Below are 53,113 nucleotides of genomic sequence, written 5' to 3'. Positions count from 1 at the left end.
ATCGGGATCTCGCCGCGGTTCAGCGCCGCGATCTTCCCGGCGTCCAGGTCGACGCAGATCACCTCATGGCCGAAATCAGCGAAGCACGCCCCCGAAACCAGGCCGACATAGCCCGAGCCAATCATCGTAACGCGCATAAGGCACTCTTATCCTGTTGCCCGGCGGGCCTGCCGGATGGCGCAGCCCCTATAGCAAATCGGTCGCCAGGCAAATTCGCGACGCGCTTGGCTCAGGCCGGAAGCGCGTCCGGGGTTGCCGGATAGATCGAGGCGATCAGCCCGCGCCCGGCCTCGCCGCGCAGCTTCAGAGGGCGCGCGGCCTCGATCCGCAGGCCCTGGTCATTGCCGAGCGGTGTCGCCGCGCCCTCGACCTCGAGGGCCAGCGGGCCGGCCGCTGCGTAGACGATATGCGTTCCCGGCTGGAGGAAGAGGGCCGAGCCTTCCTGCAGCACGCCAAGCGCGATTCTCGCCATGCTGCGGTCGGCGATCAGGTTGACGACCTCGACCGGGCCGTCCTCGAGCCGGCTGACGATGCTCAAGCCCCCGTCATAGCCGATCGGGCGAAAGGGCTCGCGCAGGGAGAGCTCACCGTCAGGCGTCTCCAGCACCAGGCCGCGACCGGTCACGACCACCTGCTGGCGATCATGGCCCGCATAATCCGAAAAGGGGGCCGCGGCCGAGATGGACGTGCGGCCGAGACGCCAGACCAGTCCTTCCTCGGAGCCCATGGCGGCGAAGTCACGGTAGCGCGCGGCGATGTCGATTGAGACACCGCCGCCATTCTTCCAGGGCGCCCGGCCGTACTCGGCCGGATCCAGCAGCGTCAGCGCGAGACCGTCGGGCCTCAAGCTATCAGATGTAGTCGTCTTCGGGGGCGGGGGCATCCGTCTCCAGGAGCGGCTCGTTCGAGGGATTGCGGTTCAGCACGACGACCGGAGTGCCGGTCGGTACGCGGCTGTGCAGGTCGATGATGTCCTGATTGAACAGGCGGATGCAACCTGAGGACACGGCCTTGCCGATCGACCAGGGCTCGCTGGTGCCATGGATGCGGTAGAGCGTGTCCTGGCTGCCCTGGTAGAGATAGAGCGCGCGGGCGCCGAGCGGGTTCTCGAGCCCCGGCTTCATGCCGCCGGCCCAGGGAGCATTCCGTTCGGGCTCGCGCTTGATCATCGCGGCGGTCGGCGTCCAGCGCGGCCAGGCCGCCTTGCGCGCCACGGTGGCGCGGCCACGCCAGGACATGCCCTGCTTGCCGACGCCGATGCCGTAGCGGATGGCGCGGCCGTTCTCGCGCACAAGGTAGAGATAGCGCGCGGAGGTGTCGACGACGATCGTGCCGGGCGCCTCATTGGTGCGGTAGTTCACTTCCTGCCGCAGGAAACGCGTCTCGACCTCGGAAATATCGGTGGCCGGCAGCGGGAACGTCTCCTCCGGCCGCTCGTCATACATCGACAGGAAAGCGGCGTTGTGATGGATCGGCGCCCGCACCTCATAGGGCTGCTGCGTCGTGCTGACACAGCCGGTCAGCGCGACCGGGGCGAACGCGGAGGCGAGGGTGACGAACCGGCGGCGGGAGAGCTGGTCGGGGGCGGCAGGCTGGCGGGAGGGCATGAACTCGGCTCGTAAATAGGGCAACTGGCGGCGAAAACGATTGGAGCGCCGGTCGGTTCCAAAGAGCCGTGCCCGGCGGACGGCTTTTCACTTCGCGGCTTGGCATGGCGCTCGGGTGAAGACGATATGGCGAAAGTAAGGCGGTTGCAGAGCGTTGCCTGGATGCAACAGTTTTTCATGCGTCGTACGCATGACCAAACTGGTTGCCGCGCGCTTGCGAAGGCGAGGGCGGAGCTCCGGTCCGGAGCCGCCGATCCGATCAGGACGTCGTGATATGCTCAATTTAACAGCAATTTAAGCGAGTTTTAAAGGTTGCCCGGCAAGTCTTTCTTCAACCTTTGGCTATCCTGCGGCGCCCGGCCGTTGGACCAAGGCATTTGACCCGCGGCCGTGCGCCCGGGGGAGGGGGCGCAGGACGCAATGAAATCGATTCGCTTCAAGATACTGGCGATGCTCGGCATTATCGCCATCGGTGCCGTGCTGTCGGCTGGCCTCGCCCTCTACGCGCTTTCCCGCTCCCAGGATCTCAATCACCGCTCCGACGTGCAGGGTGAAATCACCTTGCTCACCGAACGGATCAACACGCAGGTCTTCGCTGTCGTGATGGATTCGCGCGGCATCTACATGTCGAAGGATGCGAAGGAGGCGGAACCTTTCGCCAAGACGAAGGAGGCGCGCTTCCCGGTGATGCGCAAGCTCGCGGCCGATCTGGTCGCACGCGTGCCGGCGGCGGAGCGCGAAGCGGCTCTCAAGGTGCAGAAATCGATCGATGAGTTCATCGCCTTCCGCGCCGAGACGATCAGGCTTGGCCGCGAGGTCTCGCCGGCTGCGGCGGACGAGCAGGGCAACACCGATCTGAACCGCGCCAATCGGCGTGCCCTGAACGACAACCTCGTCGCCTTCGCCAAGCGCAACGAGGCCGTCGGCGATGCGCTCGCCGAGGAGGCCGCCAGCTTCACCCGGCAGGTTCAGTGGATTCTGCCGGTCTTGCTGTTCTCTACCCTGATCGCCTCGTTCGCTGCCGCCATGTTGTTCGCCCAGCGGTCGATCACGCGCCCACTGCTCGATCTCGGACAGGCGATGGACCGCGTCACCGCGGGCGACACGCAGATCGAGGTTCCCCACACCAAGCGCGGCGACGAAATCGGCGCCATGGCGCGCGCCCTCGCCGTGCTGCGTCAGAGCACGGAGCAGGTCGCGCTGCTGCAGGCCCAGGAGCGGGCGGCGGCGGAGGAGCGGTTGGCACGGGCCGAATCCATGGCGCTCGTGGTTTCCGATGTCGGCACGGTCGTCGCCGCTGCCGCAGCCGGCGATTTCTCGGCGCGGCTGGCGCTCGACGGGGCCGATGCCGAGATGGCGAAGCTGGTCGCCGGGATCAACGAGATCAATCGCGTCGTCGACGCCGCCACCACCGAGTTCGCCGAGGCGCTCCAGGCGATCGCGGCCGGCGATCTCACGCATCGTATCGACAGCGCCTATCGCGGCCGCTTCGCCGATCTCAAGGGCGCGATCAACGACACCGCCGACAAGCTGTCGCTGACGCTGCGCACCATCCAGGCGACCGCCGGCGATGTCGGGCTTTCGGCGCGCGAGATCGCGACCGGCGCAGACGATCTCTCGAAGCGCACGGAGGAGCAGGCCTCCTCGCTCGAGGAAAGCGCCGCCACGACCGAGGAGCTCGCGGCCTCGGTCAAGGCGTCGGCGCAGGCCGCGCAGCAGGGCGTCGTTCTGGCCGGTGAGGCCATGGCGGTCGCGCAGACCGGCGGGGGCATTGTCAACGAGGCGGTTTCCGCGATGGCCCGTATCGAGGACGCCTCGCGCAAGATCTCGGACATCATCCGGGTGATCGACGACATCGCCTTCCAGACCAATCTTTTGGCGCTGAACGCGGCGGTCGAAGCGGCGCGCGCCGGCGATGCCGGTAAGGGTTTCGCCGTGGTGGCGAGCGAGGTGCGTACGCTGGCACAGCGTTCGGGCGAGGCGGCCAAGGATATTTCCGGGCTGATCTCCTCCTCGAACACCGAGGTCGAGGCGGGCGTTAAGCTGGTCCGTCAGGCTGGCGATGCCCTGACCCGCATCGTCGATGCCTCGCGCAAGGTCCAGACCACGGTCTCCGAGGTCGCGGCCGCTTCGGCGGAGCAGGCCAACGGCATCGAGGAGATGAGCCAGACGGTGGCGCATATGGACGAGATGACCCAGCAGAACGCCGCATTGGCCGAGCAGAGCGCCGCTTCGGCGGGGTCTCTTTCGGGCAAGATCGGCGAGCTCAATACGCTGGTGGCGAGCTTCCGCACCGGTGGGACCGCTTCGGCCGTGCCGCTTGCCGCTGCGCCGCAGTCGCGTGCCACCACGTCTGCCGCGAGCGAGGCCGACAGCGAGCCGCGGCGCCTGCGCCAGCTCGCGGAGGCTGCCTTCGCCCAGCAGAAGGCGACGCCGCGCCGCGAGCCGCGACCGGCCGCACCGATGCGCAAGGTCGCCAATTCCCGCCAGGGCGATGCCGGTTGGGAGGAGTTCTGAGGCAGGGAGAGGCCGGTTCCCGATCGAGCCGGCCCGGGCGCCCGCGCAAGACCGATCCGAGGGCCGCTCCTGCCGGGAGCGGCCCTTTTCGCATGTCCGGCAGCCCTGTCTGGCGGCGGAAACTGCAGCAGGACGCTCTGACTTGATCGTCGCTCCGGAGAAGCGGCGAAGCCACGCAGCTCCGGAAGCCATCGTAGGGGACCAGAGGCACGCGAGGGCTTCCGGCATTCCGCAGCGTTCATCTTCGGGTCCGCTCAGGGGCGGCCCCGAGGGCGCCAGCCGGATGACCGAGCAAGCTGATCGGAGCCGATCTCATCGCATCGGACCGAAAAATGGGCTCCATTTTTCGAAAAAATCAGATGCGATAATAATGAGATGGATCACTGTGATCGCGTCCGAGCGGCGATCTAGGCGGCGTCGGTGGCCGCCGGCCTCCGGATCAGGCCAAGCCGTTCGCGGGCGAACCAGCGCGTCAGCATCAGCACGGCGACGATTGCAAGACCGGTGGCGAGCCCGATCCAGATGCCGACGCCGGCGAGCGGCGTCAGGAAGCCGAGTGCCGCCGAGAGCGGCAGGCCGATGCCCCAATAGCCGAGGCCGGCGAAGAACATCGGCACGCGCGTGTCGCGCAGGCCGCGCAGGATCGAGACGCCGACCACCTGGATGCCGTCGACGATCTGGAAGATCGCCGCATAGAACAGGAACAGCATGGCAAGCTGCGCCACCTCGGCCGCGCGCGGCTTGCTGGCGTCGAGGAACGGCACCACCAGCCAGTGCGGGATCAGCAGCATCAGGAGCGCGGTGAAGCACATGAAAGCGGTCGCCAGCACGAGCGCAGTGGCGCCGGCCCGGGCGATGCCCTCCCTGTCGCCGGCACCGTAGGCATGCCCGACCCTGACCGTTCCGGCCTGGCCGATGCCCATCGGCACCATGAAGCACAGCGAGGCGATCTGGATCGCGATCGCATGGGCGGCGAGCGAGGTCGGGCCGAGCAGGCCCATCAGGAAGGCGGCGCCGTTGAAGATCCAGACCTCGAAGCTCACCGTCGTGCCGATCGGCAGGCCCATGCGCCAGAAGGCGCGATAGCGGCTCCAGTCCGCTCGCCAGAAGCGCCCGAACAGGCGGTAGCGCCGGAAGCGCCGGTCGAGCGAGACCACGAGCGCGAGGCCGGCGAACATCAGGGTCGAGGCCAGCGAGGTCGCCAGCCCCGAGCCCGGCAGGCCGAGCGCCGGGAAGCCGAGCCGCCCGAACATCAGCACCCAGTTGGCGAAGGCGTTGAAGACGACCGCGAAGAGCACGGTCACGAAGACCCAGAACGGCCGCTGCAGAGCAGCGAGAAAGCCGCGCAGGACGAGATAGATGTAGAAAGGCAGCAGACCCCATTGCAGCGTGTGCAGATAGGAGCCAGCCGCCTCCGCCAATGCCGGGTTCTGGCCCATCGTCTTGAGGATCGCTTCGGCCTGCCAGAGGAAGAGCCACATCGGCCCCGCCAGGGTCGCCGCAACCCAGAAACCCTGGCGCACGGTGCGGCGCACGTCGCGAACCGAATGCCGGTTCCGTCCGAGCTCGATCGCGACCATCGGCGCGACTGCCGCCATCACGCCGATGCCGAAGATCAGCACGGCCATGTAGAGATTGGTGGCGAGCGCGCCCGCGGCCAGCGCATCGGGCCCGAGATGGCCCATCATGATGACGTCGGTCGCCGTCATCGCGGTCTGTGCGACATTGGTCAGCACCATCGGCCAGCTCAACGCCAGCATGGCCTTGACCTCGGTGAGCCAGGGGCTCGCCGGCCGCATGTGAAGCGCGATCTGTGACATGGCTGCCTTTTATCTGGGCAGGCAGCCACTTAACAGCCCCCATGCTGTCGTGGCAGGCGGTGCATTGCGCATGAAGCGCCCTCGTTCCACGTCGGGGAGCCATTCTGCCTCTTGCGCGGGCGGCTCGCTTCCTGCCTGCTGCGTATCCGAACCGAAGCCATGCCTGCCAAGGAGCGCCTGCGAGATGAGCACCAACCTGCGGATCGATGGGGAGCGACTGGTGTCGCGGCTGGCGGCGCTCTCGCGCATCGGCGCGACGCCGGAGGGCGGTTGCCGACGCCTCGCTCTGAGCGATGAGGACAAGCAGGGGCGCGACTGGCTGGTCGGCCAGATGCAGGCGCTCGGCCTGACGGTGAAGGTCGACGCCATCGGCAACATCGTCGGCATCCTGAAGGGGCAGCAGGACGGCCCGGCTGTGGTGATGGGCTCGCATATCGACACGGTTGGCACCGGCGGGCGCTTCGACGGCGCGCTCGGCGTGATCGCGGGGCTGGAGGTGCTTGCCGCCCTGCGCGATGCCGGCCTGCAGCCGAGGCGCGACATGGCGGTGATCGCCTTCACCAATGAGGAGGGCGCGCGCTTCCATCCGGACATGCTCGGCTCCTATGTCTGGGCAGGGGGCATGAGCGTCGAGGCAGCCCATGCCGAGAAGGACGCCGACGGCGCCGTGCTCGGCGCCGAGCTAGGCCGCATCGGCTATCACGGTCAGGAACAGCCCGGCTTCCTGCCGGCGCATGCCTATCTCGAACTGCATATCGAGCAGGGCCCGATCCTGGAGAGCGAGGGCGGCGGTCTCGGCGCGGTCACCGGCATCCAGGGGATCTGCTGGCTCGAACTGACCCTGACAGGGCGGCCCAGCCATGCCGGCACCACGCCGATGCGCTATCGCCGGGACCCCGGCCTCGCAGCCGCCAGGATCAACATCTTCGCCAATGAGCTGACCAGGACGATCCCCGGACAGCTCGCCAATTGCGGCGTCATTCGCGTCCAGCCCGGCAATGTCAACGTCGTGCCCGAGACGGTGGTGATGACGCTCGACCTGCGCAACCCGCTGGACGCGCCATTGGCCGAGGCTGAGGCGGCGGTCCGCAAGTTCTGCGCCGAATTGTCGGAGCGCGACGACATCGCGATCAGCTTCCGCGATCTCGCCCGCTTTCCGGCGACGCCCTTCGCCGAGGAGCTGATCGCCAGCGTCGAGGCGAGCGCCGCCGAGTTCGGGCTGCCGATCCGCCGGATGATTTCCGGGGCCGGCCACGACGCCCAGATGATGTCGCGGCTCTGCCCGACGGCGATGATCTTCATCCCCTCGATCGGCGGCCTCTCGCACAATCCGGCCGAGCTCAGCACCGACGAGGACATGGTCGCCGGCGCCAATGTCCTGCTCAGCGCCGCCTGGCGCGCGGCGAATGCCCGATAGCCAGAGTGTTCACGACCACTCTCCATCATCCCGGACGCAGCGAAGCGGAGCGTCGGGATCCGTCTTAGGGCGCGGAGCCCTGCGATGGATTCCGGGTCTGCGCGGCTGAAGCCGCTTGCCCGGGATGACGGTGAGTTCCGATCTCATCTTCCGAATGGGTGCCGTCATGACCGCCATTGCCTCGCTTTCCGCCGCCGAGCTCGCGCCGCTCTACGCCTCCCGCGAGCTCTCGCCGCTCGAGGTCGCCAAGGATGCGCTGGCGCGCATCGAGCGCTTCGAGCCGCAGGTCAACGCCTTCGTCGTCCGCGACGACAAGGTGCCGCTCGCCATGGCGCAGGACGCCGAGGCCCGCTGGCTGAAGGGCGCGCCGCTCGGGCCCCTCGACGGCGTGCCGGTGACGATCAAGGACAATCTCGGTGTCGCCGGCTGGCCGATGCGACGCGGCTCGGCGGTGGCGTCCGATGCGCCTTTCACAGCCGATTCTCCGGCGGTGGCGCGGCTGCGCGAGGCCGGCTGCGTCTTCCTCGGCAAGACGACGATGCCGGAATATGGCTGGAAGGGCGTCGGTGATTCGCCGCTTACGGGCATCACCCGCAATCCCTGGGATGTCGCGACCGGGCCGGGCGGCTCGTCCTCCGGAGCCGCAGCCGCGGCGGCGCTCAATCTCGGCTGCATCCATCTCGGCACCGACGGGGCCGGCTCGGTGCGCATCCCCGCCGCCTTCACCGGGGTTTTCGGATTGAAGCCGACTTATGGCCGCGTCCCGGCCTGGCCGGTCTCGACCATGGGCTTTCTCGCCCATCTCGGCCCGCTGACCCGCACGGTTCGCGATGCCGCGCTGGCGATGAACGCCATCGGCCAGCCGGACGAGCGCGACATGACGGCGATGACCGATGCGCCGCCCGATTTCACCGCGGGCCTCGATGCCGGGGTGCGGGGGCTGCGGATCGCCTGGTCGGCGACGCTCGGCGGCGATGTGCCGGTCGATCCCGAGATTGCGGCGCTGACGCGCGATGCCGCTCTGGCCTTCCGCGAGCTCGGCGCCCGCGTCGAGGAGGTCGATCCGGGTTTTGCCGATCCGCTCGACACGCTGATGACGCTCTGGTCGGCCGGCGCGGCCCTCGCTTTGCGCAGTGCCGGCCCCGAGGCGAGGGCGCGGATGGACCCGGGCCTCGTCGCGGTGGCGGAGGCCGGCGAGCGCATCGACGGTGCCACCTATGTCGATGTCCTGCTCAATCGGCGCAACGCGCTGGCTCTGCAGATGGCGCAATTTCATGCACGCTTCGATCTGCTGCTGACCCCGACCCTGCCGCTGCCCGCCTTCGCCGTCGGCCGCAACACGCCGGCCCATGGCGGCTATGGCGAGGACTGGACCCGCTGGACCCCGTTCACCTACCCGTTCAACATCACGCAGGCCCCCGCGGCCTCGGTGCCTTGCGGCCTGACCAGGGCCGGGTTGCCCGCTGGCTTGCAGATCGTCGGACCTTACGGAAGCGATTATCGGGTGTTGCAGGCGGCAGCGGCTTTCGAGGCCTTGCGACCCTTCCCGCGTGTCGATGCGCCGATTGAAACGATTTAGGTAGGGTGCGCGCAATTTTTTGCCGGATAGCCTCCGGTTCACGCATCATTCCGTGATGTCGGCTCCGCGAGGCGCCGACATCTGTCTTTTGGCACGAACCCTGCAAGCTCTTCTGCCGTCGCGGACGGTTCGCGGAGCGTGTTGTCAGAGCGGATTTTTCCGCCCACACTCGCCCCAAGGTCGCCCGCAAGAGGTGGCCGTTTCAGGGGAGAGATTGATGGACCGCAGAAGTTTTCTGAAGTCTGCCGCAGGGACGGGCGTGCTTGCAGCTTCCGGCGGGCTGGCGATGCCGGCCCTTTCTCAGGGAGCCGCCGCCAAGACCCTGCGCTTCGTGCCGCAAGCCAACCTCGCCAATTTCGATCCGATCTGGGGAACGCAATACGTCGTCCGCAACGCGGCGGCGCTGGTCTGGGACACGCTCTACGGCATCGATTCCAAGTTCCAGCCGCAGCGCCAGATGGTCGAGGCCGAGGAGGTCTCCGCCGACGGCCTGACCTGGACCTTCAAGCTCCGTCCCGGCCTCAAATTCCATGACGGCACCCCCGTCCTCGCCAAGGACGTGGTGCAGAGCCTAAAGCGCTGGCAGGCCCGCGACCCGATGGGCCTGATGATCCGGGCGATCGAGAACGAGCTGACCGCCGTCGACGACCGCACCTGGAAATGGGTGCTGAAACAGCCCTATCCGAAGATGCTGCTGGCGCTGGCCAAGAACAATGCGCCCTGCTCCTTCATCATGCCGGAGCGCATCGCCAAGACCGATCCCTTCACGCAGATCACCGAATATGTCGGCTCGGGCCCGATGAAATTCGCCCGCGGCGAATGGGTCCCCGGTGCCAAGGCGGTGTTCGAGAAGTTCGCCGACTATGTGCCGCGCTCGGAGCCGGCGGACTGGCTCGCCGGCGGCAAGAAGATGCTCGTGGACCGCATCGAATGGGTGATCATGCCCGACGCCGCGACGGCCGCCGCCGCGCTGCAGAACGGCGAGGTCGACTGGTGGGAGACCCCGCTCTCCGATCTCGTCCCGGTGCTCAAGAGCAACGCCAACATCAATGTCGATATCGGCGACCCGCTCGGCAATATCGGGTCCTTCCGCATGAACCACCTGCATCCGCCCTTCAACAATGTGAAGGTGCGCCAGGCGGTCCTCACGGCGATGAACCAGGAAGACTATATGCGCTCGATCGTCGGCGACGACGACAAGCTCTGGAAACCGCTGCCCGGCTTCTTCACCCCCGGCACGCCGCTCTACACCGAAGAGGGTGGGGCGATGCTGAAGATGAAGAACATCGAGGCCGCCAAGAAGCTCCTGGCCGAGGCCGGCTATAAGGGCGAGCCGGTGATCTGCGTGGTCGCGCAGGACATGTCGGCGACCAAGTCGATGGGCGACGTCACCGCCGAGCTGTTGAAGAGCATCGGCATGAAGGTCGAGTTCGTCGCCACCGATTGGGGCACGGTCGGGGCGCGGCGCGCCCAGAAGACCCCGCCGGGGCAGGGCGGCTGGAGCATGTTCCACACCTGGCATGCCGGTGCGGACTGCCTCAACCCGTCCTCCTACACCGCGATCCGCGCCAATGGCGACAAGGCCTGGTTCGGCTGGCCGGATGTGCCGGCGGTCGAGACCGAGGTCACCAACTGGTTCAACGCCAAGGACATGGCCGAGGAAAAGGCCGCGATGGCCCGTCTCAACAAGGCCGCCGTCGAGAACGTCGTCTTCGCGCCGACCGGCTTCTATCTCGGCTATCAGGCCTGGCGGAAGAACGTCACCGGCGTGACCAGCGGCCCGCTGCCGTTCTTCTGGAACGTCGCCAAGGCCTGACACGGATGAGATCGACGCCCGGGCCGCTGCCTGGGCGTCGGCTTTTCAACGACGCCCGTCGCGCGGCTTCGGATTGTTCCAGTCCGAAACGATGCGGCGCCCACTTTCCAGCAAAAGGCTGCGGATGCTCGCTTTTATCGTAAGACGCATCATCACGACGATACCCGTCATGGCCTTCGTGGCGCTGTTCGTCTTTTCGCTTCTCTACATCGCACCGGGCGACCCCGCCGCCATCATCGCGGGCGACCAGGCCTCGCCGGCCGATGTCGAACGCATCCGCGCCAGCCTGGGCCTGGACCGGCCTTATCTCGTCCGCTTCGGCGAATGGTTCTTCCGGGTGCTCCAGGGTGATCTCGGCACCTCGATCTTCACGTCGCTGCCGGTGACGCAGCTGATCGCGCAGCGCATCGAGCCGACACTCTCGCTGATGGTGCTGACGCTGATCCTGGCCGTCAGCGTCGCCGTGCCGCTCGGCGTCGTCGCTGCCTGGAAGGCCGGGACCTGGATCGACCGCGCCGTCGTCGCCTTCGCCGTGTTCGGCTTTTCGGTGCCGGTCTTCGTCGTCGGCTACCTGCTCGCCTATGTCTTTGCGCTCAAGCTCGACTGGGTGCCGGTGCAGGGCTACACGCCAATTTCGCAAGGGCTCTGGCCCTGGTTCCAGAACCTGATCCTGCCGGCGGTCACGCTCGGCCTGGTCTATGTCGCGCTGATCGCCCGCATCACCCGCGCGACCATGCTCGACGTGCTGCAGCAGGACTATATCCGCACCGCCCGCTCCAAGGGCGTTGCGCAGAACAGCATCCTCTTCCTGCACGCGCTGAAGAATGCGGCGGTGCCGATCATCACCATCATCGGCATCGGCGTCGCGCTGCTGATCGGCGGCGCCGTGGTGACGGAGAGCGTCTTCGCCATTCCCGGGCTCGGACGCCTCACGCTCGATGCGATCCTGCGCCGCGACTACCCCGTCATCCAGGGCGTCGTGCTGATCTTCTCCTTCGTCTATGTGCTGGTGAACCTGGCCATCGACCTGATCTACACCCTCGTCGATCCGAGGATACGCTATTGACCGTGCAGCATCCCGCCCCGGTTCCGGGCGACCTCGCGGTCGCTCCTGAACTTCCCGACGTGCTGAAGGCCCGGAAGCCGCTGACCGGCTTCACCGGCTTCCTGCGCAAGAACCCTTCGATCGCGATCGGCGGCGTCCTGCTGCTGATCATGTTCTTCATCGCCCTGTTCGCGCCCTGGCTCGGCACCGTCGATCCGACCGCGATCTCGACCGCGCGGCGCACTCGCGTGCCCTCCGAGCTCTACTGGTTCGGCACCGACATGCTGGGGCGCGACATCTATTCGCGCGTCATGTATGGCGCGCGGGTCTCGCTGCTTGTCGGCTTCAGCGTCGCGATCCTGGCCTCGATCGCAGGCCTGGTCATCGGCCTGTTCTCCGGCTTCGTGCGCTGGTCGGACGGCATCATCATGCGCGTCATCGACGGCATGATGTCGATCCCGCCGATCCTGCTCGCCATCGCCCTGATGGCGCTGACCCGCGGCTCGGTCCAGAACGTCATCATCGCCATCACCATCGCCGAGATCCCGCGCGTTGCGCGCCTCGTGCGCGGCGTCGTGCTGTCGCTGCGCGAGCAGCCCTATGTCGATGCGGCGATCGCCGCCGGCACGCGCACGCCGATGATCGTCTTCCGCCATATCCTGCCCAATACGCTGGCGCCGATGAGCGTGCAGGCGACCTATATCTGCGCCAGCGCGATGATCGTCGAGGCGATCCTGTCCTTCATCGGGGCGGGCGTGCCGCCGGCGACGCCGTCCTGGGGCAACATCATGGCCGAGGGCCGTGCGCTCTGGCAGGTCAAGCCCCACATCATCCTCTTCCCCGCCATCTTCCTGTCGCTGACCGTCCTTGCCGTGAACATGCTCGGCGACGGCCTGCGCGACGCGCTCGATCCGCGCATGGCGAAAAGGCTCTGACCATGGCCCTGCTCGAAATCGACAAGCTCCAGACCCATTTCCGCACGCCCGACGGCATCAACCGCGCGGTCGACGGTGTCTCCTTCTCCATCGAGGCGGGCCAGACGCTCGCTGTGGTCGGCGAGTCCGGCTGTGGCAAGTCGGTCACCGCCATGTCGATCCTGCGGCTGATACCGGAGCCGCCCGGCAAGATGGCCGGCGCCATCCGCTTCCAGGGGCGGAACCTCCTGGAATGCTCGGATGCCGAGATGCGCCAGATCCGTGGCAACGAGATCTCGATGATCTTCCAGGAGCCGATGACCAGCCTCAATCCGGTGCTGACCGTCGGCCGCCAGATCGGCGAGACGCTCAGGCTGCACCAGAACATGTCGAAGGCTCAGGCGACCGAGCGCGCTGTCGAGATGCTTCAGCTCGTCGGCATTCCCGAGCCGCGCCGGCGCGTCGCGGAATACCCGCACCAGCTCTCCGGCGGCATGCGCCAGCGCGTGATGATCGCGATCGCGCTCGCCTGCTCGCCCAAGCTCCTGATCGCCGACGAGCCGACCACCGCGCTCGACGTCACCATCCAGGCCCAGATCCTCGACCTGATGCGCGACCTCAAGGCCCGCGTCGGTGCCGCGATCATGCTGATCACCCATGATCTCGGCGTCGTCGCCGAGGTCGCCGACCAGGTCGTGGTGATGTATGCCGGCCGCAAGGTCGAGGAGGCGCCTGTCGGCGAACTCTTCGCCAATCCGCGCCATCCCTATACGCAAGGCCTGCTCGGCGCGGTGCCGAAGCTCGGCTCCTCGCTCTCCGGGCATACCGAGCGCCTCTCCGAAATCCCCGGCCTGGTACCGAGCCTGAAGAAGCGCATCGACGGTTGCGTCTTCGCCGGCCGCTGCCCGAAGGTGACCGATCTCTGCCGCCAGGTCGCGCCCGGCCTCGAACTCAAGGCCGCCGGTCATATCGCCGCCTGCCATTATGCGCCGAAGGACGCGGTCGCGGCATGAGCACGACCCAGCCCATCCTCCAGGTCAACGACCTCAAGAAGCACTACCCGATCCGCGGCGGGCTGCTCTCGGGCATCACGGCGAATGTCTACGCCGTCGACGGCATCTCCTTCGAGATCGCCAAGGGCGAGACGCTGTCGCTGGTCGGCGAATCCGGCTGCGGCAAGTCGACCGTCGGCAAGGCGATCCTGCGCCTGTTCGATATCACCTCCGGCGAGGTGGTGCTCGACGGCCAGCGCATCGACCAGCTTTCCACCGGCAAGCTCCGGCCGCTGCGCCAGCGTGTACAGGTCGTGTTCCAGGACCCGTTCTCCAGCCTCAACCCGCGCATGCGCGTCCGCGACATCCTCGCCGAGCCGATCACCAATTTCGGCATCGTCCAGGGCAAGGAGGCGGTCACCGAGCGCACCATGGCGCTGATGGATAAGGTCGGCCTGCCGCGAGACGCAGTGAATCGCTGGCCGCACGAATTCTCCGGCGGCCAGCGTCAGCGCATCGGCATCGCCCGGGCGCTCGCGGCCGAGCCGGAATTGATCATCTGCGACGAGGCGGTCTCGGCGCTCGACGTCTCGGTCAAGGCGCAGATCGTCAACCTGCTCTGCGATCTGCAGAAGGAACTTGGCCTGGCCCTGCTCTTCATCAGCCACGACCTCGCCATCGTCGAGCACATGACCCACCGCGTCGCGGTGATGTATCTCGGCAAGATCGTCGAGATGGGCACCAAGGAGCAGATCTTCGGCGCGCCGCGCCACCCCTATACGGTGGCTCTGCTCTCTGCCGTGCCGGTGCCCGATCCAAAAATCCGGCGCGAGCGCATCCTGCTCAAGGGCGACGTGCCGAGCCCGATCAATCCGCCCAAGGGCTGCCGCTTCAACACGCGCTGTCCCTACGTCTTCGATCGCTGCCGTACGGAAGAGCCGGCTTTGCGCCCAATGGCGCAGGGCCATGTCGCCGCCTGCCATCTGCACGATCTGCCGGCGGAGGATAACCCGCTCCTGAAGCAGGCCGTGCCTGCGCTCGCCGACGCTTGACCAGGGGGCCGAGCGAGGTCGACGATCAGCCCATGACAGACGCCAATTCAGATAGCCGCGGTCCGGACTTCATCCTCAATCCGCGGCTCGACCGGAACGCGCCCTATGGCGACGATCTGCGCACCATCCTCTCCCGCGACAAGGGCCGCAGCGCCCATGCGGCGATCGCCGCATGGGACGGTTATGCGCCGACGCCATTGCGCGATCTTCCGGCCATCGCCGACGCGCTCGATCTCGGCCAGGTGCTCTACAAGGACGAGGGCGGCCGCTTCGGCCTGCGCAGCTTCAAGGCCCTCGGCGGCGCCTATGCCGTCGACCGGCTGGTCGCGGCGCGTGGTCGGGAGGGGCTGACCGTCGCCTGCGCGACCGATGGCAATCACGGCCGCTCGGTCGCCTGGGGCGCAAGGCGTGCCGGCGTCAAGGCGGTGATCTACATCCACGAGAACGTCAGCGAGGGCAGGGCGGAGGCGATCCGCTCCTATGGCGCGACCGTCGTCCGCGAGGGCCGCAATTACGACGACAGCGTCCGCGCCTGTGCGGCGGCAGCCGAGGCCAATGGCTGGCAGATCGTCTCCGATACCTCCTGGCCCGGCTATGAGCAGCTGCCGAAGGACGTGATGCAGGGCTATTCGGTCCTGTCCAACGAGGTCGAGACGCAAGGCGCGCAGCCGACCCATGTCTTCGTCCAGGGCGGCGTCGGCGGCATCGCTGCGGCCGTGCTCTCCGATAGCTGGGAGCGCCATGGCGCGGCGCGGCCGATCTTCGTGGTGGTCGAGCCGGAGAATGCCGCCTGCCTGTTCGAATCGGCCAAGGCCGGGGCGGTCACGGCGGTCGGCGGCGATCTCGAGACGATCATGGCCGGCCTTGCCTGCGGTGAGCCCTCGATCCTGGCCTGGCGCATCCTCCAGCCCGGCGCCGACGCCTTCATGACGGTGCGCGACGCGGCCGCCGCCGATGCGATGCGCCAACTCGCGACGCTCGGCGTGGTCGGCGGAGAATCCGGCGTCGCCGGGCTCGCCGGTCTGTTCAAGGCGGCGCGCGATCCGGCCTTGCGCAGCGCGCTTGGCCTCGACACCTCGTCCCGCGTGCTCTGCTACGGCACCGAGGGCGCGACCGATCCGGAAGTCTATCGCGGCATTGTCGGCCGCTCCGCCGAGGACGTGCTGAAATGAGTCGTATCCTGACCGTCGCCGCCGCCCAGCTTGGGCCGATCCACCGCGAGGAGAGCCGCGCCTCGGCCGTCACCCGCATGATCGCGCTGATGCGCCAGGCCAAGGCCAATGGCTGCGATCTCGTCGTCTTCCCGGAGGCGGCGCTGACCGCCTTCTTCCCGCATTGGTGGATGGAGGACGAGGCCGAGATCGACTCCTATTTCGAGAGCGCCATGCCCTCGAACGAGACGGCGCCTCTCTTCGCCGAAGCTGCGAAGCTCGGCATCGGCTTCCATCTCGGCTATCCCGAGCTCGCTTTCGAGGATGGCCGCAAGCGCCGCTTCAACACCGCTATCCTGGTCGACAAATCCGGCGCGATCGTCGGAAAATACCGCAAGATCCATCTGCCCGGCCATCCCGAGCACCGCCCCGACGCAGCCTTCCAGAATCTCGAGAAGCGCTATTTCGAGACCGGTAATCTCGGCTGGCCGGTCTGGGAGACCATGGGCGGGCGCCTCGGCATGATGATCTGCAATGACCGGCGCTGGCCCGAGAGCTACCGCGTCATGGGGCTCCAGGACGTCGAGATGATTGTGCTCGGCTACAACACGCCCAAGCACAACCCGCCGGCGCCCGACCATGACCGGCTCGGCAATTTCCACAACCAGCTCGTCATGCAGGCCGGCGCCTACCAGAACGCGACCTGGGTTGTCGGCGTCGCCAAGGCCGGCCTCGAAGCCGGTGTCGACCAGATCGGCGGCTCCTGCATCATCGCGCCGACCGGCGAGGTCGTGGCGCAGGCGGTGACCGAGGGCGACGAGCTCGTCATCGCCCGCTGCGATCTCGATCTCGGCAAGAGCTACAAGAACTCGACCTTCAACTTCGCGAAACACCGCGAGCCGCAGACCTACGGCATGATCGTAGAGCGCAAGGGCGCGGCGGTGGCGTGACCGCCCTGGCCCGCACCGGATCGTCGCGGGCCCATCCCGGGAGAGCCGCGATTTTTGCAGCCGGCTTCGCGATGAAGACACGGCCGTGGATTCCACATTCCTGCTTTGCTAGGGGCGGGATGACGAGATGAATTTCGACAATGAACGCCAAGGCGGGGAAGCAGCATGACCCACGATCTCATTCTCAAGGGCGGCCGGGTCATCGACCCCTCGCAGAAGCATGACGGCGTCCTCGACGTCGCCTTCACCGACGGCAAGGTCTCCGGCTTCGGCAAGGACCTGAAGGGCGCCAAGGAGATCCGCGACGTCTCCGGCTATATCGTCACGCCCGGGCTGATCGACCTGCACACCCATGTCTACTGGGGCGGCACTTCGCTCGGCATCGATGCCGACGAATTCTGCCGGGTTTCCGGCGTCACCACCTCGGTCGATACCGGCTCGGCCGGTCCCGGCAACTGGGCCGGCTTCCGCAAGCATGTCATCGAGAAGAGCCAGGCGCGCATCCTCGCCTATCTCCATGTCTCGCATGCCGGTATCTACGGCTTCGACCACCGCGTCATGGTCGGCGAGAGCGGCGACCTCAGGATGATGAACCCGATCGACTGCGTCGAGGTCGCCGACAAGAACCGCGACCTGATCGTCGGCATCAAGGTCCGCGTCGGCCTGCACGCCTCCGGCAATTCGGGCACCGTGCCGCTCAACATCGCGCTGCAGGTCGCCAACGAGGTCGGCATGCCGCTGATGTGCCATATCGACCATCCGCCGCCATCCTATGAGGAGGTCATCGGCATGCTGCGGCCGGGCGACGTGCTGACCCACGCCTTCCGCCCGTTCCCGAACGCGCCCTCGACCGCGCAAGGCACGGTGAAGCCAGAGGTGCTCGCCGCCCGCAAGCGCGGTGTCATCTTCGACATCGGCCACGGCAAGGGCTCGTTCTCCTTCAAGACCACGCGCGCCATGCTCGCCAACGGCTTCGAGCCGGACGTGATCTCCTCCGACGTGCACAAGCTCTGCATCGATGGGCCGGCCTATGACCAGGTCACCACGATGTCGAAGTTCCTCTGCATGGGCATGAGCCTCAACAACGTCGTCGCCGCCTCGACGCTGAATGCCGGCATGGCGTTGAAGCGGCCGGAATATGGTTCGCTCAAGGTCGGCTCGCTCGGTGATGCGACGATCCTGACGGTGAAGGAAGGCAAGTTCGACTATGTCGACGTCACCGGCGAGCATCTGATCGGCGACAAGAAGATCGTCTCCGAGGGCGTCGTGCTCAAGGGCGCCTGGTGGCACCCGAAGCGCAGCAACAAGTTCAGGAAGGTCGAGGCGGCGTAGCCGCCGCCCGAACGTTTCTGCTACACCCGGCACGACTTCCCCGGGCGCGGCGCTGAGTGGTGCCTGCGGGGGATCGTTCCGGGTAGAAGAAGACGATGACTGCGACCGCTCTCCTTTGGCGCCCCATGGTGCCAGCCGATCTGCCGGGCGTCATGAACGTCGCGGCGGAAGTCCATCCCGGCTTTCCCGAGGACGAGGCGGTCTTCGCCGAGCGGCTGGTGCTGTCGCCGGCCGGGTGCCTGTCGCTTGCCGGCGCCGATGGCGGCCTCGCCGGCTATGTCGTCAGTCACCCCTGGCCGCTGCTGCAGGCGCCGGCGCTGAACAGCCGGCTCGGCGCGATCCCGCCGGATGCCGACGCCTACTACATCCATGATCTTGCTCTGCTGCCGCGTGCGCAGGGCAGCGGCGCGGCGTCGCGTGTGGTCGCGCTGCTGGAAGAGGAGGCGCGCAAGGCCGCGCTTCGCCGGATGGCGTTGATCGCGGTCAACCGCTCGGCCGGCTTCTGGCAGCGGCATGGCTTTCGCCTGACGCATGACGCATCGCTTGATCGCAAGCTGGCGAGCTATGACGATGACGCCCGCTACATGACGCGCGAACTTTGATCGCCGGTGCCGAGACGGCGCCGGAATCTGCCTGGAGGAAATGCGAATGAGTGCTGATCAGAAGCTCAAGGATCTCGGATTGAGCCTGCCGGACGTGCCGAGCCCGGTCGCGACCTATGTCAGCTTCAAGCGGGTCGGCGACATGGTCTATCTCTCGGGCCAGGGGCCCAAGCGCGCCGACGGCACCTATCCGACCGGCAAGGTCGGCGCCGACGTCTCGATCGATGAAGCCTATGAGCATGCCAAGCAGACCGGGCTCGGCCTGCTCGCGGCGATGAAGAAGGCGGCCGGCTCGCTCGACAAGGTCGAGGTCGTCAAGCTACTCGGCATGGTCAATGCCGCGCCTGATTTCTCGGATCACCCCAAGGTCATCAATGGCTGCTCGGACTTGTTCGTCGCCGTGCTCGGCGAGAATGGCCGCCATGCCCGCTCGGCCGTCGGCATGGGCTCGCTGCCGAACCGCATGACGGTCGAGATCGAAGTCATCATCAAGGTACTGCCATGACGACTGCGCTCGCCGAGGAAATCGCCCGCGTCTACGGTACGCCGGCCGTCGTCATCGACCTCGACAAGGTCGAGGCGAACATCGCCAAGCTCCAGGCGGCCTGCGATGCCGCGGGCATCGCCAACCGCCCGCACATCAAGACTCATAAATCGCCCGAGCTGGCGCGGCTGCAGATCGCGGCCGGCGCGCGCGGCATCACCTGCCAGAAGCTCGGCGAGGCCGAGGTCATGGCCGATGGCGGCATCGACGACATCCTGATCTCCTACAACATCCTCGGCGAGGAGAAGCTCGGGCGTCTCGGCGCGCTTCAGCGCCGGGTGCGCATGATCGTCGCCGCCGACAATCCGGTCACCATCGCCGGCCTGCCCAAGGCGGCCGAGATCGCCGGGCGCGATCTCGAAGTGGTGGTCGAATGCGACACCGGCCGCGAGCGCGCCGGCGTCGTCACGCCGGGCGAGGCGGTCGAGCTCGCCAAGCTTATCGCTGGCTCCAAGGGGCTGACCTTCGCCGGCTTCATGATGTACCCGCCCGAGGATGGCTGGGAGCGCACGCAGGTTTTCCTCGACACCGCCAATGCCGGTCTGCGCGAGGCCGGGCTCGAGGCGGGGATGGTCTCGACCGGCGGCTCGCCCAACGTGCCCAATATCGGCAAGCTCAAGGGCGCGACCGAGCACCGCGCCGGTACCTCGATCTTCAATGACCGCATGCAGATCGCAGCCGGGGTCGCCTCGCTCGAAGAATGCGCATTGACGGTCTATGCGACGGTGGTCAGCCGTGCGGCGCCCGAGCGTGGCATCCTCGATTCCGGCTCGAAGACGCTGACCAGCGATATTGGCGGCCTCGACGGGCATGGGCTGATCCTCGAGTACCCTTCGGCGAAGATCGCCAAATTCGCCGAGGAGCACGGCTTCCTCGACCTTTCCGCCAGCAATGAGCGGCCCAAGGTCGGCGAGGTCGTGCGCATCGTGCCGAACCATGTCTGCGTCGTCGTCAACATGGTCGACCGTCTGGTGACGGTGCGCGGCGACAAGCTGATCGGCGAATTGCCGGTGGCGGCCCGCGGCAAGCTGACCTGAACGGCTCTCGTTCAGGTACCACACCGTCATGCTCGCCCTTGTGGCGAGCATCCACGTCTTGAACACCGCACGCGATCAGTGAAGCGAAGACGTGGATGGTCGGGACAAGCCCGACCATGACGGCAGCGCGCCGGTAATTGGGATTTGCGGCGCTTCGCCGCTTGTCCGGCGGGGAGAGCTTCACTCTTTCCCGCCAGCCTCCAGAAACTCAACCAGGTCGCGCCGGACCATCTCGATATGGTCGACCAGCAAGCGCTCGGCCTCGGCTAGCTGCCCATTGCGGCACAGGCTGATCAGCTCATTGTGCTCGGCCTGCGCCCGCTCGATCGAGGAGCCGCGCTGGAGCTGCAGCCGCGTATAGCGGTCGCTGGTCTGCAAGAGACCCGCGACGATCGACAGCGTGCGCGGCTGGGTGGCGCGGGCATAGAGCGCGAGATGGAAATCCGCGTTGAGCAGGCCCCAGCGGCTGATGTCGCCGGCCGACATCGCCTCCTCGAAGGCGGCCTCCATGCCCGCCACCGCCTCGAAATCGGCAGCCGTCATCGCCGGGATCGAGCTCGCCAAGAGCCGGGGCTCGAGCAGTTTGCGCAGCTCGAAGACGTCGTTGATCTCGTCGAGCGACAGCCCCGAGACGATCGCGCCCTTGTGCGGCACGATCTTCACGAAACCTTCCGCCTCTAGCTGGAACAGCGCCTCGCGCACCGGGATGCGGCTGACCGCATAGGCTTGCGCCAGTGCGTCCTGCCGCAATTGCGAGCCGGCCGGATAGCTGCCGTCGAGGATGGCTTGGCGGAGCTGGTCGACGATCGCCGAGGACAGCGTCCGGTGCTTCAGGGTGGTTGACATGGCCGGGGCATCCTAGCGGGCCGCGTGGCGAAAAGCCATTGACATGTAGATTTTATACAATCTACAAAAGTCACAAGGGGACATAAGAATGATCAACCAGGCGATGGCGGCGAAAAGTCGTGCGATGGCTGTTCCGGAGGTGGTGGTCGCGCTCTCAGGGCGCTGGCTGCGGCTCGAGCACAGGGCGATCCAGGGATTGATGTTCCTGCTCTCGGCCCTGATCCTGCTCAATGTCGCGACGCGCTATGCCGGGCGACCGATCTACTGGATCGATGAATCGGCTGTTTACAGCGTGGTCTGGCTGACCTTCATCGGCGCCTCCGCCATGACCCGCATGCGGCTCGATTTCGCGGTGACCATGCTGACGGAGCGCTTCTCGGAGCGCGGTGCCGCGATCTTCCGGATTATCGCGACGCTCGGCGTGCTGCTCTTCGGCATCGGGCTTCTGGTGATGTGCTGGCTCTGGCTCGATCCGGTCGGCATCGCGCAGGCCGGCTTCGACGCCAGGGAATACGCCGGCCAGTCCTTCAACTTCATCTATACCGAGCGGACCCAGACGCTGAACTGGCCGACCTGGGTGATCTACCTGATCATGCCGCTCTTCGCGCTCTCGATGAGCCTGCATGCGCTCGCCAATCTCTTCGAGGATCTCGGCCTCGTCGAAAAGCAGAAGCTGCCCGGCTTTGCCGCCAATGCAGACGGGGTGGTGAACTGATGGCACTCACGATCGGAGCCTTCTTCGCGATCATGCTGGCGGGCGTGCCGATCGCGCTCTGCCTCTGCCTCGGCGCGCTGGTCTTCATCGCCGCCACCGGCAGCATGCAGCTCCTGCCCAACTACCCACTGCAGATGTTCGGGGGCGTCGACAGCTACGGGCTGATCGCGATCCCGCTCTTCATCCTGATCGGCGAGATCATGAATGGCGGCGGCATCACGCGCCGCATCGTCGACCTCGCCATGGCCTTTGTCGGCTCGCTCAAGGGCGGGTTGGCCTATGTCAACATTCTCGCCAACATGTTCGTCGCCTCGATCCTCGGCTCGGCCACGGCCCAGGTCGCGATCATGGCGCAGGTCATGGTCCCCGAGATGGAGCGCAAGGGCTACGACAAGGACTTCGCCGCCGGCCTCACCGCCTATGGCGGCATGCTCGGCCCGATCATCCCGCCCTCGGTGATGTTCGTCGTCTATGCCGTGCTGGCCCAGGTCTCGGTCAGCGACATGCTGATCTCCGGCATCGTGCCGGGCGTGCTCCTGACCGTCCTGTTCTTCCTGATCATCGCCGCCATGGGCTTCGTCTACAATTACCCGGCCGGCGACAAGCTTTCCCTGCGCGAGCGCGCCAGGATTGTGCTGAAGTCGGCTCCGACGCTGCTGATCCCGATCGTCATCGTCGGCTCGATCCTCGGCGGGCTCGCCAATGCGACCGAGGCCGCGGCCGTCGGCTCGGTCGCGGCACTGCTGATCGGCCGCTACTGGACCAGGCAGCTCAGCTTCGACCAGTTGCCGCAGATGATGCTGCGCGCCGGCGTCTATTCGGCGATCGTCCTCTTCCTCGTCGCCGCCGCCGCCGTATTCTCCTGGGTGCTGGTCTACGGCAAGGTCCCGCAGAGCGTCGCAGCTTCGATCCAGGCGATCGCCAAGGATCCGGTGACCTTCATGCTGCTGGTCAATGTCATCCTGCTGGTCATCGGCACGGTGATCGACGGCATCCCCGGCCTGATCATGACGGTACCGATCCTCCTGCCGATCGCGACCGAGGTCTACGCCATCGACCCCCGCCATTTCGGCGTGGTCGTGGTGATCAACCTCGTGCTCGGCCTGCTCTCGCCGCCGGTCGGCCTGTGCTTCTTCGTCGCCGCTGCGGTGACGGGAGCCAAGCCCGGCAAGATGTTCCTGGTGACGCTGCCCTTCTTCATCATCTCCTGCGTCCTCCTGGTCCTGCTCTCGATCTACCCATGGCTCTCGCTGGCCCTGGTGAAGTGAAACCGCCTGCCATCCATAAGGGGAGTTCCGTCATGACCATCTCACGCCGTCATCTGCTCGCCGCCGCCGCCGTCCTGCCCGTCGCAAAGCCCGCGCTGCTACGGGCCCAGAGCAAGGAGCTGCGGCTCGGCATCCTGACCCCGAACGGTCATCCCTGGAATCGCGCGGCCGTGAAGGTTGGCGAAGCGCTCAAGGCCGAGACCAATGGCCGGCTGAACCTGACGGTCTTCCACTCCGGCCAGCTCGGCAACGAGGCGGCGATGCTGCAGCAGATGCAGTCGGGCGCGCTCGATATGGGCTGGATCATGGCGGCCGAGCTCGGTTCGCGTGTCCCGGCGATCGGCGCGATCACCGCGCCCTATATCGTAGACTCCACCGCCAAGATCGCCAAGCTCGTCCGCCACCCCGTGGCGATGAAGCTCTTCGACGTGCTGCCGCGCGAGACCGGCTGCGTCGGCCTGGCCTGGGGCATTACCGGCATGCGCGCCGTCTTTGCCGCCAAGGAGATCGACGGCGTCGCCGGCATCAAGGGCATGAAGCTGCGCATCAACCCGACCCCGGTCTATCGCGACTTCTACCAGCTGCTCGGCGCCGCCCCGACCCCGATCCCGACGCCGCAGGTCTTCGACGCGATGACCAACGGCCAGGTCGACGGGCTCGAGGCCGATCTCGAATTCTCCTGGAACCAGCGCTTCGACAAGGTCTCGAAGACCATCCTCCAGATGAACGCCATCTTCATGCCGGTGATCGCGCTCGCTTCCGGCCGCGTCTGGCAGGGCATGCCGGCCGCCGACCGCGAGCTGATCACCAAGACCATCAAGGCGGCGCTCGACCAGCAGATCGACGAGCTCGCCGTCAACGAGCCCAAGCTCGTCGAGCAGTTCAAGGCCGCCGGTGCTAATTTCAAGCTCGCCAATCCGAAGGATGCGGAGGCCGTTGTCGCGGAGTTCGACAAGATCTGGCTGCCCAAGGCGCCGGTGCTGGCCGAGCTGCGCAAGGCTGGTCAGTCGATCACGGCCTGATTCCACGATATCATCGCGGCCGCCGCGCTCGGCGGCCGTCTGCCTCCTCCAAGCGGACCTTATGTCATGACCCAGAATATCTTCAGCGGGACGATCCCGGCTCTGATGACCCCTTGCACCCCCTCGCGCGACGTCGATTATGACGAGCTCGTCCGCACTGGCCGCCACCTGATCGGCTCCGGCATGTCGGCCGTGGTCTATTGCGGCTCGATGGGCGACTGGCCGCTGCTCACCGACGAGCAGCGCATGGAAGGCGTGCGGCGCCTGGTCGAGGCCGGCATTCCGCTGATCGTCGGCACCGGCGCGCAGAACCCGAAGCGCGCTGCGGCGCTCGCCGCCCATGCCAAGCAGGTCGGAGCCCAGGGGCTGATGATCATCCCGCGTGTGTTGTCGCGCGGCTCCTCGGTCCCGGCCCAGCGCGCCCATTTCGAGGCGGTGTTGGAAGCGGCCGTCGACCTGCCTTCGGTGATCTACAACAGCCCGCATTACGGCTACGAGACCCGGGCCGACCTGTTCTTCGCCCTGCGCGAGCGCTATCCGCATCTGCGCGGTTTCAAGGAGTTCGGCGGCGGCGAGGCGCTGTCCTATGCGGCCGAGCACATCACGAGCAAGGACCGCGCCCTGACCCTGATGGTCGGCGTCGACACGCAGGTGACGCATGGCTTCATCCGCTGCGGCGCCACCGGCTCGATCACCGGCATCGGCAACGCCCTGCCGAAGGAGGTGCTCCACCTCGTCGCCCTCAGCGAGAAGGCCGCGGCCGGCGATCCGGAGGCCGAGCGCCGGGCGCTCGAACTGGAGCGCGCGCTCTATGTGCTCTCGAAATTCGACGAGGGCGTCGATCTCGTGCTGTTCTACAAGCACCTGATGGTGCTCGAAGGCCACTCGGCCTATGCGCTGCACTTCAACGAGAGCGACGCGCTGTCCACGGCCCAGCGCAATTTCGTCGAGGCCGAATGGCGCCGCTTCAAGAGCTGGTACGCCAACTGGGCCGGCGAGGGCAGGGCCGCGAAGGCGGCTTGATATCAGCCGTCATTCCGGGGCAGACCGCAGGTCTGAGCCCGGCACCCGAATACGGCCGTTTCCGTCATGGTCGGGCTTGTCCCGACCATCCACGTCTTCTTTCGAGCGAGAGCAGTGTTCAAGACATGGATGCTCGCCCCAAGGGCGAGCATGACGAGCTGGATTGGCGCGACGGTCATGGGTTCCGGGCTCGCCGCTACGCGGCAAGCCCGGAATGACGGACGCTATTCCGGATGCCGCTCGTTCCATGCCGCGGCATAGTCCGCGCACAACCGATCGAGCTCCGCCCGGTCGGTCACCCCGGTAGGCCGCGTCCGTGAGGGCGAGGCTTTCTGGTACGGCACATAGCGCTGATGCGCGACACGCCAGACCCGCCGGAGCTCGCCGAGCGGATCGGCATGATCGTCGACGCGGATATCGAAGCTCGGCACAGGGTCGTCGGCCCAGATCCTGATGGCGCAGGATTGCCGCCCGCGCTTGTCGCCGCCGGCCTTCTCGCCGGCTTCGAGCGCGACCAGCAGGCGCTCGTCGAAATCGAGGCCCGAATTCTGGACATAGGCCTTCAGCGTCTCCTGGACGACCTCCGGCCCGGCCAGCATGTTGCCGGCGACCGAGACCTGCGGCCCGTCGACCGCGCCGCACCAGTCGATGCAGGCATTGCCGGTATAGGCGGCGATCTTGCCGTTGCGGTCGATCAGGTGGAGCTGGCGATGGGCGCGCCCCTCATCGGCTGCGGTGAGGCTGGCGATGATCTCGACCGCCGAGCGCCCCTCCTGCAACAATCTCAGCCCGTCCACGCCATAGAGCGGATTGGTGTAGGCCTGCGTCGCGATCGCGCCGACGCGCCCGCAGCCATAGGGCACGCGCGCGCCCGCAGCGAAGGCGCAGGTCGAGACAGCGACGCCATAGGCGCCGGTCGCGGCGTCGCGGGCGACGATTGACCATGTCATGGATGCAGAACTCCTGGATCACGCTGCATTCGGACGGAATCGTCCGAATGCAGCGTGATCGATTCTAATAGTTTAGAACATGCTGCGAAAAACCGTGGCCGCTTTTTCGCAGCATGTTCTAGCGCCCGGCTGCGTAGGCTTGCATCAGACGCGGGGTCGCAGCCGCGCGCAAGAGCCCGTTGGCGCTGCGTTCGGCCGCGGTCAGCCGGCCGACGGTCCAGGCCGGAGCCCGCTCGACCGCATGGCCGCGCCGGACGAGTTCGGCCAGCGCCGCCTCACCCAGGCTCTCCTCGACGGTGATCTGACCCGGCCGCGCCTCGCGCGGATAGAAGCTCGAGGGGAAATGCTGGGTGTGGAACAGCGGCAGGTCGATGGCCTCCTGCAGGTTGAGGTCATGATGGACCCGGCGCAGGAACATGCCGAGTTGCCATTGCTCCTGCTGGTCGCCACCCGGCGTGCCGAAGACGAGCCGCGGCTCGCCGTTCTCGAAGGCGAGGCTCGGCGTCAGCGTCGTGCGCGGTCGCTTGCCTGGCGCCAGCGACGAGGGCAGTCCCTCTTCAAGATAGAAGGACTGGGCCCGCGAGTTCAGCGGGAAGCCGAGTTCGGGAATGACGGGCGAGGATTGCAGCCAGCCGCCGGACGGCGTCGCCGCGATCATGTTGCCCCAGCGGTCGATCACGTCGATATGGACGGTGTCGCCGCGGCGCGAGGCGGCGACCATCGAGGCCAGGGTCGGCTCACCGACGGTCGCGCTGGCGGGCTTGCCGTTCTGGCCGGCGATGCGCAGATTGCCGAGCATCGCCTCGACCTGGCCCTCATAGCCGGCGACCATGCCGGGGCGCAGCTCATGCGAGGCCTGTTCGCCGATCAGCGCGCGACGGCCGCTGGCGTAATCCTCCGAAAGCAGCGTCGTCAGCGGCACTTTCACGAAATCGGGGTCGCCGTAATAGGCCTCGCGATCGGCGAAGGCGAGCTTCATCGCTTCGGTGACGTGGTGGACGTATTCCGGGCTGGCCGGGCCCATGCCGGCGAGGTCGATGCCTTCCAGGATCTTCAGGGTCTGGAGAAAGACCGGTCCCTGCCCCCAGGGCCCGGTCTTGAAGACCTCCCAGCCATGATAGGTCGCGCTCGCCGGTGCCTCGTAGCGTGGCTGCCAGCGCGCCATGTCGTCGGCGGTGAGCAGGCCCTTATGGCGCCGGCCCGAGGAATCGAGGACGGCTTCGCCACGGCAGAAGGCATCCATCGCCTCGGCGACGAAGCCCTTGTACCAGGCGTCATGGGCCGCCTGGATCTGCTCCTGCCGGTCGCTGCCCGCGGCCTCCGCCTCGGTGAGGATGCGCTTGTAGGTCCGGGCTGCCGCCGGGTTGCGGAAGAGCTCGCGGCCCTTCGGGACGTTCCCGCCCGGCAGATAGACCGCGCCGGAGCTCGGCCAGCCGCCGCTGAACAGCTCGGTCAGCCCGGCGATGGTGTCGGAGACGCGCGGCAGCATCGGGTGGCCGTTCTCGAAATAGCCGATCGCCGGCTCCAGCACCTCGCGCAGCGAAAGCCGGCCATGGTCGCGCAGCAGCGCCATCCAGCCGCCGAATGCGCCGGGCACGACCGTGGCGAGCAGCCCGTCGCCCGGGATCATGTCGAGCCCGAGCGCCTTGTAGGCCTGGATCGTCGCCGCTTGCGGTGCCGTCCCTTGCGCGCACAGCACCTCGACCTTCTTGCTTTCCGCCGAATAGAACACGGCCGGCATGTCGCCGCCCGGACCGACGAGGTGCGGCTCGACCACCTGCAAGACGAAGGCGGCGGCGGCGCAAGCATCGAAGGCGTTGCCGCCCTTCTCCAGCATCGCCATGCCCGAGGCGGTGGCGAGCCAATGCGTCGAGGTGACGACGCCGAAAGTGCCGAGGATTTCGGGACGGGTGGTGAACATGAGGGTATCCTTGGAGAGGCGGATCAGGATTCCTTTGGATCGAGCGCGTCGCGCAGCCCGTCGCCGAGGAGGTTGAAGCCGAGCACGGCGAGGAAGATGGCGGCGCCGGGGGCCACCGACATCCAGGGCGCCTGCTCCATGAAGTTCTTGGCGACGTTGAGCATCTGGCCCCAGGACGGGGAGGGCGGCTGCTGGCCGAGGCCGAGGAAGGAGAGGGCGGCTTCGAGGATGATCGCCTGCGCCATGAACAGCGTCGACTGCACCACGATCGGCGGCAGCGTGTTCGGCGCGACATGGCGGAACAGGATGACGGAATCGCGCACGCCGACGGCGCGTGCGCCCTCGACGAAATCCTCGGTCTTGACGCTGATCACCTGGCCGCGGACCAGCCGGATGAAGATCGGCACCGCCGACAGGCCGATCGCGATCATCGCATTGGTCAAGGACGGGCCGAGCACGGCAGCCAAGGCGATGGCGAGGATCAGGAAGGGGCAGGCGAGCAGTGCCTCGGTGATCCGCGAGATCACGGCATCGACCCAGCCGCCATACCAGCCGGCGGCGAGCCCGACCGGCACGCCGACGCCGAGCGCGATCAGCACCGAGACGATGCCGGCGAGCAGCGAGGCCTGCGCACCGAAGAACAGGCGCGAAACCTGGTCGCGGCCGAGCTCGTCGGTGCCGAACCAATGCAGCGCCGAGGGCGGCTTGCGGATGGCGAGGAAGTTCGACTTCAGGGGGTCGGCGAGCGGCAGCAGCGGCGCCAGCACGGCCATCAGCACGAACACCAGCACGATCGTGCCGCCGATCAGCGCCGCCCGGTTGCGCCGGAGCTTGCGCCAGGCCCGGCGCAGCGGCGTTTCGGCGCCCGCGGAGCGGCCGGCGGCGCCGGCAGGAAGTGCGGCATCCGCCATCAGGCCGTCCTCAGGCGCGGATTGACCAGGACATAGAGCACGTCGGCGACGAGGTTCATGAAGATGAAGCCGATGGCGGTGCACAGCACCACGCCCTGGACGACGCCGTAGTCGCGGTTGAAGACCGCATCGACGATCAGCTTGCCGAAGCCGGGAATGGTGAAGATCTGCTCGGTCAGCACGGCGCCGGCCAGCAATTCGCCGAACAGCAGGGTCGAGAGCGTGATGATCGGCACCAGGGCATTGGCGAGCGCATGCTTGTTGACCACCTTGCGCTCGTCGAGCCCCTTGGCGCGGGCGGTGCGGATATAGTCGGAGCGCAGCACCTCCAGCATCGCCGAGCGGGTATGGCGCATGATGAAGGCGGCGAGCCCGCCGCCGAGCACGAAGGCGGGCATGATCAGCCGCTCGATCGCCCCCCAGGGATTGCTGAAGATCGATTCATAGCCCGAGGGCGGCAGCAGCTTGAGCTCGACCGAGAACAAGAGGATCAGCATGATGCCAAGCCAGAAATTCGGGATCGAAAGCCCCGACAACGCCAGCGCGCTCGTCGAGTAATCGATCATCGTGCCCTTGCGCCGTGCCGCCAGGATGCCGGCGGGTATGCCGATGCCGATTGCGATGATGATCGAGGCGGTGGCGAGCTGGATCGTCACCGGCAGCTTCTGCAGGATCAGGTTCAGCACCGGCTCGCCGGTGCGCAGCGAGCGGCCGAAATCGCCCTGCACGACCTGCCCGAGCCAGGCGAAGAACTGCACCACGATCGGATCGTCCATCCGATAGATCTCGCGCAGCCGCGCGATCACCTCGGGATCGCGCTCCTCGCCGGCGATGACCAGGAACGGATCGCCCGGCAGCGCCCTCTGCAGCGCGAAGACGAAGAGCGACACCAGGGACAGCGTCGGGATGGCGATCAGGACGCGCCGGCCGATCAGGGCGAGCATGGGACGCTTCCGGATTCGCCGTCATCCCGGCCGCAGCCCTCGGGACCGACCTTGGGTCGGCCCAAGGGCAAGCGCCGCGGAGCGCCGGGATCGATTATCGAGCACGACGCCCTTCGATGGATCCCGGAGCGACCTTCGGTCGTCCGGGATGACGGGGCGGTTGGTGCGAGCTGGAGCAAGGCCGTTACGACCGCTTCAGCCCGGAAAGCCGGATCATCCCGTCCGGGTTGATCACGAAGCCGGTAATGCTCGAACGCAGCGCGAAGAACACCGTCTGGTTGTAGAGATAGACGATCGGCAGCTCGTCCTGGAGGATCTTCTGCGCCGCATCATAGCGCTTCTTGCGCTCGGCGACGTCATAGATGGTGCGGGCCTCGTCGAGCAGTTTGTCGACCTCGGCGTTGGAGTAACGGCCGTCGTTCTGGTTGCCCTTGGTGGTGACGAACTGGTGGATATTGCCGTCCGGGTCGATGCGGCCGGACCAGCCGATCCGGCTCATCTGGAACTTGCCCTGCTGCTGGTCGCGCAGCTGGCTGGCGAATTCGGTCGAGCGGATCTGAATGTCGATGCCGGCCTCCTGCGCCATCGCCTGGATGACCTGGCCGAGCTGCGCGTCGACGGGGTTGTTGGTGACGAAGAGCTCGACCGAGACTTTGCTCTGCCCAGCCTCCTTGAGCAGAGCCTTGGCCTTGGCGACGTCGCGCTCGGGCACCGGCAGCTTGGCGTCGACGAAGGTGCTGGTCGGCGGGAAGGGCTGGATGATCGGGGCATAGAGCCCCTCGAACACCACCTGGCTCAGCACCTTGCGGTCGATCGAGAGCGAGAGCGCCTGGCGCACGCGCTTGTCCTTGCCCATGGGCTGGTTGGCGGCGTCGCCATGGTTGGTGTTGATGGTGATGCCCTGGTAGCCGAGATTGGGCATGCTCGCGACCTTGAGCGTCTTGTCGCCCTGCGCCGATTTCACATCGGTCGGCGCGAGCCGTTCCAGCATGTCGAGCTCGCCGGCGCGCAGGTTCGCGAGCCTGACCGTGGTGTCGGGGATGGCGCGGTAGATCACCCGGTCGAAATGGTAGTTCGCGGCCTCCCAATGGCCCTTGAACCTGTCGAGCACGATCCGGTCGTTCTGGACGCGCTCGACGAACTGGTAGGGGCCGGAGCAGACCGGCTTGGCGCCGATATCGGCGCCGAGGCTCTTCGGCGAGAGCATCATGCCGGCCCGGTCGGTGAGCTGCGCGAGCAGGGTCGCGTCCGGCCGCTTCAGCTTCAGCGCGATCGTCGTTGGATTGACCACGCTGATGCTCTCGATCGAGGCGAGCTCGGATTTGCGCAGCGAATCCGGCAGTGTCATCGCCCGTTCGAGATTGGCCTTGGCGGCGGCGGCGTCGAAGGCCTCGCCATCATGGAACTTGGCATCCGAGCGCAGCTTCATCGTCAGCGTCAGCCCATCGGCCGAGAACGACCATTCGGTGGCGAGCCGCGGGACGATCTTCAGCTCCGGCGTGATGTCGAGCAGCTTGTCGCAGAGGCCCTTGAAGACGATGCGGCCGACGAAGGTGCGTGCCTTGTGCGGGTCGAGAACGTCCGGGTCTTCCTGCAGGCCGATGCGCAGGGTCGAGGGCGACTGGGCCAGCGCCGGCAGGGCGGAAAGGCCGATAAGGGCGGCGGAAGCGAGCAATGCGAAGCGTTTCATCGTAACGTCCCCTCTTCTTGTCGTTCTATGGCGGTGGTGCTGCGCCTCCTGCCGCCTGCGCGGCGGCGAACAGCGCGATCCGGCGGCGGCGGTTCTGGCTCTCCGGCGGCGGCGCCAGCCCGGCGGGCTGGCTAGCCGCGATTTCCTCGGCGAAATGGCAGGCGACGGCATGGCCGACCGCGCTGTCCCGCAGGGCCGGATGCTCCTGCCGGCAGCGCGCGCGGGCATGCGGGCAGCGCGGATGGAAGCGGCAGCCGGGCGGCGGAGCGGTCGGGCTCGGCAGGTCGCCCTCCGTGACCGGCTCGGCGCTGCGGGCGCGCGGATCCGGCACCGGGATCGCCGCCATCAGCATGCGCGTGTAAGGGTGGAGTGGCCGCGAGAACAATGTCGCCGCCTCCGCCAGCTCGACGATCTCGCCGAGATACATCACCGCCACCCGGTTGCTGGTGTGGCGGATCACGGCGAGGTCGTGCGCGACCAGGATGATGGTCAGCCCGAACGCGGCCTTGAGGTCCTCGAGCAGGTTGATCACCTGGGCCCGGATCGAGACGTCGAGCGCCGAGACCGGCTCGTCGCCGATCAGCAGGCTTGGGCCGCAGGCCAAGGCCCGGGCGATGCCGATGCGCTGACGCTGGCCGCCCGAAAACTCGTGCGGATAGCGATTGGCATAGTCGGGTAAGAGACCGACCTTGGCGAGCAGTTCGGAGACGCGCGCCGCCTTCTCCTTGCCGCTGGCGATGCCGTGTACGGACAGCGGCTCGCCGATCAGCTCGCCGACGCTCATGCGCGGGTTGAGCGAGGCGTAAGGGTCCTGGAAGATCATCTGCATGCGCCGCCTGAGCCGGCGCATCTCCTCGGCGGGGAGGGCAGTGATGTCCCGGCCCTCGAAGCGGATCGCGCCCGCGGTCGGCTCGATCAATCGCAGCAGCAGGCGCGACAGGGTCGACTTGCCGCAGCCGGATTCGCCGACGATGGCGAAGGTCTCGCCGCGCCGGACCTGGAAGGAGACGTTCTCGACTGCCCGCACCAGCGGCGCCTTGGCGAAGAGCGAGGGCTTCTTCGCCTTGAAATGACGGGTGAGGCCGACGGCCTCGACGATCGGTTCCGCGCCGGCTCCGCTCATGCCGCCACCATGGCGAGATCTTCGACCGGCGCCCGGAAGCAGGCGGCGCTGTGTCCGCCGCCGAATTCGCGCAGCGGCGGGCGGCTTTCGGTGCATTGGGGCGCGACAAAGGGGCAGCGCGAGGCGAAGCGGCAGCTCTGAGGCCAGCGCGCCGGCGGCGGCACCGCGCCGGGAATGGCCGCGAGCTTGCCTTGGCGCGGCCCGAGCGATGGCAGCGAGCCCATCAGCCCGAGCGTATAGGGATGCTGCGGGTCCTCGAAGATGCGCTCGACCGGGCCCTGCTCGACGATGCGGCCGGCATACATCACCGCGACTTCGTCCGCGACCTCGGCGACGACGCCGAGATCATGCGTCACCAGGATCATCGCCGTGCCGGTCTCCTTCTGGAGGTCGCGGATCAGCTTCAGGATCTGGGCCTGGATGGTGACGTCGAGCGCCGTCGTCGGCTCGTCCGCGATCAGCAGCTTCGGGCTGTTGGCAAGCGCCATCGCGATCATGGCGCGCTGGCGCATGCCGCCCGACATCTGGTGCGGGTAGGCGTTCATCCGCGCCTCCGGCGCCGGAATCCGCACCTTGCGCAGCATCTCGATCGCCCGGCGGCGGGCTTCCTCGGATGAGACCTGGTGATGGCAGAGCACGGCCTCGGTGAGCTGGTTGCCGATGGTAAAGGCCGGGTTCAGCGAGGTCATCGGCTCCTGGAAGATCATCGCCATCCGCTCGCCGCGCAGCTGCATCAGCCGCTCTGCCGGGGCGCCGAGGATCGCTTCGCCCTCGAGGATGACGGAGCCCGAGGTGATGCGGGCCGGGGGCGAGGCGAGGAGGCCCATGATCGCGAGGGAGACCAGGCTCTTGCCGCAGCCGGATTCGCCGACGAGACAGAGCGTGCGCCCGGCCGCGACCGAAAAACTCAAGCCGTCGACCAGCGAAAGCCGTTCGGGCAATCCGTCGAAGCGGATCGACAGGTCCTCGACAGCAAGCACCGGGGATCCGGCCGGGGCCGGCCGGCCTGAGGCTTCCTGTTCGGCATTGCTCCGGTCAGCCATGCGGATTGGTCCCACGCGGAACCAGCGTGGCGCATTTCACGGTCTGCGTCGATAGCATCGCCGCCAACAGCACCGCCCCGACCCCTCGCGCTTTTCTCAAGCTTGCATGCATCCTGCCCCGCTCGCGGCCGCGGATGCAAGTAAACCGCTATTCCACGGGATTGCCCTGGCATGCATGGCTGAGGCGCGGTCAGGTCTGTCGCATCGCCGAGGAACTCTGTTATTCAGGCGCGCGTCCGGCGATCCGCCGGACGAGCCAACGATCTGAAGAGCCGACGAGGAAGCGCGAGACCATGCTGCTGGGAGTGATCGCCGACGACATGACCGGGGCGACCGATGTCGCGCTGATGCTGAACCGCGCCGGCATGCGCACCCTCCAGGTCATCGGCGCGCCCGCCAAGGGCGCTGCGCTGCCGGAGGCGGACGCCGTCGTCGTCGCCCTGAAGTCGCGCACCAATCCGGTCGCCGAGGCGGTCGCCGATTCGCTCGCCGCCTGCGAGGCCCTGCTCGCCGCGGGCGCCCGCCAGATCCTGTTCAAGTATTGCTCGACCTTCGATTCGACGGCTCAGGGCAATATCGGCCCGGTGGCCGACGCGCTGATGCAGCGTCTCGGCGCCAGCCAGGCGATCATCTGTCCGGCTTTCCCGGCCAATGGCCGCTCGATCTTCCAGGGTTATCTCTTCGTCGGCGCCGTGCCGCTGCACGAAAGCTCGATGAAGGATCACCCGCTGACGCCGATGCGCGATTCCAATCTGATGCGCCTTATGGGCGCGCAGACGCAGCATCCGGTCGGCCTCGTCGCCTATTCCGCCGTCTCGCAGGGGGCGAGCGCCGTCCGCAAGCGCTTGGCCGAGCTCGCCGCCGAGGGCGTGCGCTATGTCGTCACCGACGCGCTCGACAACGGTCATCTGATGGTGCTGGGCGAGGCCATTTCCGACCATGTCCTGCTGACCGGCGGCTCGGGCATCGCGATGGGCCTGCCCGAGAACTTCCGCAAGGCCGGGCTGCTGCCGCGGCGCGAGACGGCGACCCATCTTTCCGCGCCGGCCGGCCGCGCCGGCATCATCTCGGGCAGCTGCTCGACCGCGACACGCGGCCAGATCGCGACGGCACGCGCCGCCGGCATCCCGGCGCTGAAGGTTGATCCGCTCGCTCTGGCCGCGGGCTCGCAGAAGGCCGCCGATCTCGCCGCCTGGGCGCTCGCCCAGCCGGAAGACAAGCCCTTCCTGGTCTATTCGAGCGACGATCCGGCAGAGGTTGCCGCAGTCCAGGACAAGCTCGGCCGCGAGAAGGCGGGCGAGACCGTCGAGCATGCCTTCGCCGAAGCGGCGCGGCTTTTGATCGCGGGCGGCGTTTCCCGCCTGCTCGTCGCGGGCGGCGAGACCTCTGGCGCGGTGGTGCAGGGGCTCGATGTGCGCACCCTGGAGATTGGTCCCGAGATCGATCCGGGCGTGCCCTGGACCCGCGTGGTCGACGGTCCCGAATTGGTCGTGGCGCTTAAGTCCGGGAACTTCGGCGCGCCCGACTTCTTCCTCAAGGCCTGGAGCCTGCTGCGCTGACCTGCCGCGGCGCTCGCGTTTGCTCCTTGGGAAACTCGTATAGGATGCCGGTGAGGCCGGAGCAGGATGCGAGCCGGGCGGGAATTCGTTCCCGCCTGAACCTGCCCCGGCTCCCGGATGAGAGGCAGGCACGGGAATGGACATGGCGTTTCTCGGCGATCTCCTGACGACGGTTGCCGATCGCGGACGGGCGCTGATCAATTTCGAGCGCTTTTCGTCTGGCCGGCGCGAGCCGTTGGCCAAGCTCTGCGAGCATCTGCTTTCGGGGCGCGGCGAGGCCTCCGGCATGGCCCTGGCGCAAGCCGTGCTCGAGGAATGGGAGCGGCTCGACCCTGCCGGCCGGCTCGGCTTCTTCCGGATGCTGCAGGAGCGTTTCGGGCCGGATCACGACCGGCTCGAAGCCGCGATCGCGCGTTATCGCGAGGCGCCGGACGCCAGCGCGGTCTCGGAGCTGCATCTCGCCTCCGAGCCGCGTCGGCAGGAGCTTTTCCGCCGGCTCAACCTCGCGCCGGGGGGGACCCATGTGCTGGTGAGGATGCGCGAGAGCCTGCTGCGGGAACTCGAAACCGAGCCGGGGCTTTCGGTGGTCGATGCCGATTTCAGGCATCTCTTCGCCTCCTGGTTCAATCGCGGCTTCCTGGTGCTGCGCCGGATCGACTGGCACACCCCGGCCAATGTGCTGGAAAAGATCATCCGCTACGAGGCGGTGCATACGATCGAGGACTGGGACGAATTGCGCCGCCGGCTGGAGCCGGCCGACCGGCGCTGCTTCGCCTTCTTCCATCCCCAGCTCGTGGACGAGCCTCTGATCTTCGTCGAGGTGGCGTTGACCGGCGAGATTCCGCGGCGGATCGATGATCTGCTCAGCGAGCAGCGTGAAATCCTGCCGGCTTCGGCCGCGACCACGGCGGTGTTCTACTCGATCTCCAACTGCCAGGAGGGCCTGCGCGGTATCTCCTTCGGCAATTTCCTGATCAAGCAGGTTGCCGAGGACCTGAAGCGCGAATTGCCGGGGCTCGACGTGTTCGTCACGCTCTCGCCCGTGCCGGGTTTCGCGCGCTGGCTCGCCAGGGAGCTGGCCGAGCCTGCGGCGCTCGGCCTCGGCAACGAGGAGGCTGCGGCCCTGATGGCCAAGCCCGCCGAGGTCGCGGCGCTCGACGAGGCCGGCCGCGCCCGGCGCGACAAGCTGCTCGGCCAGATGATGGCGCAGTACATGCTGCGGGCCCGGACCGGCTCGGGCCGGGTGATCGATCCGGTGGCGCGCTTCCATCTCGGCAATGGCGCGAGACTGGAGCGCATCAATGTCGGCGGCAACCTGGCTGAGCGCGGGCTGCGCGAGTCGCATGGCGTGATGGTCAATTACCGCTACGACCTCGCCGACATCGAAGCCTATCACGAGGCCTTCGCCAGCCGCTCCACCGTGGTCGCCTCATCCTCGGTCAAGAAGCTCCTGCGCCCGGCCGGCGCCTGAACCACACGAACCGACACTGCCTGAAAGGACCCGCAATCATGGGTAACCATCTGTTCGATCTCATCCGGGCGCGGATTCCGGCGCCGGACGCCCGCTTTGCGCTGATCGATGACGGCCGGGTCTTCAGCTATGCCGACATGGTCGCGGCTTCCGGCCGCTATGCCGGGGCGCTCGTCGCCCTCGGCGTCAAGCCGGGCGACCGCGTCGCCGTCCAGGTCGAGAAGAGCATCGAGGCGCTGATGCTCTATCTCGGCGCGGTCCGCGCCGGTGCGATCTTCCTGCCGCTCAACACCGCCTATACCCCGGCCGAGATCGAGTACTTCCTCGGCGACGCCGAGCCGGCGGTCTTCGTCTGCGACCCCGCCAAGGCGCAGGCGCTGCGCCCCTATGCCGAAAAGGCCGGTGCGAAGCTGGAGACGCTCGGCGTCGGCACCGGCAGTCTGATCGAGAAGGCTGCGGCGGCCCCCGCCGACTTCGCCGATGTCGCGCGTGGCGCCGACGATCTCGCCGCCATCCTCTACACCTCGGGCACGACCGGTCGCTCCAAGGGGGCGATGCTCAGCCATGACAATCTCTCGTCGAACGCCCTGGCGCTGGTCGACTACTGGCGCTTCGGCAAGGAGGACGTGCTGCTGCACGCCTTGCCGATCTTCCACACGCACGGCCTGTTCGTCGCGACCAATACGGTGCTTTTCTCCGGCGCCTCGATGATCCTGCTGCCGAAATTCGATCCTGACCAGGTCTTCAAATACCTGCCGCAGGCGACCTGCATGATGGGCGTCCCGACCTTCTATGTCCGCCTGCTCCAGGATCAGAGGCTGACGCCCGCAGCGACCAAGCATATGCGCCTGTTCGTCTCCGGCTCGGCGCCGCTGCTCGCCGAGACCCATCGAGAATGGCGCGAGCGTACCGGCCACGCCATTCTCGAGCGCTACGGCATGACCGAGACCAATATGAGCACCTCCAACCCCTATGCGGGCGACCGGGTCGCCGGCACGGTCGGCTTCCCGCTGCCGGGCGTCTCGGCCCGGGTGGTCGATCCGGAGACGGGCAAGGAACTCGCCCGCGACGAGATCGGCATGATCGAGGTCAAGGGCCCGAACGTCTTCAAGGGCTATTGGCGCAACCCCGAGAAGACCAAGGCCGAGTTCCGCGAGGACGGCTTCTTCATCACCGGCGACCTCGGCAAGATCGACCCTGCCGGCTATGTCCATATCGTCGGACGCGGCAAGGACCTGATCATCACCGGCGGCTACAATGTCTATCCGAAGGAAGTCGAGACCGAGATCGACGATATGCCGGGCGTGATCGAGAGCGCCGTCATCGGCGTGCCGCATCCTGATTTCGGCGAGGGCGTGACGGCGGTGGTCGTCGCAAAGTCCGGTGCGGACATCACGGCGCAGGGCATCGCCAAGGCGCTGGAACAGAGGCTGGCGAAGTTCAAGCAGCCCAAGCAGGTCTTCGTCGTCGCCGAACTGCCGCGCAACACCATGGGCAAGGTCCAGAAGAACCTGCTGCGCGACACCTACAAGGACATCTACGCCAAGTAGCTGAGAACGGGGAAAGTCCGGATCCAAGCCTGGTCATCCCGGGCGGAGAAGTCCGACCCGGGATCCGTGCCGGAACGGTTCAGGCATGGATCCCGCGTCGGCGTTGCTGGCGCGGCTTGTCCGGGATGACGAAAATTCTGTTCAGGCGCCCGCCGGCGCCGGGCAGCTGATCGCGATCGTCTCGCCATCGGCTGGGATACGCAGCCGCTTTGCCCCGATGCCGCGCGCCTCGGCCGCCCGGCGCAGGGTGGCGCGATCGACCGTCGCATGGTCCAGCGCCTCCATATGGGTTGCGATCACGATGGCTTCGGGGTGTGCTTCGCAAAGTTCCAGCGTCTGTTCCGCGTCCATCACGATCAGCGTGTCGTCCCATTGCGCGCCGCAGGAATGGGTGACGATCACGTCGGGGGCGGTCGTCGCGACGGCATCGCGCAAAGGCGGATAGAGCACGCTGTCGCCGCACCAATAGAGCGTCGGCTCGCCGGGCGCCTCGAAGACCAGCCCCATCACCGGCCCCATTTTTTCGACCACCGCACCGGTGCCGTGCTGGGCCGGCTGCCGGGTGATCACGATCGGGCCGAGCCGCAGGAAATGCTCGAGCGGCGTCACATTGACGAAGCCTGCCTGGCGGATCGCCGCCTCGTCGCCGGGCTGGCAGAGCAGCGGCAGCTCCTTCGGAATGCGCTCCTTCGCGACCGCGTCGAAATGGTCGGCATGCAGATGCGAAACGATGACCTGCTCGACCCCGGCAAGAATGCTCTCGATCGGCTCCGGCAGAGCGACCATCGGATTCTGTGAGCGGCCGGTGAAGGAAGGCCGGCTGTGCTTCGAGCCCAGATCCGGGTCGATCAGCAGCGTCCTGCCGGCATAGGTGAGCTTGAGCAGGGCGTTGCGCAGGAGCTGAAGCTGCATGGCGGTTCCTAGGCGGAAGGATCGGACCCCGCCGATCCTTCCGCCAAAGCCGCGCCGCGACCAGTTCCGATTTGTGAAGGAAACTGCATCGCGGCGTTAGGCTAGTTTCGGATTTCGACAGGCCCAGGATGGAGTGCTAGCCGCCGCTCAGGCCGCGAACTGCCCGTAAGGTACGCTGTTGCGGGCGCTGCGCAGGGCGCTCGCCCACCAGTGCAATTGCCCGAGCATCGTCGCCATCGCCCGTTCGGCCCGTTCCGCATCGGCGAGCCGGCCTGCCTCGTCGAACTGGTTCCAGGCATTGGCGAAGCAGACGCCGTCGCGGATCGTCGCGGCATGCAGCTCGGCGAAGACGAGCCGGAGCTGCTCGACGGCCCGCAGGCCTCCCGAGACACCGCCATAGGAGACGAAGGCGACCGGCTTGCCGCGCCATTCGGGGCCGGTATCATCGATGATCGCCTTCAGCGGCGCCGGAAAGCTCCGGTTGTATTCCGGCGTCACCACGATGAAGGCATCGGCGCGGCCGAGCCTCGCCTTGACCTCGGCGAGGTCGTGCGCGGCCGGATCGACCGCTTCCACCGAGAATGGGCCTTCGCCCTCGACCTGCGCCAGAGTCCAGCCGGCGATCTTGTCGCAAAGGCGGCCTTCGCGGGAGCTGCCGTAGATCACGGCGAGGTGGATGGAGTGGGTGAGCCGACGATGCATGGGAGCGCTCCTTGGGCTGGCGAACCAGCGGAGCACACCGTATAAGACCTCAACTAAGGTTGAGGTCAAGCGCCGTGGTCGCAAAGGCACGCAGGGTTTTCGCGGAGGATCTGAGCGTCGGCGAGGTGGCGCGGCGTAGCGGCCTTGCCGTCTCGGCCCTGCATTTCTACGAGGCGGAAGGGCTGATCCGCAGCCGCCGCAGCGCCGGCAACCAGCGCCGTTATGCGCGCGAGGTCCTGCGCCGGGTCGCGATCATCAAGGTCGCCCAGCGCACCGGCATTCCGCTCAAGACCATCCGCGAGGCCTTCCAGACCCTGCCGGCCGAACGCACCCCGACGGCCGAGGACTGGAGCCGACTCTCCGCGGCGTGGAAGCTCGAGCTGGAGCGTCGGATCGACCGCCTGACCCGGCTGCGCGACCATCTCACCGACTGCATCGGCTGCGGCTGCCTCTCGGTGAAGAGCTGTCCGCTCCACAATCCCTGGGACGAGCTCGGTCAGCAGGGGCCGGGGCCGCGCCTGCTCGATCCGGATTGAGATTGCTGCGGTGGCGCAGATGCCGTGCGCTACCGTCATGGTCGGGCTTGTCCCGACCATCCACATCTGCCTTTTTGCAGTACGGCGTTCAGGACGTGGATGCTCGCCCCAAGGGCGAGCATGACGCGCTGGGGCAATGTCGTGCGGAGAGTCTAGACGCTTTACGCAGCGCCCAGGAAAGACGGGTTCAGCCCGCCTTGTAGAGCTTTTCCAGCGGGAATTTCGCGACATCTGCCAGAAGTTCCACGAAGCCTTTCGCCTGGAACTCGGCCGTCGCCTTGCCCTTTTCGGCCGTGGCGAGGCTGGCATCGCCGACCGCGCCGGACGGATTCACGTCCTGCGCCATCCAGGCGAAGGGGTGTGCCCCGGTCGGACGCAGCCACTTGTAGTCCTCGGCCATGGCGACCGTCAGCGGCTCGAAGCGGCCGGCCTTGCTCATGTCGACGAGGTCCGGCCGGAAATGCAGCATCAGCGCGGTCTCGACATCGCCGCCATGGATGCCGTGCAGCGCGTCCAGCGGCGCGAACAGGCCCGGCGGCAGGCCGAAATTGCTCCAGGAGGTCGAGACGGCAAGCATGCCGTGGGCGACGCGCAGTTCGCGGGCGACGACCTTCATCGGGTCGACATTGCCGCCATGCGAGGTGACGAGAACTAGCTTGCGCAGCCCGGCGCGCTTCACGCTCTCGCCGATCTCGATCCAGCTGCGGATCGCGCTTTCCCAGGAGAGGGTGAGCGTGCCCGGCGAGTGCAGGTGCTCGTTCGACTTGCAGATCGCCAGCGTCGGCAGCACGAGCACGTCGAGCCCGGCCGGAACCTGCGGCATCGCCAGCGCCAGCATCGCGTTCATCACGGTGGTGTCGACCGAGACGGGCAGATGCGGACCATGCTGCTCGATCGCCGCCAGCGGCAGCACGGCAAGGGTGGTTTCGGGCGAGAGACCCTGGAAATCGGTGGTCTTCAGATCGCCCCAGAAGCGCGCGCTCATCTCGTCTGGTCCTCGCTAGGCCGGGTCAGGTCCCGTCGCTGTCTTCTACATTGCAAAGACCGCGCTGGAACCCGCCTTTGCGCCATGGCAGCGAGGCAGGGCGCGAAGGCTTAGCTGTGGATCGCGCCGGATCGGGCGCCGCCATGCATGGACAAGCGCTGCCGAAGCCGCTGACTGGCGCTTGTGCGCCGGCTGAGCCGGGGGCATTCTCCGCCGGTCGCAGCCCAGCGCTCGTGCGTCGCCCACCGCGAGCCGCCACCATCAGTTGCGGAAGGGATTTCAGACATGACGATGAAGTATCGCCTCGATCGGCGCGCCGCGCTCGGTCTGCTCGGTGGTTCGGCCGCTTCGGTGCTGATCCCGGTTCCCGGCGCGCGCGTCAACGCGCAGACGCTCGACAAGGTCAGCTACCAGACCAATTGGCGCGCCCAGGGCGAGCATGGCGGCTTCTACCTCGCCGCCGCCAACGGCATCTACAAGAAGTACGGCCTCGACGTCGACATCCGCCCGGGTGGCCCGCAGCAGAACCCGACCCAGCTCCTGCTCGGCGGCCGCGTCGACATGATCATGGGCAATTCGCTGGAAGCGCTGCATTTCGCCAAGGAAGGCATTCCCTTCCTCTGCATCGCCTCGATCTTCCAGAAGGACCCGCAGGTCCTGATCTCGCATCCCGGCCAGGGCAATGATTCGCTCGCGGCCCTGAAGGACAAGCCGATCCTGATCGGCGCGCAGGGCCGGGTCGCTTTCTGGCCCTTCCTCAAGCTGAAATTCGGCTATCGCGACGAGCAGGTGCGGCCCTACACCTTCAACATGGCGCCCTTCCTGGCGGATAAGCGGCTTTCACAGCAGGGCTTCCTCTCCTCCGAGCCCTTCGCCATCCGCAAGGCCGGGGTCGAGCCGGTGGTGCATCTCCTCGCCGATGCCGGCTTCGAGAACTACAACACCACCATCACCATCTCGAAGAAGATGGTCGACGAGAAGAAGGATCTGGTCCAGCGCTTCGTCACCGCCTCGCTCGAGGGCTGGGCCGAGTATCTGAAGGGCGGACCGGGCATCGCCGCGGCCAATGCCCGGATCCTGAAGGACAATCCGGATATCGACCAGGAGAAGCTCGACTACGCCCTCAAGGCGATGACCGAGAACGGCATCGTCCTCTCCGGCGACGCGCTCACTCTGGGTATCGGTGCCATGACCGATGCGCGCTGGGAGCGCTTCTACAACAGCATGACGCAGGCCGGGGTCATTCCGGCCGGAGTGGATTTCCGCAAGGCCTACAGCCTGGAATTCGTCAACAAGGGCGTCGGCAAGGCCTGATCGTCGCGACCGCCCGGTTCCGCCGCCATCGGCCATCGCCGGCGGATGTGCGGGGAACCCTCCTGGGGATGGGTAGCCCGGAATGACCGCAGCGCGCTTTGCGCCGCGGCCCATCCGGGTTATCGCCATTCCAGACAAGCCCTAAGCGATTGGACCATCAGGCTTTGGACACGGCCTATCTGAGCACATCCCCGGCGGCATCGGCGAGCGGCACAAGCCCGCTGGTCAGCGTCCGCCGGGTCTCGAAGCAGTTCGCCAACGGCACGCTCGCCGTGCGCGATGTCGATCTCGACCTCGGCGCCGGCGAGTTCATCAGCCTGCTCGGCCCCTCCGGCTGCGGCAAGTCGACCTTGCTGCGCATGATCGCCGGCCTCGCCAGCCCCAGCACGGGCGCGATCGAATGGCGTGGCGCCGGACAGGACGGCGCAGCGGGCGCGCGGCCCGATCTCGGCTTCGTCTTCCAGGACCCGACGCTGATGCCCTGGGCCAACGCTCTGGCCAATGTCATGCTGCCGCTCAAACTCAAGCATGTTCCCAGGCGCGAGGCGGCCGAGCGTGCCGCCGAGATGCTGGCTCTGGTCGGCCTCAAGGGCTTCGAGAACTCCTATCCGCGCGAGCTCTCCGGCGGCATGAAGATGCGCGTTTCGATCGCCCGTGCGCTGGTGATGCGGCCGAAGATCCTGCTGATGGACGAGCCCTTCGCCGCGCTCGACGAGATCACCCGCCACCGCCTGAACGACGACTTGCTCCAGCTCTGGTGGAAGGAGCGCTTCACCGCGGTGTTCGTCACCCATTCGGTATTCGAGTCGGTCTACCTCTCGCAGCGCATCGTCGTGATGGCGGCGCGCCCCGGCCGGGTCATGGCCGATTTCGCGGTCGACGCGCCTTATCCGCGCGACGATCTGTTCCGTACCTCCGCCGACTATGCCAGCCTCTGCAGGCTCGCTTCCGGCCGGCTCAAGGAGGCCATCGGCTCATGAGCGCCCCCGCCACAGCCACAGCCTCCCCGGCCCATGACGGCACCGATGCCGAGGCCCGCCCGGTCCTCGATCGGGAGCCGCATCTCTTCGGCCTGCCGGCCAGCGCCTGGCCGCGCCTGCTGGCGCCGCTCTGCATCGGCGCCCTGGCGCTCGGGCTCTGGGAGTTTCTCGTCCGCTGGAACGAGGTGCCGTCCTATGTCCTGCCCGGGCCGCTGCTGATCGGGCAGACGCTGGTCGAGGACTGGTCGACGCTTTCCGGCTCGCTCTGGATCACCTTGCGCATCACCTTCATGGCGCTGGCGGCGGCGGTGTTCTTCGGCGTCACGCTCGCCGTGCTGTTCACCCAGTCGAAATGGCTGGAAATGGCGCTCTTGCCCTATGCGGTGATCCTGCAGGTGACGCCGATCGTCGCGATCGCGCCGCTGATCATCATCTGGGCCGGCGATATCGATCTTTCGCTCTTGATCTGCGCCTGGATCGTCGCCTTCTTCCCGATTCTCTCCAACACCATCCTCGGGCTGAACTCGGCCGACCACAATCTCGTCGACTATTTCAAGCTGCATGGCGCCACGCGCTGGCAGACGCTGCGCTTTCTCAAGCTGCCGGCGGCCCTGCCGTATTTCCTCGCCGGGTTGAAGATCTCGGGCGGGCTGGCGCTGATCGGCGCGGTCGTCGCCGAATTCGTCGCCGGCACCGGCGGCAGCGCTTCGGGGCTGGCCTATCGCATCCTGGAGTCCGGCTACCAGCTCAAGATCCCGCGGGTCTTCGCGGCGCTGATCATGATCTCGCTGACGGGCGTCGCGATCTTCCTGGCGACGAGCTGGATCTCGCATCTCCTGCTGCGGCGCTGGCACGAGAGCGCACTGAAGCGCGAGAACTGAAAGACGGGAACGGCCGGCTCAGGCGAAGAAACGCAGCCTTTCCTCGACCGGCAGCGAGCCGATCGCCCGCAGATCCGCCTCGGAATAGCTGATCTCGAGGCGCGCCGAGCTGCTCGGCGGCACGGCGGGAAACGCCTCCGCGGGCGCGCCGATATCGCTGAAGACGATGTCCTCGTCGACCATGGAACGGCCGGCCAACCGGCGCAGGCGCTGCCTGCCGGGCTGCGGCCCGTCCTGTGCCAGCGGTGCGCGCCTTTGCGTGTCGACTTCGACGATGTCGATATCGCCGGGATCGGTGAGCGGTTGGCGCAGTTGCAGCGGGGGGTGCGGCTCCGGGATTTCCACGATCACGGCGGCTGGCGTGGCCTCGAGCGGAACGGCCGTGCCCTCGACCAGGGCGCGCAGGCTGGAATCGAGCATGGCGACGGTGGCGGTCATCTTCTCGATCTGGTCCGCCGCCGCTTCGACGGTCGCCGTGGCGCCGTGGATCTCGGCGGCGCGACGGTCGAGCTTGTCGCAGATATCGGGGGCTGCGCCGCTCTCGCGCAGCGTCCAGGCCGCTTCCTGAATGGCTTCGGCGGCGCCGATGATACCGGAGGCGGCCTCCTGGATCCGGCCTGACAGCCGCGACGGGGCCGCGCTGCCGACGCGTTCTAGATCCTCGCGCAATTCCGCGATCGCGCGCGCCGCATCCGGGAAGCCGAGATTGGCTTCGAGCACGGCGGAAGGGGCAATCAGGAGCCGTTCGAGCCGGCCAATGGCCGAGAGCACCGTCTCGGTGTCGGATTGGCGGTTGCGCTTGGCGTATTCCGCGAGGAACCAGCGGCCGCGCCCGGTTTCCATGACCGCGGCCGAGATGGCTTCATAGTCCACTTCGCTCAGAGGTGTCAGCGAACGCGCATCGCTCATGGCAAGGCTGCTCTCCACGGGCTGGTCAAATCGAGTCGAGCCGATCGAAGATGGCCATCCGGCAATCTGCTGGTGATTCTTTAAGAAATCGCTGCCACGGCCATGTCCTCCTCGCCATATTCCGGGTTCGGTTCCGGGCGCTGGCTTGCTGCGCGCCTCTCCCTGATGCACGGGCTGAACTTCGTCGGCATCGGCTTCTATCTGCCGTTCTTCCCGGTCTGGCTCGGCGCGAAGGGGCTGAGCGATGTCGAGATCGGCTATGTCCTCGCCGTTCCCATCCTGGTGCGCGTCCTGGCGGCGTCGTGGATCACCGGCCTTGCTGACCGGCGCATCCCCCCGGTTCTGCTGCTGGCGCTGCTGAACGCCTGTGCCGCAGCGGCCTATTACACGCTGTCGAGGCTCGAAGGGCTGGTTCCGATCGCGCTCGTGACCACGCTCGCCGCGGTCGCGCTCTCGGGCGTCGTGCCGCTCGCCGACATCCTGACCACGACCCAGGTCCGCGCCGGCCGCCTGCGCGACTATGGCCGGGTCCGCCTCTGGGGCTCGGTCACCTTCGTGCTCGGCAATCTCGCCGGAGGCTATCTCGTGGCGCGCCATGGTGCCTGGCCGATACCGCTCGTTCTCGCGGGCTGCAGCCTGATGGCGGCGCTGGCGGCCTTGCAGGCTCCGCCGCCCCCGGCGGCGGCGGCCGAGGCGAGCGGGCGGGATATGCCCATCCGCGGCTTCTCGACCAGTTTCTGGCTGGCCATCATGGCCGCGGCCTGCGTCAACGCCACCCATGCCGCGCTCTATGCCTTCGGCTCGCTGCACTGGCGCAGTCTCGGCTTCAGCGACGAGCGCATCGGCTTTCTCTGGGCCATCGCGGTGGTCGCCGAGATCGGCGTCTTCCTCTTCGCCGGCGGCATTGCGGCCCGTGGCGTCGGCGGCCTGCGCTGGACCGTCATCGCCGCCATGGCGGCTGCGCTGCGCTTTGGTCTGATGGCCTTCGACCCCGGTTTCGCCTTCACCATCGGGCTCCAGCTCCTGCACGGCGTCAGCTTCGCCTGCGCGCATCTGGGCGCGCTCGCCGCGGTCTCGGCTCTGGCTCCGGAGGCGCGCCGGGCGGCGGCGCAGGGGCGTCTCGTGGCTGTCGGTGCGCTGGCGATGGGAACCCTGACCGTGCTCGCCGGCTATCTCTACCGGCTTCTCGGCCCGGGTGTCTTCCTGGCCATGGTTCCGGTCGCGCTGGTCGGGGCCGGGCTCGCGACGCTTGCCATTGCGGGGTTGCGCGGCGATACAGGCCGGGGGGCGACAGATTCGATCGCAAGAGGCCGGTAAACCCTCATGACCGCCGTCGACGACGCTGAACCGCAAGCGGTCTATCGCGATGAGGGCGGAGTCCTGGCTGTCGCGCTCACCGGCAATTGGAGCGCCGATCGCGCTCCGCGTCTGGAAGCGCTCGTTGCCGAGATCGGCGAGCGCGTCGCAGCGGTCCGGCAGGCGCAGCTCGATCTCTCGGCTATTTCCCGTCTCGATACGCTCGGCGCCTACCTCCTCGCCCGCCTCAAGGATATCGGCGAGACCAGTGGCGCGAAGGTCGAGCTCGCCAGCCGCCGCCCCGAGCACGGCGTGTTGCTGGGCGAGGTCGCTCTGCGCTCCTCCGACTACAAGGCGCCGGGTAAGCCGATCGGGCTGGTCACCGTCCTCGTCAATGTCGGCAAGGCCATCACCAATTTCGGCCGTGACCTGGTCGGAGGCGCCGTTTTTCTCGGCGAGGTGATGATCGCCTGCGGCGGGGCGCTGTTCGGGCCGCGCAAGTTTCGCGGCCCGTCCCTGATCAACCAGATCGAGCTGATCGCCTTCAGCGGCGCGCCGATCATCATCCTGATTTCGTTCCTGGTCGGCTGTATCGTCGCGCAGCAGGGCATCTTCCAGCTGCAGCAGTTCGGCGCCGCCGCTTTCGTGGTCAACCTGACCGGCATCCTGATCCTGCGCGAGCTTGCCGTGCTCCTGACCTCGATCATGGTCGCCGGGCGCTCCGGCTCGGCCTTCACCGCCGAGATCGGCTCGATGAAGATGCGCGAGGAGATCGATGCGCTGCGGGTGATGGGGCTCGAGCCGATCGAGGTCCTGGTCGTGCCGCGCATCCTGGCGCTGATGATCTCGCTGCCGATCCTGACCTTCATCTCCGCGATGGCGGGGCTGGTCGGTGCCGGGCTCGTCTCCTGGCTTTATGGGGGCATCGGCCCCGACACCTTTCTCGCCAGGCTGAAATCGGTGATCACCTGGCAGCATTTCGCTGTCGGCCTCATCAAGGCGCCGTTCATGGCCTTCGTCATCGGCCTGATCGCCTCGATCGAAGGGCTTGCCGTGAAGGGCTCGGCCGAATCGCTCGGGCGCCAGGTCACGGCCTCGGTGGTGAAGGCGATCTTCATGGTCATCGTCGTCGACGGGCTTTTCGCCATGTTCTTCGCCTCGATCAGTTTCTGAAGGGCAGGGCGATGGCGGAGCAGGGGGATCTGGCAATGCCTATGGCCGCGAGGGAGCCTGCCTCTGCCGGCGCCGGCGAGCCCGTTATTCGCGTGTGCAATCTCAAGGTCGCGTTCGGCGAGAAGGTCATCATGGATGGCTTGAACCTCGAGGTGATGCGCGGCGAGATTCTCGGCTTTGTCGGCGGTTCCGGGCAGGGTAAATCGGTGCTGACGCGCACCATTCTCGGTCTCGTCGGCAAGCAGCGCGGGACGATCGAGGTCTTCGGCGAGGATGTCGACCGGCTCGACGCACGTGGCCGCCGGACGCTCGAGCGGCGCTTCGGCGTGATGTTCCAGCATGGCGCGCTGTTCTCGGCACTGAGCGTCAAGCAGAACATCCAGCTGCCGATGCGGGAATATCTCAAGCTTTCGCCGAAGCTGCTCGACGAGCTCGCCATGCTCAAGATCGAGATGGTCGGCCTGCCGCCGGACGCCGCCGACAAGACGCCCTCGGAGCTCTCCGGCGGCATGATCAAGCGGGCCGCACTCGCCCGCGCGCTCGCCCTCGACCCCGAGATCGTGTTCCTCGACGAGCCGACATCCGGACTCGACCCGATCGGCGCCGCCGATTTCGACGAACTGATCATGACGCTGAAGCAGACTTTGGGACTGACCGTGTTCATGGTAACGCATGATTTGGACAGTCTCTTCGTTGCGTGCGACAGAATAGCCGCCCTGGCGGATAAGCGTGTCATCGCGGTCGGTTCGCTCGCTGACATGCTGGCCTGCGACCATCCCTGGCTGAAAGCCTATTTCGGCGGCGAGCGGGCCCGGGCCCGATTGCCGCAAGACAGTATGAGGACCTGACGGAGCAACATGGAGTCTCGCGCCAACTATGCTCTGGTCGGTCTTTTCACGCTCGCAGTGATCGCGGCGATGTTCGGCTTCGTCTATTGGTTCGGCAGCGGCGGCTCCGGCCGCAAGCAGGACGTCCGGGTGATCTTCACGGGGTCGGTGACCGGGCTGGCGCGCGGTTCGAGCGTGCTCTTCAACGGCCTGCGCGTCGGCGAGGTCAAGCAGATCGGGCTCCAGCCTGACGACCCCAGTCGCATCTACGGGGTGATCGAGGTCGAGAACACAACCCCGCTGCGGATCGACACGCGGGCCCGCATCGAGGCGCAGGGGCTGGCCGGCGTGGTCGCCTTGCAATTGATCGGCGGCCAGCAGGATGCGCCGGTTCTCCAGGCGAAGCAGGGCGAGGCGCTGCCGACGATCTACGCCGACCGCTCGGAGTTCCAGGACATCATCGAATCCGTGCGCAATGTCGCGCAGAAGGCGGACGAGGTGCTCGGCAGCCTGGATGGCCTGATCAAGGAGAATTCCGGCTCGATCACCAACACCGTTCGCAACGTCGAGAAGTTCTCGGCGGCTCTCGGGAATAACGCCGACGGCATCGACAAGCTGATGGCGAGCTTCGGGCAGATCGCCGAGACGATCTCGCCGCTGACGCAGAAGCTCGGCGTGCTCAGCGAAGAGCTGACGGAGGTTGTCCGCTCGGTCGACGACCAGAAGATCTCCAACATTATCAATAATATCGACAAGTTCACCGCGGCCCTCGGCGGCTCCAGCAACGACGTTTCGAAGGTGGTTAGCGATGTCGCCTCGATCACCGAGAAGCTCAACCGGGCTGCCGATCAGGTCGAAGGCGTGCTCAAGGCAGCGCAGTCCTTCCTTAATGCCGAGGACGGGCAGGGTGCTCTCGCCGAGGTCGGCAATGCCGCAAAGTCGATTCGCGTCCTCGCCGACAATCTCGACAAGCGCACGGCCGAGATCACCACCGGGATCAACCGCTTCACCGGCCCCGGCCTGCGCGATCTGGAAACGCTGGCGTCCGACGGCAAGCGGACTCTCTCCGAAGTGAACCGAACTTTGCGCAGCTTCGAGCGTAATCCCCAGCAGTTCATCTTCGGCGGTCGCCCGCCGCTTCCCCAATATGGTGGATCGCGCTAGTTCGATGCTGATGCCCAGCCCGCTTTCGTCGCTCTCCGCTCGCGCGCGTGCCGCTTCCGGCGCGATCGCGGTCGCCCTGCTGCTGGCAGGCTGCGGCGGCGGCCCGACACCGACGACCTTCGATCTCTCGGCGCCGCGTGATTTCGGCCGCGTCGGCGGCTCGCAGGCGGCCCTCGTCGTCGCCGAGCCGACAACGGTGCAGGCTCTCGATTCCGATCGGCTCATCGTCAAGGATTCCGCCGGCGCGCTGTCCTTCCTCGGCAGCGCGCAATGGGCCGACCGCGTGCCGCGGCTGGTCCAGACCCGGCTGATCCAGACCTTCGAGAACGGCAGCCGGATCGCTGCGGTCAGCCGGCCGGGCGAGCGCATGGTGCCGGATGTCCAGCTCAACACCGACATTCGCAGCTTCAACATCTATGCCGCGAGCGGCCAGGCCGTGGTCGAGATCACCGCCAAGCTGGTCGGCGACCGCACCGGCAAGATCCAGCGGGCCAAGCTGTTCTCGGCGCGGGTGCCGGCCGGCACGGCCGACGGGGCTGCCGCGGCCCATGCGCTCGACAAGGCGCTGTCGCAGGTGCTGATCGAGATCGTGCGCTGGGCCGGCCGCGGCTGACACCGATGCGTGGGGCGGCGCCTGTCGTCTTGCCCAAGGCCCTGCACGAGACGCTCGCCGCCGCCGCCGGCATCATGGCCGTCGCACGGGAGCCGTGGTGGGTCATCGCCAGCGCAGCCATCGCCTTGCATGGCGGGCGCGTGAGCGACGTCGCCGACGTCGATATCCTGGCCAGCGTCGCGGATGCGAGGCGCGTCGCGCGCCAGCTCGGTCTTGAACTGCGTGCTCCCGCGCCGCATCCCCGGTTCCGCTCCGAGGTCTATCTCTCCTGGGGCGGTGCTCCGCTTCCCGTCGAGTTCATGGCCGGCTTCGCGGTCCGCGCCGGAGACGCCTGGCGCGAGATCGTTCCCGCGACGCGGCAGGTCGTCCGGGTCGGCGGCGTCGCGCTCCCTGTTCCCGAACGCGAGGAGCTGCGCGCGATCGTCGAGAGCTTCGGGCGGGCCAAGGACCTGCGGCGCGTCGACCTCCTGCCGCGAGATTGAGTGCGAAGCGGGTACCGGTTCGCGTGAGGAAAAAGGCGATAAAACAAACGGATAGAGAATTTCCGCGGCCCGGTATCGCGGAGGTGCTCTAGGTGCCGCAGAAAGTCGCCAGAACGCGCTCATGGGCGGCCGGCGGCAAGGCATAGCTCTCGCGCCCCGGCTGCTCCTCATAGGGCCTCGCCAGCACGGAAAGCAGTTCCTCGAAGGGGGCGAGGTCGTCCCGTTCCTCAGCTGCCTGGATCACCGCTTCGATACGGTGGTTGCGCGAGATGAAGAGCGGATTGACGGAGCGCATCGCCGCCCGACGCGCCTCGGCCTCGGCCGCGAGCGCCTCCTTCTGCAGCCGCTGGCGCCAGCGGCTTTCCCAGCCATCGAATTCGGCGGGGGTCTCGAACAGGTCGCGGCAGGCCTCGCCATCGGCGAGGGAGGTGGTGTCCTGGCCAAGCCGTCGGAAGGTCAGAGTGAAGTCGGCCTTGCCGCGCTGCATCGTTTCCAGCAGCGTCCTGATCAGTTCGATGTCCTCGGGCTCTTCCGTGGCGAGGCCGAGCTTGCGGCGGAAGCCGGTGACGAGCCCGCGCTGGAACAGGGGCTCGAAGCGGTCGAGCGCCGCCTGCGCGATCGGAATCGCCTGATCGACATCCTCGGCCAGCAGGGGCAGCAGCGCCTCGGCGAAGCGGGTCAGGTTCCAGCGCGCGATCGCCGACTGGTTGCCATAGGCGTAGCGGCCATGCTCGTCGATCGAGCTGAACACCGTGCCGGCATCATAGCTGTCCATGAAGGCGCACGGCCCGTAATCGATGGTCTCGCCGGCGATCGACATGTTGTCGGTGTTCATGACGCCGTGGATGAAGCCGATCAGCAGCCATTGCCCGACGAGCGCGGCCTGCGCCGCGATGACGGCCTCGAGCAGACGGAGATAGGGCGCCTCGTTGTCGGCGCAATCCGGATAGTGCCGGGCGATCGCGTGGTCCGCGAGCACGCGCAGGCCCTCGGCGTCGCCGCGTGCCGCGAAGAACTGGAAGGTGCCGATCCTGATATGGCTGGCGGCGACGCGCGTCAGGATGGCGCCGGGCAGGGGACGCTCCCGTCTGACCCAATCCCCCGTCCGCACTGCCGCGAGCGCCCGCGTCGTCGGGATGCCGAGTGCCGCCATCGCCTCGCCGACGATGTACTCGCGCAGAACCGGCCCGAGCGCCGCCCGGCCGTCTCCCCGGCGCGAGAACGGCGTCGGGCCCGCGCCTTTGAGCTGGATGTCGCGACGGCGGCCCTCGCGGTCGACCACTTCGCCGAGCAGGATGGCGCGGCCGTCGCCGAGCTGCGGGTTGAAGCCACCGAACTGGTGTCCGGCATAGGCGGTCGCGATCGGCATTGCCCCCTCGACGAGGCTGTTGCCAGCCAGCATCGCAACGCCCTGTGGGCTGCTCAGCCAGGCCGGGTCGAGGCCGAGCTCCGTCGCCAGCGCCTCGTTGAGCTTGATGAGGCGCGGCGCGCTGACTGCCGTCGGCTCGACTGAGGCGAAAAAGCGCGGGGGAAGCCGCGCATAGGAGTTGTCGAAAGCGATCCTGCTCATTGCTCGTAGATAGTCCGGGCTATCGGCTTCGCAAAGGGACGGCGCCCGCGCGCTGCCAGCGCTAGCCGCTGGCAAGAAGAAGGCGTGGGGCCTGCGTGTCGCAAAGCGTTGCGGCATGGCCAAGGCGATGATTGGCCGTAGCGCGCCGATCATCGGCTATTCTGCATCGGAGGTGGGTCGACCGCCGTGGCGGGACTTTCCGCTCTCGACCGATATCGTTGAAAAAGTCGGCCATTTGAGCGCTGCTGCCGGGCGGCGGATCTGGCCGATCGAGGCTCGCCTTCTCATGCGGCCCTGATCTGTGGCCCGTTCGGAAGGAGCTTTGCGAGTTTCCTGAGGTTCTGGGCGGCAGCGGCGA

At 67.2% G+C, this 53,113-nt stretch carries 49 protein-coding genes and 1 pseudogene; 32 read left to right on the top strand and 18 right to left on the bottom strand.

From position 1 onward, the window contains the following. From J0J10_RS24615 to J0J10_RS24605, 3 genes and pseudogenes are all read right to left on the bottom strand, one after another. Positions 1 to 137, bottom strand: a pseudogene (locus tag J0J10_RS24615) (UDP-glucose 6-dehydrogenase); the annotation flags it as partial. 92 nt (positions 138 to 229) lie between these two features. Next, positions 230 to 847, bottom strand: a complete 618-nt coding sequence (locus J0J10_RS24610) for a HutD/Ves family protein (protein ID WP_291649994.1) — start codon at positions 845 to 847, stop codon at positions 230 to 232. Between the two features lie 4 nt (positions 848 to 851). Next, positions 852 to 1,607 carry a L,D-transpeptidase gene (locus J0J10_RS24605; protein WP_291649992.1) on the bottom strand — a complete coding sequence of 252 codons (756 nt, stop codon included), beginning with the start codon at positions 1,605 to 1,607 and terminating at the stop codon, positions 852 to 854. A 420-nt stretch (positions 1,608 to 2,027) separates the two neighbouring features. Here J0J10_RS24605 and J0J10_RS24600 point away from each other — a divergent pair, with 420 nt between their 5' ends. After that, the gene (locus J0J10_RS24600; RefSeq protein ID WP_291649990.1) at positions 2,028 to 4,124 is read left to right on the top strand and encodes a methyl-accepting chemotaxis protein; all 2,097 of its coding nucleotides are present in this window, start codon (positions 2,028 to 2,030) and stop codon (positions 4,122 to 4,124) included. Positions 4,125 to 4,531: 407 nt separating this feature from the next. On the opposite strand, the gene J0J10_RS24595 is transcribed toward J0J10_RS24600, so the two are convergent. After that, on the bottom strand, positions 4,532 to 5,944 hold the full coding sequence (locus tag J0J10_RS24595) for an MATE family efflux transporter (RefSeq protein WP_291649988.1): 1,413 nt from the start codon (positions 5,942 to 5,944) through the stop codon (positions 4,532 to 4,534). A 184-nt stretch (positions 5,945 to 6,128) separates the two neighbouring features. On the opposite strand from J0J10_RS24595, the gene J0J10_RS24590 reads away from it, so the two are divergent. From J0J10_RS24590 to J0J10_RS24580, 3 genes are all read left to right on the top strand, one after another. Beyond that, entirely contained in the window at positions 6,129 to 7,361 is a 1,233-nt protein-coding gene (locus tag J0J10_RS24590) for a M20 family metallo-hydrolase (RefSeq protein WP_291649986.1), read from the top strand. A 166-nt stretch (positions 7,362 to 7,527) separates the two neighbouring features. After that, on the top strand, positions 7,528 to 8,940 hold the full coding sequence (locus J0J10_RS24585) for an amidase (protein WP_291649984.1): 1,413 nt from the start codon (positions 7,528 to 7,530) through the stop codon (positions 8,938 to 8,940). Between the two features lie 217 nt (positions 8,941 to 9,157). Continuing rightward, positions 9,158 to 10,756, top strand: coding sequence for an ABC transporter substrate-binding protein (locus J0J10_RS24580; protein ID WP_291649982.1), 1,599 nt, complete (start codon positions 9,158 to 9,160; stop codon positions 10,754 to 10,756). 45 nt (positions 10,757 to 10,801) lie between these two features. On the opposite strand, the gene J0J10_RS24575 is transcribed toward J0J10_RS24580, so the two are convergent. Further along, positions 10,802 to 10,927 carry a hypothetical protein gene (locus J0J10_RS24575; protein ID WP_291649996.1) on the bottom strand — a complete coding sequence of 42 codons (126 nt, stop codon included), beginning with the start codon at positions 10,925 to 10,927 and terminating at the stop codon, positions 10,802 to 10,804. On the opposite strand from J0J10_RS24575, the gene J0J10_RS24570 reads away from it, so the two are divergent. The 10 genes from J0J10_RS24570 (at position 10,881) to J0J10_RS24525 (ending at position 20,375) form a co-directional block, all read left to right on the top strand. Beyond that, complete coding sequence (locus J0J10_RS24570; protein WP_291634049.1) at positions 10,881 to 11,822, top strand: ABC transporter permease; 942 nt, start codon at positions 10,881 to 10,883, stop codon at positions 11,820 to 11,822. The genes J0J10_RS24575 and J0J10_RS24570 overlap by 47 nt on opposite strands. Further along, entirely contained in the window at positions 11,819 to 12,736 is a 918-nt protein-coding gene (locus tag J0J10_RS24565; protein WP_291649980.1) for an ABC transporter permease, read from the top strand. Before J0J10_RS24570 ends, J0J10_RS24565 begins: the two co-directional genes overlap by 4 nt. A 2-nt stretch (positions 12,737 to 12,738) precedes the next feature. Next, positions 12,739 to 13,728 (top strand): ABC transporter ATP-binding protein, encoded by a 990-nt coding sequence (locus J0J10_RS24560; RefSeq protein ID WP_291634052.1) that lies wholly within the window; start codon positions 12,739 to 12,741, stop codon positions 13,726 to 13,728. Next, on the top strand, positions 13,725 to 14,759 hold the full coding sequence (locus J0J10_RS24555) for an ABC transporter ATP-binding protein (protein WP_291634054.1): 1,035 nt from the start codon (positions 13,725 to 13,727) through the stop codon (positions 14,757 to 14,759). The genes J0J10_RS24560 and J0J10_RS24555 overlap by 4 nt, the downstream gene beginning before the upstream one ends. A 32-nt stretch (positions 14,760 to 14,791) precedes the next feature. After that, complete coding sequence (locus J0J10_RS24550; RefSeq protein WP_291649979.1) at positions 14,792 to 15,931, top strand: diaminopropionate ammonia-lyase; 1,140 nt, start codon at positions 14,792 to 14,794, stop codon at positions 15,929 to 15,931. Next, positions 15,928 to 16,860 (top strand): N-carbamoyl-D-amino-acid hydrolase, encoded by a 933-nt coding sequence (locus tag J0J10_RS24545; protein ID WP_291649977.1) that lies wholly within the window; start codon positions 15,928 to 15,930, stop codon positions 16,858 to 16,860. The genes J0J10_RS24550 and J0J10_RS24545 overlap by 4 nt, the downstream gene beginning before the upstream one ends. A 165-nt stretch (positions 16,861 to 17,025) precedes the next feature. Next, on the top strand, positions 17,026 to 18,192 hold the full coding sequence (locus tag J0J10_RS24540; RefSeq protein WP_291634060.1) for an amidohydrolase/deacetylase family metallohydrolase: 1,167 nt from the start codon (positions 17,026 to 17,028) through the stop codon (positions 18,190 to 18,192). A 95-nt stretch (positions 18,193 to 18,287) separates the two neighbouring features. Then, entirely contained in the window at positions 18,288 to 18,794 is a 507-nt protein-coding gene (locus tag J0J10_RS24535; RefSeq protein WP_291649975.1) for a GNAT family N-acetyltransferase, read from the top strand. A gap of 46 nt (positions 18,795 to 18,840) precedes the next feature. After that, positions 18,841 to 19,299: a RidA family protein gene (locus J0J10_RS24530; RefSeq protein ID WP_291649973.1), complete on the top strand. Its 459-nt coding sequence runs from the start codon at positions 18,841 to 18,843 to the stop codon at positions 19,297 to 19,299. Then, positions 19,296 to 20,375: a D-TA family PLP-dependent enzyme gene (locus J0J10_RS24525; protein ID WP_291634066.1), complete on the top strand. Its 1,080-nt coding sequence runs from the start codon at positions 19,296 to 19,298 to the stop codon at positions 20,373 to 20,375. Before J0J10_RS24530 ends, J0J10_RS24525 begins: the two co-directional genes overlap by 4 nt. A 180-nt stretch (positions 20,376 to 20,555) precedes the next feature. Here the strand turns inward: J0J10_RS24525 and J0J10_RS24520 are convergent, their stop codons facing one another. Then, on the bottom strand, positions 20,556 to 21,221 hold the full coding sequence (locus tag J0J10_RS24520) for a GntR family transcriptional regulator (protein ID WP_291649971.1): 666 nt from the start codon (positions 21,219 to 21,221) through the stop codon (positions 20,556 to 20,558). Positions 21,222 to 21,312: 91 nt separating this feature from the next. Here J0J10_RS24520 and J0J10_RS24515 point away from each other — a divergent pair, with 91 nt between their 5' ends. The 4 genes from J0J10_RS24515 to J0J10_RS24500 all read left to right on the top strand — a co-directional run bounded on the left by J0J10_RS24515 (position 21,313) and on the right by J0J10_RS24500 (position 25,249). Continuing rightward, a complete protein-coding gene (locus J0J10_RS24515) occupies positions 21,313 to 21,936 on the top strand; it encodes a TRAP transporter small permease (protein WP_465247252.1) in 624 nt (207 codons plus the stop codon). Then, positions 21,936 to 23,204 carry a TRAP transporter large permease gene (locus J0J10_RS24510; protein WP_291634072.1) on the top strand — a complete coding sequence of 423 codons (1,269 nt, stop codon included), beginning with the start codon at positions 21,936 to 21,938 and terminating at the stop codon, positions 23,202 to 23,204. The genes J0J10_RS24515 and J0J10_RS24510 overlap by 1 nt, the downstream gene beginning before the upstream one ends. Before the next feature lie 32 nt (positions 23,205 to 23,236). Then, positions 23,237 to 24,226 (top strand): TRAP transporter substrate-binding protein, encoded by a 990-nt coding sequence (locus J0J10_RS24505; RefSeq protein WP_291649969.1) that lies wholly within the window; start codon positions 23,237 to 23,239, stop codon positions 24,224 to 24,226. Positions 24,227 to 24,292: 66 nt separating this feature from the next. Then, on the top strand, positions 24,293 to 25,249 hold the full coding sequence (locus tag J0J10_RS24500; RefSeq protein WP_291649967.1) for a dihydrodipicolinate synthase family protein: 957 nt from the start codon (positions 24,293 to 24,295) through the stop codon (positions 25,247 to 25,249). Between the two features lie 224 nt (positions 25,250 to 25,473). Here the strand turns inward: J0J10_RS24500 and J0J10_RS24495 are convergent, their stop codons facing one another. The 7 genes from J0J10_RS24495 to J0J10_RS24465 form a co-directional block, all read right to left on the bottom strand. Beyond that, positions 25,474 to 26,199, bottom strand: coding sequence for a DUF1028 domain-containing protein (locus tag J0J10_RS24495; RefSeq protein ID WP_291649966.1), 726 nt, complete (start codon positions 26,197 to 26,199; stop codon positions 25,474 to 25,476). Between the two features lie 118 nt (positions 26,200 to 26,317). Next, positions 26,318 to 28,120, bottom strand: a complete 1,803-nt coding sequence (locus J0J10_RS24490; RefSeq protein WP_291649965.1) for a gamma-glutamyltransferase family protein — start codon at positions 28,118 to 28,120, stop codon at positions 26,318 to 26,320. Between the two features lie 23 nt (positions 28,121 to 28,143). After that, positions 28,144 to 29,031, bottom strand: coding sequence for an ABC transporter permease (locus J0J10_RS24485; protein WP_291649964.1), 888 nt, complete (start codon positions 29,029 to 29,031; stop codon positions 28,144 to 28,146). Further along, positions 29,031 to 29,975 (bottom strand): ABC transporter permease, encoded by a 945-nt coding sequence (locus J0J10_RS24480; RefSeq protein WP_291649962.1) that lies wholly within the window; start codon positions 29,973 to 29,975, stop codon positions 29,031 to 29,033. The genes J0J10_RS24485 and J0J10_RS24480 overlap by 1 nt, the downstream gene beginning before the upstream one ends. A 184-nt stretch (positions 29,976 to 30,159) precedes the next feature. Next, positions 30,160 to 31,665, bottom strand: a complete 1,506-nt coding sequence (locus tag J0J10_RS24475) for an ABC transporter substrate-binding protein (protein WP_291649960.1) — start codon at positions 31,663 to 31,665, stop codon at positions 30,160 to 30,162. A 25-nt stretch (positions 31,666 to 31,690) separates the two neighbouring features. Then, entirely contained in the window at positions 31,691 to 32,788 is a 1,098-nt protein-coding gene (locus J0J10_RS24470) for an ABC transporter ATP-binding protein (protein ID WP_291649958.1), read from the bottom strand. After that, on the bottom strand, positions 32,785 to 33,831 hold the full coding sequence (locus J0J10_RS24465) for an ABC transporter ATP-binding protein (protein ID WP_291649956.1): 1,047 nt from the start codon (positions 33,829 to 33,831) through the stop codon (positions 32,785 to 32,787). Before J0J10_RS24465 ends, J0J10_RS24470 begins: the two co-directional genes overlap by 4 nt. A gap of 293 nt (positions 33,832 to 34,124) precedes the next feature. Here J0J10_RS24465 and otnK point away from each other — a divergent pair, with 293 nt between their 5' ends. The 3 genes from otnK (at position 34,125) to J0J10_RS24450 (ending at position 38,411) form a co-directional block, all read left to right on the top strand. Continuing rightward, positions 34,125 to 35,390: a 3-oxo-tetronate kinase gene (gene otnK, locus J0J10_RS24460; RefSeq protein WP_291649955.1), complete on the top strand. Its 1,266-nt coding sequence runs from the start codon at positions 34,125 to 34,127 to the stop codon at positions 35,388 to 35,390. Between the two features lie 136 nt (positions 35,391 to 35,526). Beyond that, positions 35,527 to 36,861 carry a malonyl-CoA decarboxylase gene (locus J0J10_RS24455; RefSeq protein ID WP_291649954.1) on the top strand — a complete coding sequence of 445 codons (1,335 nt, stop codon included), beginning with the start codon at positions 35,527 to 35,529 and terminating at the stop codon, positions 36,859 to 36,861. 38 nt (positions 36,862 to 36,899) lie between these two features. Beyond that, the gene (locus J0J10_RS24450; RefSeq protein ID WP_291649952.1) at positions 36,900 to 38,411 is read left to right on the top strand and encodes a malonate--CoA ligase; all 1,512 of its coding nucleotides are present in this window, start codon (positions 36,900 to 36,902) and stop codon (positions 38,409 to 38,411) included. A gap of 141 nt (positions 38,412 to 38,552) precedes the next feature. Here the strand turns inward: J0J10_RS24450 and J0J10_RS24445 are convergent, their stop codons facing one another. Further along, positions 38,553 to 39,323: an MBL fold metallo-hydrolase gene (locus tag J0J10_RS24445; RefSeq protein WP_291634098.1), complete on the bottom strand. Its 771-nt coding sequence runs from the start codon at positions 39,321 to 39,323 to the stop codon at positions 38,553 to 38,555. 147 nt (positions 39,324 to 39,470) lie between these two features. Beyond that, positions 39,471 to 40,025, bottom strand: a complete 555-nt coding sequence (locus J0J10_RS24440; RefSeq protein WP_291649950.1) for an NADPH-dependent FMN reductase — start codon at positions 40,023 to 40,025, stop codon at positions 39,471 to 39,473. 74 nt (positions 40,026 to 40,099) lie between these two features. Between J0J10_RS24440 and soxR the strand changes: the two genes are divergently transcribed. Continuing rightward, complete coding sequence (soxR, locus tag J0J10_RS24435) at positions 40,100 to 40,561, top strand: redox-sensitive transcriptional activator SoxR (RefSeq protein ID WP_291634102.1); 462 nt, start codon at positions 40,100 to 40,102, stop codon at positions 40,559 to 40,561. 187 nt (positions 40,562 to 40,748) lie between these two features. Here soxR and J0J10_RS24430 read toward each other — a convergent pair whose 3' ends face one another. Continuing rightward, entirely contained in the window at positions 40,749 to 41,546 is a 798-nt protein-coding gene (locus J0J10_RS24430) for a creatininase family protein (RefSeq protein WP_291649948.1), read from the bottom strand. Between the two features lie 285 nt (positions 41,547 to 41,831). On the opposite strand from J0J10_RS24430, the gene J0J10_RS24425 reads away from it, so the two are divergent. The 3 genes from J0J10_RS24425 to J0J10_RS24415 all read left to right on the top strand — a co-directional run bounded on the left by J0J10_RS24425 (position 41,832) and on the right by J0J10_RS24415 (position 44,721). Then, on the top strand, positions 41,832 to 42,860 hold the full coding sequence (locus J0J10_RS24425) for an ABC transporter substrate-binding protein (RefSeq protein ID WP_291634106.1): 1,029 nt from the start codon (positions 41,832 to 41,834) through the stop codon (positions 42,858 to 42,860). 164 nt (positions 42,861 to 43,024) lie between these two features. Next, positions 43,025 to 43,840, top strand: a complete 816-nt coding sequence (locus J0J10_RS24420) for an ABC transporter ATP-binding protein (protein WP_291649947.1) — start codon at positions 43,025 to 43,027, stop codon at positions 43,838 to 43,840. Beyond that, on the top strand, positions 43,837 to 44,721 hold the full coding sequence (locus tag J0J10_RS24415) for an ABC transporter permease (protein ID WP_291649945.1): 885 nt from the start codon (positions 43,837 to 43,839) through the stop codon (positions 44,719 to 44,721). The genes J0J10_RS24420 and J0J10_RS24415 overlap by 4 nt, the downstream gene beginning before the upstream one ends. An 18-nt stretch (positions 44,722 to 44,739) precedes the next feature. Here the strand turns inward: J0J10_RS24415 and J0J10_RS24410 are convergent, their stop codons facing one another. After that, positions 44,740 to 45,630, bottom strand: a complete 891-nt coding sequence (locus J0J10_RS24410; protein ID WP_291649943.1) for a hypothetical protein — start codon at positions 45,628 to 45,630, stop codon at positions 44,740 to 44,742. A 102-nt stretch (positions 45,631 to 45,732) separates the two neighbouring features. Here J0J10_RS24410 and J0J10_RS24405 point away from each other — a divergent pair, with 102 nt between their 5' ends. Genes J0J10_RS24405 through J0J10_RS24380 form a run of 6 tightly spaced genes read left to right on the top strand, consistent with a single transcriptional unit; the run spans position 45,733 to position 51,185 of the window. Next, a complete protein-coding gene (locus tag J0J10_RS24405; RefSeq protein WP_291649941.1) occupies positions 45,733 to 46,947 on the top strand; it encodes an MFS transporter in 1,215 nt (404 codons plus the stop codon). Positions 46,948 to 46,953: 6 nt separating this feature from the next. Further along, positions 46,954 to 48,099: an ABC transporter permease gene (locus J0J10_RS24400; RefSeq protein ID WP_291649939.1), complete on the top strand. Its 1,146-nt coding sequence runs from the start codon at positions 46,954 to 46,956 to the stop codon at positions 48,097 to 48,099. Positions 48,100 to 48,134: 35 nt separating this feature from the next. Beyond that, positions 48,135 to 48,947, top strand: coding sequence for an ABC transporter ATP-binding protein (locus J0J10_RS24395; protein WP_291649937.1), 813 nt, complete (start codon positions 48,135 to 48,137; stop codon positions 48,945 to 48,947). 9 nt (positions 48,948 to 48,956) lie between these two features. Then, positions 48,957 to 50,090, top strand: coding sequence for an MlaD family protein (locus tag J0J10_RS24390; protein ID WP_291649935.1), 1,134 nt, complete (start codon positions 48,957 to 48,959; stop codon positions 50,088 to 50,090). A 4-nt stretch (positions 50,091 to 50,094) separates the two neighbouring features. Next, positions 50,095 to 50,703, top strand: coding sequence for an ABC-type transport auxiliary lipoprotein family protein (locus J0J10_RS24385; protein WP_291649933.1), 609 nt, complete (start codon positions 50,095 to 50,097; stop codon positions 50,701 to 50,703). Positions 50,704 to 50,732: 29 nt separating this feature from the next. Beyond that, on the top strand, positions 50,733 to 51,185 hold the full coding sequence (locus J0J10_RS24380) for a hypothetical protein (protein WP_291649931.1): 453 nt from the start codon (positions 50,733 to 50,735) through the stop codon (positions 51,183 to 51,185). An 88-nt stretch (positions 51,186 to 51,273) separates the two neighbouring features. Here the strand turns inward: J0J10_RS24380 and J0J10_RS24375 are convergent, their stop codons facing one another. Continuing rightward, positions 51,274 to 52,755 (bottom strand): protein adenylyltransferase SelO, encoded by a 1,482-nt coding sequence (locus tag J0J10_RS24375; RefSeq protein ID WP_291649929.1) that lies wholly within the window; start codon positions 52,753 to 52,755, stop codon positions 51,274 to 51,276. A 115-nt stretch (positions 52,756 to 52,870) separates the two neighbouring features. On the opposite strand from J0J10_RS24375, the gene J0J10_RS24370 reads away from it, so the two are divergent. Further along, complete coding sequence (locus J0J10_RS24370) at positions 52,871 to 53,053, top strand: hypothetical protein (RefSeq protein WP_291649927.1); 183 nt, start codon at positions 52,871 to 52,873, stop codon at positions 53,051 to 53,053. Positions 53,054 to 53,113 lie beyond the last annotated feature (60 nt).

Source organism: Allobosea sp. (genome assembly GCF_017308075.1).
Lineage (GTDB): Bacteria > Pseudomonadota > Alphaproteobacteria > Rhizobiales > Beijerinckiaceae > Allobosea.
Note: the sequence above shows the minus strand (reverse complement) of the source record. Positions and strands in the feature narration are given on the sequence as shown.

Excerpts from the sequence above, each read along its gene's own strand:
- J0J10_RS24585 (WP_291649984.1), top strand. The coding sequence starts at position 7,528 with ATGACCGCCATTGCCTCGCTTTCCGCCGCCGAGCTCGCGCCGCTCTAC.
- J0J10_RS24430 (WP_291649948.1), bottom strand. The coding sequence starts at position 41,546 with ATGAGCGCGCGCTTCTGGGGCGATCTGAAGACCACCGATTTCCAGGGT.
- J0J10_RS24385 (WP_291649933.1), top strand. The coding sequence starts at position 50,095 with ATGCTGATGCCCAGCCCGCTTTCGTCGCTCTCCGCTCGCGCGCGTGCC.
- J0J10_RS24400 (WP_291649939.1), top strand. The coding sequence starts at position 46,954 with ATGACCGCCGTCGACGACGCTGAACCGCAAGCGGTCTATCGCGATGAG.
- J0J10_RS24495 (WP_291649966.1), bottom strand. The coding sequence starts at position 26,199 with ATGACATGGTCAATCGTCGCCCGCGACGCCGCGACCGGCGCCTATGGC.
- J0J10_RS24600 (WP_291649990.1), top strand. The coding sequence starts at position 2,028 with ATGAAATCGATTCGCTTCAAGATACTGGCGATGCTCGGCATTATCGCC.
- J0J10_RS24575 (WP_291649996.1), bottom strand. The coding sequence starts at position 10,927 with ATGACGGGTATCGTCGTGATGATGCGTCTTACGATAAAAGCGAGCATC.
- J0J10_RS24375 (WP_291649929.1), bottom strand. The coding sequence starts at position 52,755 with ATGAGCAGGATCGCTTTCGACAACTCCTATGCGCGGCTTCCCCCGCGC.
- J0J10_RS24535 (WP_291649975.1), top strand. The coding sequence starts at position 18,288 with ATGACTGCGACCGCTCTCCTTTGGCGCCCCATGGTGCCAGCCGATCTG.
- J0J10_RS24440 (WP_291649950.1), bottom strand. The coding sequence starts at position 40,025 with ATGCATCGTCGGCTCACCCACTCCATCCACCTCGCCGTGATCTACGGC.
- J0J10_RS24490 (WP_291649965.1), bottom strand. The coding sequence starts at position 28,120 with ATGTTCACCACCCGTCCCGAAATCCTCGGCACTTTCGGCGTCGTCACC.
- J0J10_RS24485 (WP_291649964.1), bottom strand. The coding sequence starts at position 29,031 with ATGGCGGATGCCGCACTTCCTGCCGGCGCCGCCGGCCGCTCCGCGGGC.
- J0J10_RS24465 (WP_291649956.1), bottom strand. The coding sequence starts at position 33,831 with ATGGCTGACCGGAGCAATGCCGAACAGGAAGCCTCAGGCCGGCCGGCC.
- J0J10_RS24480 (WP_291649962.1), bottom strand. The coding sequence starts at position 29,975 with ATGCTCGCCCTGATCGGCCGGCGCGTCCTGATCGCCATCCCGACGCTG.
- J0J10_RS24390 (WP_291649935.1), top strand. The coding sequence starts at position 48,957 with ATGGAGTCTCGCGCCAACTATGCTCTGGTCGGTCTTTTCACGCTCGCA.
- J0J10_RS24395 (WP_291649937.1), top strand. The coding sequence starts at position 48,135 with ATGCCTATGGCCGCGAGGGAGCCTGCCTCTGCCGGCGCCGGCGAGCCC.
- J0J10_RS24595 (WP_291649988.1), bottom strand. The coding sequence starts at position 5,944 with ATGTCACAGATCGCGCTTCACATGCGGCCGGCGAGCCCCTGGCTCACC.
- J0J10_RS24475 (WP_291649960.1), bottom strand. The coding sequence starts at position 31,665 with ATGAAACGCTTCGCATTGCTCGCTTCCGCCGCCCTTATCGGCCTTTCC.
- otnK (WP_291649955.1), top strand. The coding sequence starts at position 34,125 with ATGCTGCTGGGAGTGATCGCCGACGACATGACCGGGGCGACCGATGTC.
- J0J10_RS24505 (WP_291649969.1), top strand. The coding sequence starts at position 23,237 with ATGACCATCTCACGCCGTCATCTGCTCGCCGCCGCCGCCGTCCTGCCC.
- J0J10_RS24530 (WP_291649973.1), top strand. The coding sequence starts at position 18,841 with ATGAGTGCTGATCAGAAGCTCAAGGATCTCGGATTGAGCCTGCCGGAC.
- J0J10_RS24555 (WP_291634054.1), top strand. The coding sequence starts at position 13,725 with ATGAGCACGACCCAGCCCATCCTCCAGGTCAACGACCTCAAGAAGCAC.
- J0J10_RS24470 (WP_291649958.1), bottom strand. The coding sequence starts at position 32,788 with ATGAGCGGAGCCGGCGCGGAACCGATCGTCGAGGCCGTCGGCCTCACC.
- J0J10_RS24570 (WP_291634049.1), top strand. The coding sequence starts at position 10,881 with ATGCTCGCTTTTATCGTAAGACGCATCATCACGACGATACCCGTCATG.
- J0J10_RS24540 (WP_291634060.1), top strand. The coding sequence starts at position 17,026 with ATGACCCACGATCTCATTCTCAAGGGCGGCCGGGTCATCGACCCCTCG.
- J0J10_RS24370 (WP_291649927.1), top strand. The coding sequence starts at position 52,871 with ATGGCCAAGGCGATGATTGGCCGTAGCGCGCCGATCATCGGCTATTCT.
- J0J10_RS24525 (WP_291634066.1), top strand. The coding sequence starts at position 19,296 with ATGACGACTGCGCTCGCCGAGGAAATCGCCCGCGTCTACGGTACGCCG.
- J0J10_RS24550 (WP_291649979.1), top strand. The coding sequence starts at position 14,792 with ATGACAGACGCCAATTCAGATAGCCGCGGTCCGGACTTCATCCTCAAT.
- J0J10_RS24605 (WP_291649992.1), bottom strand. The coding sequence starts at position 1,607 with ATGCCCTCCCGCCAGCCTGCCGCCCCCGACCAGCTCTCCCGCCGCCGG.
- J0J10_RS24455 (WP_291649954.1), top strand. The coding sequence starts at position 35,527 with ATGGACATGGCGTTTCTCGGCGATCTCCTGACGACGGTTGCCGATCGC.
- J0J10_RS24415 (WP_291649945.1), top strand. The coding sequence starts at position 43,837 with ATGAGCGCCCCCGCCACAGCCACAGCCTCCCCGGCCCATGACGGCACC.
- J0J10_RS24410 (WP_291649943.1), bottom strand. The coding sequence starts at position 45,630 with ATGAGCGATGCGCGTTCGCTGACACCTCTGAGCGAAGTGGACTATGAA.
- J0J10_RS24405 (WP_291649941.1), top strand. The coding sequence starts at position 45,733 with ATGTCCTCCTCGCCATATTCCGGGTTCGGTTCCGGGCGCTGGCTTGCT.
- J0J10_RS24520 (WP_291649971.1), bottom strand. The coding sequence starts at position 21,221 with ATGTCAACCACCCTGAAGCACCGGACGCTGTCCTCGGCGATCGTCGAC.
- J0J10_RS24450 (WP_291649952.1), top strand. The coding sequence starts at position 36,900 with ATGGGTAACCATCTGTTCGATCTCATCCGGGCGCGGATTCCGGCGCCG.
- J0J10_RS24425 (WP_291634106.1), top strand. The coding sequence starts at position 41,832 with ATGACGATGAAGTATCGCCTCGATCGGCGCGCCGCGCTCGGTCTGCTC.
- J0J10_RS24580 (WP_291649982.1), top strand. The coding sequence starts at position 9,158 with ATGGACCGCAGAAGTTTTCTGAAGTCTGCCGCAGGGACGGGCGTGCTT.
- J0J10_RS24510 (WP_291634072.1), top strand. The coding sequence starts at position 21,936 with ATGGCACTCACGATCGGAGCCTTCTTCGCGATCATGCTGGCGGGCGTG.
- J0J10_RS24445 (WP_291634098.1), bottom strand. The coding sequence starts at position 39,323 with ATGCAGCTTCAGCTCCTGCGCAACGCCCTGCTCAAGCTCACCTATGCC.
- J0J10_RS24560 (WP_291634052.1), top strand. The coding sequence starts at position 12,739 with ATGGCCCTGCTCGAAATCGACAAGCTCCAGACCCATTTCCGCACGCCC.
- J0J10_RS24545 (WP_291649977.1), top strand. The coding sequence starts at position 15,928 with ATGAGTCGTATCCTGACCGTCGCCGCCGCCCAGCTTGGGCCGATCCAC.
- J0J10_RS24590 (WP_291649986.1), top strand. The coding sequence starts at position 6,129 with ATGAGCACCAACCTGCGGATCGATGGGGAGCGACTGGTGTCGCGGCTG.
- J0J10_RS24500 (WP_291649967.1), top strand. The coding sequence starts at position 24,293 with ATGACCCAGAATATCTTCAGCGGGACGATCCCGGCTCTGATGACCCCT.